60 protein-coding genes and 1 tRNA gene (2 of these 61 only partly in view) are annotated in these 52,510 nt (G+C 68.6%); 25 read left to right on the top strand and 36 right to left on the bottom strand.

Annotation, left to right across the window (positions count from 1 at the left end):
* A protein-coding gene (gene pncA, locus ABQJ54_RS06925; protein ID WP_367853516.1) for a bifunctional nicotinamidase/pyrazinamidase crosses the window boundary here: on the bottom strand, positions 1 to 498 show its 5' portion. Its footprint begins 144 nt before the window's first position; only the first 498 of its 642 coding nucleotides appear in the window; its start codon is at positions 496 to 498; its stop codon lies beyond the left edge, outside the window.
* A gap of 84 nt (positions 499 to 582) precedes the next feature.
* Between pncA and ABQJ54_RS06920 the strand changes: the two genes are divergently transcribed.
* Positions 583 to 957: a hypothetical protein gene (locus tag ABQJ54_RS06920; RefSeq protein WP_367853515.1), complete on the top strand. Its 375-nt coding sequence runs from the start codon at positions 583 to 585 to the stop codon at positions 955 to 957.
* A gap of 94 nt (positions 958 to 1,051) precedes the next feature.
* Here ABQJ54_RS06920 and cls read toward each other — a convergent pair whose 3' ends face one another.
* The 4 genes from cls to ABQJ54_RS06900 form a co-directional block, all read right to left on the bottom strand.
* Entirely contained in the window at positions 1,052 to 2,428 is a 1,377-nt protein-coding gene (gene cls, locus ABQJ54_RS06915; RefSeq protein WP_367853514.1) for a cardiolipin synthase, read from the bottom strand.
* 288 nt (positions 2,429 to 2,716) lie between these two features.
* Complete coding sequence (locus ABQJ54_RS06910) at positions 2,717 to 4,081, bottom strand: FAD/NAD(P)-binding protein (protein WP_367853513.1); 1,365 nt, start codon at positions 4,079 to 4,081, stop codon at positions 2,717 to 2,719.
* Positions 4,082 to 4,102: 21 nt separating this feature from the next.
* Positions 4,103 to 4,681, bottom strand: a complete 579-nt coding sequence (locus ABQJ54_RS06905) for a cupin domain-containing protein (protein ID WP_367853512.1) — start codon at positions 4,679 to 4,681, stop codon at positions 4,103 to 4,105.
* 213 nt (positions 4,682 to 4,894) lie between these two features.
* Positions 4,895 to 5,554: an energy transducer TonB gene (locus ABQJ54_RS06900; protein ID WP_367853511.1), complete on the bottom strand. Its 660-nt coding sequence runs from the start codon at positions 5,552 to 5,554 to the stop codon at positions 4,895 to 4,897.
* Between the two features lie 394 nt (positions 5,555 to 5,948).
* On the opposite strand from ABQJ54_RS06900, the gene trhA reads away from it, so the two are divergent.
* A complete protein-coding gene (gene trhA / locus ABQJ54_RS06895) occupies positions 5,949 to 6,611 on the top strand; it encodes a PAQR family membrane homeostasis protein TrhA (protein ID WP_367853510.1) in 663 nt (220 codons plus the stop codon).
* On the opposite strand, the gene ABQJ54_RS06890 is transcribed toward trhA, so the two are convergent.
* The 5 genes from ABQJ54_RS06890 to pdhA all read right to left on the bottom strand — a co-directional run bounded on the left by ABQJ54_RS06890 (position 6,608) and on the right by pdhA (position 11,506).
* A complete protein-coding gene (locus ABQJ54_RS06890; RefSeq protein WP_367853509.1) occupies positions 6,608 to 7,096 on the bottom strand; it encodes a DUF456 domain-containing protein in 489 nt (162 codons plus the stop codon). The two genes, trhA and ABQJ54_RS06890, sit on opposite strands and share 4 nt — an antisense overlap.
* Before the next feature lie 136 nt (positions 7,097 to 7,232).
* The gene (locus ABQJ54_RS06885; protein WP_367853508.1) at positions 7,233 to 7,694 is read right to left on the bottom strand and encodes a YehS family protein; all 462 of its coding nucleotides are present in this window, start codon (positions 7,692 to 7,694) and stop codon (positions 7,233 to 7,235) included.
* A gap of 197 nt (positions 7,695 to 7,891) precedes the next feature.
* The gene (locus ABQJ54_RS06880) at positions 7,892 to 9,256 is read right to left on the bottom strand and encodes a dihydrolipoamide acetyltransferase family protein (RefSeq protein WP_367853507.1); all 1,365 of its coding nucleotides are present in this window, start codon (positions 9,254 to 9,256) and stop codon (positions 7,892 to 7,894) included.
* A gap of 180 nt (positions 9,257 to 9,436) precedes the next feature.
* The gene (locus tag ABQJ54_RS06875; protein WP_367853506.1) at positions 9,437 to 10,417 is read right to left on the bottom strand and encodes an alpha-ketoacid dehydrogenase subunit beta; all 981 of its coding nucleotides are present in this window, start codon (positions 10,415 to 10,417) and stop codon (positions 9,437 to 9,439) included.
* Positions 10,418 to 10,420: 3 nt separating this feature from the next.
* Positions 10,421 to 11,506 carry a pyruvate dehydrogenase (acetyl-transferring) E1 component subunit alpha gene (pdhA, locus tag ABQJ54_RS06870; RefSeq protein ID WP_367853505.1) on the bottom strand — a complete coding sequence of 362 codons (1,086 nt, stop codon included), beginning with the start codon at positions 11,504 to 11,506 and terminating at the stop codon, positions 10,421 to 10,423.
* 273 nt (positions 11,507 to 11,779) lie between these two features.
* Here pdhA and ABQJ54_RS06865 point away from each other — a divergent pair, with 273 nt between their 5' ends.
* From ABQJ54_RS06865 to ABQJ54_RS06855, 3 genes are all read left to right on the top strand, one after another.
* Positions 11,780 to 12,628: a tryptophan 2,3-dioxygenase gene (locus tag ABQJ54_RS06865; RefSeq protein ID WP_367853504.1), complete on the top strand. Its 849-nt coding sequence runs from the start codon at positions 11,780 to 11,782 to the stop codon at positions 12,626 to 12,628.
* A gap of 165 nt (positions 12,629 to 12,793) precedes the next feature.
* On the top strand, positions 12,794 to 13,438 hold the full coding sequence (locus tag ABQJ54_RS06860; RefSeq protein ID WP_367853503.1) for a flavin reductase family protein: 645 nt from the start codon (positions 12,794 to 12,796) through the stop codon (positions 13,436 to 13,438).
* 72 nt (positions 13,439 to 13,510) lie between these two features.
* Positions 13,511 to 15,019: a peptide MFS transporter gene (locus tag ABQJ54_RS06855; RefSeq protein ID WP_367853502.1), complete on the top strand. Its 1,509-nt coding sequence runs from the start codon at positions 13,511 to 13,513 to the stop codon at positions 15,017 to 15,019.
* Between the two features lie 150 nt (positions 15,020 to 15,169).
* On the opposite strand, the gene ABQJ54_RS06850 is transcribed toward ABQJ54_RS06855, so the two are convergent.
* Positions 15,170 to 15,631, bottom strand: a complete 462-nt coding sequence (locus ABQJ54_RS06850) for a MarR family winged helix-turn-helix transcriptional regulator (protein WP_367853501.1) — start codon at positions 15,629 to 15,631, stop codon at positions 15,170 to 15,172.
* 194 nt (positions 15,632 to 15,825) lie between these two features.
* Between ABQJ54_RS06850 and hppD the strand changes: the two genes are divergently transcribed.
* The 5 genes from hppD (at position 15,826) to ABQJ54_RS06825 (ending at position 20,197) form a co-directional block, all read left to right on the top strand.
* Positions 15,826 to 16,923 (top strand): 4-hydroxyphenylpyruvate dioxygenase, encoded by a 1,098-nt coding sequence (gene hppD, locus ABQJ54_RS06845; protein ID WP_367853500.1) that lies wholly within the window; start codon positions 15,826 to 15,828, stop codon positions 16,921 to 16,923.
* 51 nt (positions 16,924 to 16,974) lie between these two features.
* Entirely contained in the window at positions 16,975 to 17,373 is a 399-nt protein-coding gene (locus ABQJ54_RS06840; RefSeq protein ID WP_367853499.1) for an endonuclease domain-containing protein, read from the top strand.
* A 17-nt stretch (positions 17,374 to 17,390) separates the two neighbouring features.
* A complete protein-coding gene (hmgA, locus tag ABQJ54_RS06835) occupies positions 17,391 to 18,686 on the top strand; it encodes a homogentisate 1,2-dioxygenase (protein ID WP_367853498.1) in 1,296 nt (431 codons plus the stop codon).
* Positions 18,687 to 18,753: 67 nt separating this feature from the next.
* The gene (locus ABQJ54_RS06830; protein WP_367853497.1) at positions 18,754 to 19,740 is read left to right on the top strand and encodes a fumarylacetoacetate hydrolase family protein; all 987 of its coding nucleotides are present in this window, start codon (positions 18,754 to 18,756) and stop codon (positions 19,738 to 19,740) included.
* A gap of 73 nt (positions 19,741 to 19,813) precedes the next feature.
* The gene (locus ABQJ54_RS06825) at positions 19,814 to 20,197 is read left to right on the top strand and encodes a VOC family protein (protein WP_367853496.1); all 384 of its coding nucleotides are present in this window, start codon (positions 19,814 to 19,816) and stop codon (positions 20,195 to 20,197) included.
* Positions 20,198 to 20,215: 18 nt separating this feature from the next.
* Here the strand turns inward: ABQJ54_RS06825 and ABQJ54_RS06820 are convergent, their stop codons facing one another.
* Positions 20,216 to 20,542: a hypothetical protein gene (locus ABQJ54_RS06820; protein ID WP_367853495.1), complete on the bottom strand. Its 327-nt coding sequence runs from the start codon at positions 20,540 to 20,542 to the stop codon at positions 20,216 to 20,218.
* Between the two features lie 23 nt (positions 20,543 to 20,565).
* Complete coding sequence (locus tag ABQJ54_RS06815) at positions 20,566 to 21,912, bottom strand: tryptophan--tRNA ligase (RefSeq protein WP_367853494.1); 1,347 nt, start codon at positions 21,910 to 21,912, stop codon at positions 20,566 to 20,568.
* A gap of 142 nt (positions 21,913 to 22,054) precedes the next feature.
* On the opposite strand from ABQJ54_RS06815, the gene ABQJ54_RS06810 reads away from it, so the two are divergent.
* Positions 22,055 to 22,801, top strand: a complete 747-nt coding sequence (locus ABQJ54_RS06810; protein ID WP_367853493.1) for a dienelactone hydrolase family protein — start codon at positions 22,055 to 22,057, stop codon at positions 22,799 to 22,801.
* Positions 22,802 to 22,987: 186 nt separating this feature from the next.
* On the opposite strand, the gene rocF is transcribed toward ABQJ54_RS06810, so the two are convergent.
* The 6 genes from rocF to ABQJ54_RS06780 all read right to left on the bottom strand — a co-directional run bounded on the left by rocF (position 22,988) and on the right by ABQJ54_RS06780 (position 27,661).
* Entirely contained in the window at positions 22,988 to 23,905 is a 918-nt protein-coding gene (gene rocF, locus ABQJ54_RS06805; RefSeq protein WP_367853492.1) for an arginase, read from the bottom strand.
* 179 nt (positions 23,906 to 24,084) lie between these two features.
* On the bottom strand, positions 24,085 to 24,969 hold the full coding sequence (locus tag ABQJ54_RS06800) for an O-methyltransferase (RefSeq protein WP_367853491.1): 885 nt from the start codon (positions 24,967 to 24,969) through the stop codon (positions 24,085 to 24,087).
* 133 nt (positions 24,970 to 25,102) lie between these two features.
* A tRNA-Thr gene (locus ABQJ54_RS06795) sits at positions 25,103 to 25,178 on the bottom strand.
* Positions 25,179 to 25,202: 24 nt separating this feature from the next.
* Positions 25,203 to 25,883: an SPOR domain-containing protein gene (locus ABQJ54_RS06790; protein ID WP_367853490.1), complete on the bottom strand. Its 681-nt coding sequence runs from the start codon at positions 25,881 to 25,883 to the stop codon at positions 25,203 to 25,205.
* A 54-nt stretch (positions 25,884 to 25,937) separates the two neighbouring features.
* Positions 25,938 to 26,675: a type III pantothenate kinase gene (locus tag ABQJ54_RS06785; protein ID WP_367853489.1), complete on the bottom strand. Its 738-nt coding sequence runs from the start codon at positions 26,673 to 26,675 to the stop codon at positions 25,938 to 25,940.
* Complete coding sequence (locus ABQJ54_RS06780; RefSeq protein WP_367853488.1) at positions 26,672 to 27,661, bottom strand: biotin--[acetyl-CoA-carboxylase] ligase; 990 nt, start codon at positions 27,659 to 27,661, stop codon at positions 26,672 to 26,674. The genes ABQJ54_RS06785 and ABQJ54_RS06780 overlap by 4 nt, the downstream gene beginning before the upstream one ends.
* 214 nt (positions 27,662 to 27,875) lie before the next feature.
* Between ABQJ54_RS06780 and ABQJ54_RS06775 the strand changes: the two genes are divergently transcribed.
* On the top strand, positions 27,876 to 28,217 hold the full coding sequence (locus tag ABQJ54_RS06775) for a hypothetical protein (protein WP_367853487.1): 342 nt from the start codon (positions 27,876 to 27,878) through the stop codon (positions 28,215 to 28,217).
* Between the two features lie 56 nt (positions 28,218 to 28,273).
* Here the strand turns inward: ABQJ54_RS06775 and ABQJ54_RS06770 are convergent, their stop codons facing one another.
* The 5 genes from ABQJ54_RS06770 to ABQJ54_RS06750 all read right to left on the bottom strand — a co-directional run bounded on the left by ABQJ54_RS06770 (position 28,274) and on the right by ABQJ54_RS06750 (position 32,556).
* The gene (locus ABQJ54_RS06770) at positions 28,274 to 29,686 is read right to left on the bottom strand and encodes an ATP-binding protein (RefSeq protein ID WP_367853578.1); all 1,413 of its coding nucleotides are present in this window, start codon (positions 29,684 to 29,686) and stop codon (positions 28,274 to 28,276) included.
* Positions 29,652 to 30,344 carry a response regulator transcription factor gene (locus tag ABQJ54_RS06765; protein ID WP_367845376.1) on the bottom strand — a complete coding sequence of 231 codons (693 nt, stop codon included), beginning with the start codon at positions 30,342 to 30,344 and terminating at the stop codon, positions 29,652 to 29,654. Before ABQJ54_RS06765 ends, ABQJ54_RS06770 begins: the two co-directional genes overlap by 35 nt.
* Complete coding sequence (locus ABQJ54_RS06760; protein ID WP_367853486.1) at positions 30,344 to 30,667, bottom strand: PepSY domain-containing protein; 324 nt, start codon at positions 30,665 to 30,667, stop codon at positions 30,344 to 30,346. Before ABQJ54_RS06760 ends, ABQJ54_RS06765 begins: the two co-directional genes overlap by 1 nt.
* Before the next feature lie 82 nt (positions 30,668 to 30,749).
* Positions 30,750 to 31,742: a tRNA dihydrouridine(20/20a) synthase DusA gene (gene dusA, locus ABQJ54_RS06755; protein WP_367853485.1), complete on the bottom strand. Its 993-nt coding sequence runs from the start codon at positions 31,740 to 31,742 to the stop codon at positions 30,750 to 30,752.
* 40 nt (positions 31,743 to 31,782) lie between these two features.
* Positions 31,783 to 32,556: a TMEM175 family protein gene (locus ABQJ54_RS06750; protein WP_367853484.1), complete on the bottom strand. Its 774-nt coding sequence runs from the start codon at positions 32,554 to 32,556 to the stop codon at positions 31,783 to 31,785.
* A gap of 201 nt (positions 32,557 to 32,757) precedes the next feature.
* On the opposite strand from ABQJ54_RS06750, the gene ABQJ54_RS06745 reads away from it, so the two are divergent.
* The 5 genes from ABQJ54_RS06745 to tpx all read left to right on the top strand — a co-directional run bounded on the left by ABQJ54_RS06745 (position 32,758) and on the right by tpx (position 36,998).
* A complete protein-coding gene (locus ABQJ54_RS06745) occupies positions 32,758 to 33,534 on the top strand; it encodes a ferredoxin--NADP reductase (RefSeq protein WP_367853483.1) in 777 nt (258 codons plus the stop codon).
* Positions 33,535 to 33,651: 117 nt separating this feature from the next.
* Complete coding sequence (locus ABQJ54_RS06740) at positions 33,652 to 34,413, top strand: cyclic nucleotide-binding domain-containing protein (RefSeq protein WP_367853482.1); 762 nt, start codon at positions 33,652 to 33,654, stop codon at positions 34,411 to 34,413.
* Between the two features lie 81 nt (positions 34,414 to 34,494).
* Positions 34,495 to 35,736 carry an NnrS family protein gene (locus tag ABQJ54_RS06735; RefSeq protein WP_367853481.1) on the top strand — a complete coding sequence of 414 codons (1,242 nt, stop codon included), beginning with the start codon at positions 34,495 to 34,497 and terminating at the stop codon, positions 35,734 to 35,736.
* A 279-nt stretch (positions 35,737 to 36,015) separates the two neighbouring features.
* Complete coding sequence (locus tag ABQJ54_RS06730) at positions 36,016 to 36,468, top strand: hypothetical protein (protein WP_367853480.1); 453 nt, start codon at positions 36,016 to 36,018, stop codon at positions 36,466 to 36,468.
* A gap of 29 nt (positions 36,469 to 36,497) precedes the next feature.
* Complete coding sequence (gene tpx / locus ABQJ54_RS06725; protein ID WP_367853479.1) at positions 36,498 to 36,998, top strand: thiol peroxidase; 501 nt, start codon at positions 36,498 to 36,500, stop codon at positions 36,996 to 36,998.
* An 88-nt stretch (positions 36,999 to 37,086) separates the two neighbouring features.
* Here the strand turns inward: tpx and ABQJ54_RS06720 are convergent, their stop codons facing one another.
* From ABQJ54_RS06720 to ccoN, 8 genes are read right to left on the bottom strand one after another with little or no spacing between them, the layout of a single operon-like run.
* Positions 37,087 to 37,494, bottom strand: coding sequence for a group III truncated hemoglobin (locus ABQJ54_RS06720; RefSeq protein ID WP_367853478.1), 408 nt, complete (start codon positions 37,492 to 37,494; stop codon positions 37,087 to 37,089).
* Entirely contained in the window at positions 37,491 to 37,679 is a 189-nt protein-coding gene (ccoS, locus tag ABQJ54_RS06715) for a cbb3-type cytochrome oxidase assembly protein CcoS (RefSeq protein ID WP_367853477.1), read from the bottom strand. Before ccoS ends, ABQJ54_RS06720 begins: the two co-directional genes overlap by 4 nt.
* Positions 37,676 to 39,892: a heavy metal translocating P-type ATPase gene (locus ABQJ54_RS06710; RefSeq protein ID WP_367853476.1), complete on the bottom strand. Its 2,217-nt coding sequence runs from the start codon at positions 39,890 to 39,892 to the stop codon at positions 37,676 to 37,678. Before ABQJ54_RS06710 ends, ccoS begins: the two co-directional genes overlap by 4 nt.
* Complete coding sequence (locus ABQJ54_RS06705; RefSeq protein ID WP_367853475.1) at positions 39,889 to 40,113, bottom strand: hypothetical protein; 225 nt, start codon at positions 40,111 to 40,113, stop codon at positions 39,889 to 39,891. Before ABQJ54_RS06705 ends, ABQJ54_RS06710 begins: the two co-directional genes overlap by 4 nt.
* Complete coding sequence (gene ccoP, locus ABQJ54_RS06700; RefSeq protein WP_367853474.1) at positions 40,094 to 41,005, bottom strand: cytochrome-c oxidase, cbb3-type subunit III; 912 nt, start codon at positions 41,003 to 41,005, stop codon at positions 40,094 to 40,096. Before ccoP ends, ABQJ54_RS06705 begins: the two co-directional genes overlap by 20 nt.
* Entirely contained in the window at positions 41,002 to 41,184 is a 183-nt protein-coding gene (locus ABQJ54_RS06695; protein ID WP_367853473.1) for a cbb3-type cytochrome oxidase subunit 3, read from the bottom strand. The genes ccoP and ABQJ54_RS06695 overlap by 4 nt, the downstream gene beginning before the upstream one ends.
* Positions 41,181 to 41,834 (bottom strand): cytochrome-c oxidase, cbb3-type subunit II, encoded by a 654-nt coding sequence (gene ccoO / locus ABQJ54_RS06690; RefSeq protein ID WP_367853472.1) that lies wholly within the window; start codon positions 41,832 to 41,834, stop codon positions 41,181 to 41,183. The genes ABQJ54_RS06695 and ccoO overlap by 4 nt, the downstream gene beginning before the upstream one ends.
* A 10-nt stretch (positions 41,835 to 41,844) precedes the next feature.
* Positions 41,845 to 43,311, bottom strand: coding sequence for a cytochrome-c oxidase, cbb3-type subunit I (gene ccoN / locus ABQJ54_RS06685; RefSeq protein ID WP_367853471.1), 1,467 nt, complete (start codon positions 43,309 to 43,311; stop codon positions 41,845 to 41,847).
* A 181-nt stretch (positions 43,312 to 43,492) separates the two neighbouring features.
* Between ccoN and fdxA the strand changes: the two genes are divergently transcribed.
* A complete protein-coding gene (gene fdxA / locus ABQJ54_RS06680) occupies positions 43,493 to 43,816 on the top strand; it encodes a ferredoxin FdxA (RefSeq protein ID WP_367853470.1) in 324 nt (107 codons plus the stop codon).
* Positions 43,817 to 43,959: 143 nt separating this feature from the next.
* Here the strand turns inward: fdxA and gap are convergent, their stop codons facing one another.
* Together gap and ABQJ54_RS06670 are read right to left on the bottom strand one after the other, a co-directional pair.
* On the bottom strand, positions 43,960 to 44,958 hold the full coding sequence (gap, locus tag ABQJ54_RS06675; RefSeq protein ID WP_367853469.1) for a type I glyceraldehyde-3-phosphate dehydrogenase: 999 nt from the start codon (positions 44,956 to 44,958) through the stop codon (positions 43,960 to 43,962).
* 91 nt (positions 44,959 to 45,049) lie between these two features.
* Complete coding sequence (locus tag ABQJ54_RS06670; RefSeq protein ID WP_367853468.1) at positions 45,050 to 45,376, bottom strand: ArsR/SmtB family transcription factor; 327 nt, start codon at positions 45,374 to 45,376, stop codon at positions 45,050 to 45,052.
* Positions 45,377 to 45,454: 78 nt separating this feature from the next.
* Here ABQJ54_RS06670 and ABQJ54_RS06665 point away from each other — a divergent pair, with 78 nt between their 5' ends.
* From ABQJ54_RS06665 to ABQJ54_RS06635, 7 genes are all read left to right on the top strand, one after another.
* A complete protein-coding gene (locus ABQJ54_RS06665) occupies positions 45,455 to 46,330 on the top strand; it encodes an MBL fold metallo-hydrolase (RefSeq protein ID WP_367853467.1) in 876 nt (291 codons plus the stop codon).
* Complete coding sequence (locus ABQJ54_RS06660) at positions 46,330 to 46,764, top strand: YeeE/YedE family protein (protein WP_367853466.1); 435 nt, start codon at positions 46,330 to 46,332, stop codon at positions 46,762 to 46,764. Before ABQJ54_RS06665 ends, ABQJ54_RS06660 begins: the two co-directional genes overlap by 1 nt.
* Positions 46,761 to 47,171, top strand: coding sequence for a DUF6691 family protein (locus ABQJ54_RS06655; protein ID WP_367853465.1), 411 nt, complete (start codon positions 46,761 to 46,763; stop codon positions 47,169 to 47,171). The genes ABQJ54_RS06660 and ABQJ54_RS06655 overlap by 4 nt, the downstream gene beginning before the upstream one ends.
* Before the next feature lie 56 nt (positions 47,172 to 47,227).
* Positions 47,228 to 48,046 carry a S1/P1 nuclease gene (locus ABQJ54_RS06650; protein WP_367853464.1) on the top strand — a complete coding sequence of 273 codons (819 nt, stop codon included), beginning with the start codon at positions 47,228 to 47,230 and terminating at the stop codon, positions 48,044 to 48,046.
* A 186-nt stretch (positions 48,047 to 48,232) separates the two neighbouring features.
* Positions 48,233 to 49,705 carry a pyruvate kinase gene (gene pyk / locus ABQJ54_RS06645; RefSeq protein WP_367853463.1) on the top strand — a complete coding sequence of 491 codons (1,473 nt, stop codon included), beginning with the start codon at positions 48,233 to 48,235 and terminating at the stop codon, positions 49,703 to 49,705.
* An 85-nt stretch (positions 49,706 to 49,790) separates the two neighbouring features.
* Positions 49,791 to 50,234, top strand: a complete 444-nt coding sequence (locus ABQJ54_RS06640; protein ID WP_367853462.1) for an energy transducer TonB — start codon at positions 49,791 to 49,793, stop codon at positions 50,232 to 50,234.
* A gap of 110 nt (positions 50,235 to 50,344) precedes the next feature.
* On the top strand, positions 50,345 to 51,349 hold the full coding sequence (locus ABQJ54_RS06635; protein WP_367853461.1) for a class I fructose-bisphosphate aldolase: 1,005 nt from the start codon (positions 50,345 to 50,347) through the stop codon (positions 51,347 to 51,349).
* Positions 51,350 to 51,477: 128 nt separating this feature from the next.
* Here the strand turns inward: ABQJ54_RS06635 and ABQJ54_RS06630 are convergent, their stop codons facing one another.
* Both ABQJ54_RS06630 and ABQJ54_RS06625 read right to left on the bottom strand, forming a co-directional pair.
* Positions 51,478 to 52,074: a porin family protein gene (locus ABQJ54_RS06630; RefSeq protein ID WP_367853460.1), complete on the bottom strand. Its 597-nt coding sequence runs from the start codon at positions 52,072 to 52,074 to the stop codon at positions 51,478 to 51,480.
* A 241-nt stretch (positions 52,075 to 52,315) separates the two neighbouring features.
* On the bottom strand, positions 52,316 to 52,510 hold the final stretch of the coding sequence (locus ABQJ54_RS06625) for a porin family protein (protein ID WP_367853459.1). 411 nt of this gene lie beyond the right edge of the window; the window shows 195 of its 606 coding nt (coding positions 412-606); its start codon lies beyond the right edge, outside the window; it ends in the stop codon at positions 52,316 to 52,318.

Raw genomic sequence — 52,510 nt, 5'->3', positions numbered from 1 at the left:
CAGCACGCAGACGTCGCGCGCCAAGCCGCATACCAGCACTTCCTCCACGCCGCGTTCGTGCAGCCAGCCGGCGAGGCCGGTGGCGGGGCGGCTGCCGTGCGGGCCGTGGTTCTCGCGAAAGCCGCTGTAGGAATCTACCTGCGGGTCGCTACCCTTGCGCAGGATCAGGTCGGCCACCGACCAGTCGATGTCCGGATGCAGCGCCGCACCCGGTGTGCCCTGCACGCAATGGTCCGGCCACAGCGTCTGCGGCTGGCCATGCAGCTCGACCTGTTCGAACGGTTGCGTGCCGGGATGCGAACTGGCGAAGGAGACATGCCCCGCCGGATGCCAGTCCTGGGTGGCCACCACGTGGCGGAAGCGGCGCGCGCGCAGCAGGCGGGCGATGCCGGGCACGATCGCGTCGCCCTCGTGGCAGGCCAGCGCGCCACCCGGCATGAAATCCGGCTGCATGTCGACCACGATCAGGGCCGTGCGTTCACTGATGGCGGAAGACATGGCGAGCCTGTGCGCGATCGATGGGGAAGCACCAGTCTAGCGTGCAGGCATAATGCGGGAAGACATGGGCAGGAACGGGGCGCGATGAATTACGACCAATCGTGGATGGGCTATGGCTGGGTCGGCGGCGTGGAAGCCGGCGCGATCAGCCTTGCGGCCGGCTTCGTGCTGTACCTGCTGTTCCACCGGCTGGGCCGTCGCAACGGCTGGAGCGATGGACAGCAGATCGGCTGGGCGTATTTCCTGGCGCTGGTGCTCACCGCGCGCGAGGACATGTGGAACCTGTTCTATTTCAACTACGCGCGGCTGCAGTCGCTGCAGCTGCTGAAGGCCAAGCTGGCCGAGGTGCACGACCCGGATGGCATCGGCACCCGCGCACTGTGCGAGTTGCTTGGCGTCGCGCTGGGCGTGTTCGTGGCCTGGGTGCTGTGCGGCCGGCATTGGCGCCAGCGGATGTAGGAGCAGCCGTAGGAGCGGCTTCAGCCGCGATGCTCTTCGCCGTGGGTCTGAAAAACCTGAAGAGCATCGCGGCTGAAGCCGCTCCTACGCGTTGCTACAGCAGCGGGTCGAACAGCCGCGCCACGTGCATCGCCACCCGGCGCAGGTAGGGCGCATCGAGGTATTCGCGGCTTTCCACTTCGCGTGACCTGGCGAAGTCGGCCCGCAGCATGGCTTCCACCTGGGCGGCGAAGTCGCGGTCCAGCACCAGCGCGGTGGCCTCGAAGTTGAGCCGGAACGAGCGGCTGTCGAGGTTGATGCTGCCCACTGCGGCGCACTCGTCGTCGACCAGCACCACCTTCTGGTGCACGAAGCCGGGCTGGTAGCGGAACAGGCGCACGCCGGCGCGCAGCGCGTGGTGGGCGTGCAGGGTGGAGGCGAGGAATACGGTGCGGTGGTCCGGCCGCGCCGGGATCAGCACGCGTACGTCCACCCCGCGCAACACGGCGAGACGCAACGCGGCGCGCACCGCACTGTCGGGCACGAAATAGGGCGTGGTGAGCCAGATGCGCCGGCGCGCCGCGTTGATCGCGGCCACGAAGAACAGCGAGCCGGTTTCCTGCGCGTCGGCCGGGCCGCTGGCGATGGTCAGCACGCGGGCGTCGCCGTCGGCGGCGGGCGACGGGTGCAGCGGCGGCGGCGCGCCGGTGATCCATTGCCAGTCGTCGGCGAACAGCTGCTGCAGGTCGGCCACCGCGGGACCGCGGATTTCCATGTGGGTGTCGCGCCACGGCGCCAGCGGCGGTTTCAGGCCCAGGTATTCGTCGCCCACGTTGAGGCCGCCGATGAAAGCGCGCACGCCGTCCACCACCACGATCTTGCGGTGGTTGCGGAAGTTGAGCTGGAAGCGGTTGCGCCAGCGGTGGGTGGCGAAGGGATGGATCGCCACGCCGCCGGCGCGCAGCGTTTCCACGTAGTGGCGGGGCAGGTCGTGGCTGCCCACGCCGTCGTACAGCACGCACACGCGCACGCCGGCCGCCGCGCGTTCCAGCAGCGCCTGCTGCATGCGCCGGCCCAGGCCGTCGTCGTGGAAGATGAAGAACTGCACCAGCAGGGTGTGCCGCGCCTCGGCGATGGCGGCAAAGATCGCCTCGAAGGTGGCATCGCCGTCGATCAGCAGGCGCAGGCGATGGCCGGCGCGGAATGGCCGGCCCTGCATCGCCATCAGCGCGGCGTAGCGCCCTTCGCCATCGCCCGCCGTCACAGGGTGCTCGCGTGGCAGCGCGCGGTGGTGGGTGTGGAGGTAGCCGCGGAAGCGGCTGGCGCCGAGGAACAGGTAGGGCAGCAGGGTGAGCTCGGGCAGCAGCAGCAGGACCAGCACCCAGGCGATCGTGCCCTGCGGCGTGCGCGTGTACATCAGTGCATGTGCGGCGGCGAGGACGCCGAGCACGTGCAGCAGCAGGATGACAGAGCCGATCAGGCTGAGAGTCATGAAGGCCGGTTGTGCGCTTTTGGAGCCTGTTCATGCTCTCCAAGCGCCCCGCGCCGGAGGCTGTTTGCAGGCAGGCCAAGGAAGAACGAAGGAGTGGACGTCCGTCCACGACCGAGTGATGACGCAGGCATGCGGGCAAACAGACCCGGCCCGGAGGGTTGCCATCGAGTGGCCGCCATGCGGCAGCGCGCGGCTTGGCCTGCCAGCCAGGCAGGCGCTGCGCCACGCACTACCACCTGGCGGCCACTCGATGACAACGCGGGGTGCTTGGAGAGCATGAACAGGCTCTTATTCCGCCAGCAACTGGTCGGCCACGGCGCGCGCCTGCTGGCGGATTTCCGGCATCGCGGTGGATTCCCACAGCGTACCGCGCAACAGGCTGCCGATGGCGAACAGGCGCGGCCAGACGCCGCCCTCGTGCAGCAGCCGGCCATGCGGCGTCGCCTGGCAGCCCAGTCCCAGCGGATCGGGCAGCACGTGGCGGTTGACCACCAGCTGGCGCATCAGCGGATGCGGAGTGCGCGCCACGTCGAAATCCATGCCGACCGATTGCACCGCCAGTCCCGCCTGCAGTACCTGTAGCGCGCCACCGCCGTGGGGGCGCAGCTCTAGGCGCAGGCCGTCGCCGTCGACATCGGCGGCTTGCAGGTGGCCGCGCAGGCGACGCAGGCGCCCGTCGCGCTCCAGCGCGGCGAGGCTCGCATGCACCGGCGGCGGCATGCGGTGACGCACGCGCTCCCAGGCCCAGCGTGCATGGCGCTGGAAGCGCGTGCGTTGCTCCATGGGCAGCTCGGCCCACAGCGCCGGGATGTGCGGACGCAGGCTGTCGATCACGCTGCGCCAGTCCTCTTCCTGCGCGATCGCCTCGCGCAGCAGGCGCAGCCAGCGATGCACGTCGGGGGCGTCCAGCATCGCCTCGATCAGTTCCGCGCTGTCGCCACTGGGCAGCGCGGTGGTGCGCAGGTGCGGCTCGGGCAGCAGGCCGTGGCGCGAGATGGCGGTGAAGCGGGTGTCGGGCCAGCGCGCGGCCAGTTCCAGCAGCACGTCGACGGCGGTGAGGCCCAGGCCGATCACCGCCACGTGGGCGGGTGCCACGGCGGGCGGCGCAGCCAGCAGCGGCCAGGGATCGACCACATAGCGGCCGCTGGCCAGTGCTTCCGCGTCGACGCCGGCCAGGGGCTGCGGCGGCAGGGTGCCGATGGCCAGCACCGCGGCATCCACCCGGCGGGTTTCCTCGCCGCGGAACACGGTGACGCCATCGGCCTCGGGCACCACGGCGTCGGCGGCGAACGGCACGACCTGCACGTCGTGGCCGTGCACCTTGCCCAGCGCCATCGCACGCGCCACCTCGGCCTCGAGGTAGTCGCCGTAGCACCGGCGCGGCAGGAAGTCGGTGCCGGCGACCGATGGATCCTCGCGCTGCATGAAGTCGAGGAAGCCCTGCGGCTTGCCGGCGAACATGCCCATCGAGGCCGCGCGCACGTTGAGCAGGTGATGGTCGGAGCGGGTGGCGTAGGCCACGCCGCGCGCCAGCGCGCCGCCGCCGGTGTACCAGTCCAGGTGAAGAGGGTGCGGCGGCCGGCGTTCCAGCAGCTCGCCGAGGAGCGCGGCGGCCGCGGCGCCGCCGCCGATGATGGCGACACGTCGATGCATGCGTTGCTCCGAAGCGGGAGGTCAGGGCGTCAGCTGGCCGGCGAACGTGCCGCGTTGCACCTGCGCGAACCATGCGGACACATCCTCGCATGGTTCGCCGGCGCGATGGTCCGGCAGTTCGCCGCCATAGACGTGCAGCGTGTAAGCGGTGTCGTGCCGCGACAGATTGCGGCAGCGGTGCGCCAGATTCGCGTCGCGCTCGAACCAGCTGGCATCGCCCGGCCCCAGCCAGTTGCGGCCCAGCGCATTCAGTTCGCCGTTGTGCGGATCGCGGCGGTACGACTGCCATTCCAGCGCGCCGTGCAGGGGCAGTTCCAACCCCCAGCGGTCGGCGTGATCGAGCAGCGGCATGCGCTGGCCGGGCGGCCAGGCCCGCACCAGCACGCGCAGCGACGGCTGCCGGCGCTCGGCCAGCAGCCAGCGGCCGGCGTTGCGCTGGCGACGGTGCATCGAGGCCAGTCGGGCGGACAGTGCGGACGCATCCTGATGCACCACACTGCCGAGTTCGCGCGCCATCGAAGCCAGGTCGGGATGTTCGACACGACCGTGTTCGAGCGCGATGTTGCGCAAGGTCTTCAAGCTGTGCACGTACTTGCCCATGCGGAGCTCGACGTTTGGAACGGCGGCCAAGTGGAGCACGCGTGCCGTTAAACGCCCGTAAGACGGCGTGCTGTCGCGGCATGACTTCCGCACCATGCGCGCCATGCACATACTTGCGAAGCTGCGACCTGCGCGATGCCGCGCACGATTGCCGTGGAAGGGCCCGGTCGACATCCGTGTCGCCGGGCCTTCCGCTCCGCTGCGGATCATCCGCTAGAGGTTTTGCAGCACGAAGTTCACCGGCACCCGCGCCCACGCGCGCACCGCGTGGCCGTTCACCATCGCGGGCTGGAAGCGCCAGTGCGCCAGCACCTGTTCGCGCGCGCTGCGATCGAGCACGGCGTGGCCGCTGCCTTGCTCGATTTCAACCTGCAGCGGCTTGCCGGTCTCGTCCACCAGCACGCGCAGCAGCACGGTGCCCTGCATGCGCTGGCGCAGCGCCTGCACCGGGAACTGCAGCGGCGCCGAACGGTAGGCCAGGGTGGCCTCGACCGGTGCGGTGGTGTCGGCGGCATCGTTTGGCGTCGCGCTGGGCGGCGCCACCACCGGCATCGGCTGCGTGCCTTCGGTACTGGGCGTCACCACCGGCGGGGCGATGTCGGGGCGCGGCTGCACGTGCACCGGCATGGGTGGCGGGTGCGGCAGCGGCTTCATTTCGATGGCCGGCGGCTGCGGCACGGGTGGTGGCGGTTCGATGAGCACCACGTGTGCCGCCGTATCCAGCTTCTCCACCAGCGCCAATGCCTGTGGCGCCAGAGGGCGAGTGAGGATCAGCAACGCCGCGAGGTTGAGCGCGATGGCCGCACTGAGCGCGGCGACGCGCGCGGCATCGGGGTGGGGACGAGCAGCAACAGCCAGGCTAGCGGACGACATGAGCGACCTCCTGACGGCTTTCGGGTTGTGGCGTCGGCGACGCTGCACGCGGTGCAGTGGGGACCGCCGCGGACGCGGCTGCAGCGTATGCCTGCGTTTGTGCCCGTGCAAGTGGACGGCTGGGCGTCCATGGGGCATGTGCCCGACAGGTTCTGACATCGCGCCAGTGATGGCCCGAATGGTGGCTGCAAAAAAATAGCCCCGCGGTGAGCGGGGCGGAATGCGGATGACAGGGGGATGGGGAGGCATCCGCCCGGATAGCGTGGCCGTGCCGGCATGGAGGCGGCGTGAAGGCCGGGCTTGCGGGCGCCGATCGGGTGCCCCATGCCGCGGTAGGCAAGCGAGGCCGCTCCGGCTATGGTGCGGGGTGCCCCTCCTGCCTGTCCAAGCCGCCATGACCGCCGCCATCGCCGCCTCGCCGCGCTACCGCCGCGGCGACGAACTCGCCAGCAGCCTGCTGCATGGCCTGGGCATCGTGCTGAGCATCGGCGGCCTCGCCACCCTGGTGGCGTTCGCGGCCCTGCGGGGCGACGCACGCGCGGTGACGGCAAGCGCGGTATATGGCGTCACCCTGGTCCTGTTGTACACCGCGTCCACGCTGTACCACGCGGTGCCCGTGCCCGCGGCCAAGCCGCTGCTGCGCACGCTGGACCATATCGCGATCTACCTGCTGATCGCCGGCACCTACACTCCGTTCACCCTGATCGCCCTGCCGGGCACGTGGGGCTGGAGCCTGTTCGCTGCGGTGTGGACGCTGGCGTTCGTGGGCAGCGTGCTGGAGCTGGGCTGGTTTCGCCGCTACCGCAAGCTGGCGGTGCTGCTGTACGTGGGCATGGGCTGGATCGGCATGCTGGCGTTCAAGCCGCTGGCCGCCCATTTGCAGACGGGTGGCATGGCGCTGCTGATCGGCGGCGGCGTGGCCTATACCCTGGGCGTGCCGTTCTACCTGTGGCGCCGGCTGCCGTACCAGCACACGCTGTGGCATGCCTTCGTGCTCGCCGGCAGCGTGCTGCACTACTTCGCGGTGCTGCTGTACGTGCTGCCTGCGGCAGCCTAGCCGAACAGCATCGCCAGCCCGAACAGCCCGATCATCACCAGCGAGATCACCAGCTTCACCAGCGTGCCGAGCAGCAGGCCGATCCAGGTGCCGATGCCGACGTGGGCCGAACGCAGCACGCTGGTGCCGGAGCAAAGTTCGCCGAGCAGCGCGCCGATGAACGGGCCGAGCAGGATGCCTGGGATGCCGAAGAACATGCCGACGAGGGTGCCCAGCGAGGCGCCCCACAGCGCACGCTTGCTGGCGCCCACGCGCTTGGCGCCCAGCGTGCCGGCGACGAAGTCCACGATCACGGCCACGGCGCCCAGCGTGCCGATCAGCAGCAGCCACCACAGGCCGAGGTGGCGGTAGTCGTCCACCGCGGCGACCAGCCAGATGCCACCGAAGATCATCGGCACGCCAGGCAGCGAGGGCAGGATCGCGCCGACCAGGCCGCCCATGATCAGCAGCGCGCCCAAGGTGTAGAACACGATATCGAACAGCATGCGTGCTCCTTGGCCTTTGCGATCATCCCTGATCGCGGAATCAAACGGGCGGCCATCCATGGCCGCACTCATCAATAATCTTTGCGATCATCCCTGAACGCGAGATCAAACGGGCAGCCATTCATGGCTGCGCTTTTCAATGGCGCAGGCGCTGGGTGAGGCCGCGCAGGAAGTGGCGCAGCAGCTGGTCGCCGCAGGGGCGGTAGTTGGGATGTTCGGGCTTGCGGAACAGCGCGCTGAGTTCCGATTTCGACAACGGGAAGCCCGCGGCGGCGAGGATCGCGTGCAGGTCGTCGTCGCGCAGTTCGAAGGCCACGCGCAGCTTTTTCAGCACCAGGTTGTTGGTGACGCGCTTCGCCACCGGCAGCGGTGGCCGGCTGTCGTCACGGCCGCGCAGGTGCACCACCAGGCCATCGAGGAAATGCGCCATCACCTTGTCGGGACAGTCGCGGTAGCCAGGTTCGTCGTCCTTCTTCAGGAATGCGTCGAAGTCGGCCTGCGCCACCGTCAGCCCGGCCAGCGCGGCGATGGCCACGAGCCTGCCGTCGGGCAGGTCCAGCATGTAGCGCACGTTGCGCAGTACGTCGTTGTTGATCATGCGGGCATTCTATCGGCTGCCCACGGGCTCCGTTCGCGCTGGGCGTGGCTTGCGCCGGCGAACGCAGTCGAAGCGCCGCCGCTGGATGTCCTTCGACTCCGCTGCTTCGCAGCTACGCTCAGGACGAACGGGGATGGGGCGGCAGAAACAAACGGGGCGCCATGTGGCGCCCCGTGTTTGCGATCTGGCGACATGCCTCAATTCGGCAAAGACAAATCATCCAGCAGCGCCTTGAGGAAGCGCGCCGCCTCGCCGCCGGTGGCGGCGCGGTGGTCGAAGGTGAGGCTGATCGGCATGCGGCGGTGCACTTCGATGCCGCCCATCACGGCCACCACGTCGTGGCACAGCTTGCCGGCGCCGATGATGGCTACGGTGGGCGGCACCACCACCGGGGTGGCGTAGCGGCCGGCGAACATGCCGAAGTTGGACAGGCTGATGGTGTAGCCCGACAGCTCCGACGCCGGGATGGAACGATCTTCCACCGAGCTGCGCAGGCGCTTGATCGCGGCGCGGATGCCGGCGCCGTCGAGCACGTCGGCGTTGCGCAGGGCGGGCACGAACAGGCCGTCCTCGGTGTCCACGGCGATGCCGATGTCCACCTGCGGGTGCATCGTGCGGGTGAGGTTCTTGCCATCGAACCAGGCGTTGAGCGCCGGCACCGCCTTGCAGGCGGCGACGATGGAGCGGATCAGGCGGGCGGTGATGTCCTGCTTGCCGATCCAGGCATGCAGATCCGCATCGTCCACCAGGGTGGTGGGCACGACTTGTGCGTGCGCGTCGGCCATCACGCGCGCCATGTTGCGGCGCACGCCCTTGAGCTGTTCCGGCTGGCCACTGGCCTGCACCGACGGCGGCGCGGTGCGCACCGCCTTGCCGGCCAGCGAAACCGGTGTGCGCGAAGGCGCCGCGCCGGGCTCGGGCAGTTCGGGTGCGAGGTGACGGCCGGCGGAGGCGGGCACGGCACGGGCCGGGGCGGCGCCCAGCGGGGCGCTGCCGTTGGCGGCAGCGTCCTTCACGTCCTGCATGGTGACCACGCCGTCGGCGCCGGTGGGGCGCACGCGGGCGAGGTCGACCTTGAGCTTCTTCGCCAGCGCGCGTACCGCGGGCACCGCCTTCACGCCGCCGATGCTGGCGGCCTGCTCGACGTGCACGTGGCTGCCGCTGACCATCGCGCCGACCACGGTGCCTTCGTCCTCGCGGTCGGCGGTGGCGGCCTTGGCTGCAGGCGCGGGGGCCGGCGCCGGGGCGGGCGCCTCGGTCTTCTTGGGGCCATGGTGGTGGCCGGTGGCCTCGGCCTCGGCGCGCTGCTTGGCGTTGGCATCGGGCTCGAAGTCGGCCAGCGCGGCGCCGGTCTCGATGATGTCGCCGGGGGCGCCGTGCAGCTTCTTCACGGTGCCGGTGTAGGGCGAGGGCACATCGACCACCGCCTTCGCGGTTTCCATCGAGCACAGCGGCGCGTCGAGCTTGATGTAGTCGCCTTCCTTGACGTGCCACTCGACGATGGTGGCGTCGGGCAGGCCTTCGCCGAGGTCGGGCAGGTGGAAAGTCTTGATGTCGGCCATGTGTGAGCTTCCAAGGTTTTTTGGGTTTTCTCCCTCTCCCCTTTGGGGAGAGGGTTGGGGTGAGGGGCCGGGACTTGCCTTGAACTTTATCGAAACCCGCTTCGATGGGTCTTACCGCAAGCCTTGGCCCCTCATCCGCCCCTCCGGGGCACCTTCTCCCCGGAGGGGAGAAGGGATTAATTACGACACCGCCAGCGTACGCTGCGCGGCTTCGACGATACGTTCCGTGCTGGGCAGGTACTTCATCTCCAGGCGGAACAGCGGGATGTGGGTGTCGGGACCGGTGATGCGCTCGACCGGGGCGAGCAGGTCGTACAGACATTCCTCGGCGATGCGCGCGGCGATCTCGGCGCCGAAGCCGGCCGTCTTCGGGGCCTCGTGCACGATCACGCAGCGGCCGGTCTTCTGCACCGATTCGGCGATGGTGTCGAAGTCCAGCGGAGTGAGCGTGGCGACGTCGATGACTTCCGCGCTGATGCCCTGCTTGGCGAGTTCGTCGGCGGCTTCCAGCGTTTCCTTCACCTGCGCGCCCCAGGTCACCAGGGTCACGTCGGTGCCGTCGCGCAGCACGAAGCACACGTCCAGCGGCAGCGCCTCGCCGTCGTCGGGCACTTCTTCCTTGTATTGGCGGTAGATGCGCTTGGGTTCGAGGAAGATCACCGGATCGGGATCGCGGATCGCGGCCAGCAGCAGGCCGTAGGCGCGCGCGGGCGAGGAGGGCAGTACCACGCGCAGGCCGGGGATGTTGGTGAACAGGTGTTCGTTCGCTTCGGAGTGGTGCTCCGGCGCACGGATGCCGCCGCCCCACGGCGCACGCCACACGGCCGGCACGGTGAGGCGGCCGCGGGTGCGGTTGCGCATGCGCGCGGCGTGGCAGGCGATCTGCTCCATCATCGGATAGATGAAGCCTTCGAACTGCGCCTCGGCCACCGGCTTCATGCCCTGCACGGCCATGCCCACGGTGACGCCGGCGATGGTGGTCTCGTCCAGCGGCGTGTCGAGCACGCGCAGCTCGCCGAACTTTTCCTGCAGGCCCTGGGTGGCGCGGAACACGCCGCCGTTGACGCCCACGTCCTCGCCCAGCACCACGACGCTGTCGTCGTGCTTCATCTCGTAGGCGAGCGCCTGGGTGACGGCTTCGATGAGAGTGATCTGTGCCATGACTCAGTGACCCTTGTTTTCGAGCGAAAGGACATACTCGCGCTGTTTGGCGAGATCGGCGGGGACTTCGGCGAAGGTGTAGTCGAACATCGCCGTCACCGGCTGCGTCTTGGTCTCGAGGTAGGCGTTCACCTCGTTGTCCATCCACTCGTCGCACTCGGCCTTCCAGGCCTCTTCCTTGGCGTCGTCCCACACGCCCTTGTCCACCAGCCAGGCACGCAGGCGCTTCATCGGCTCCTTCGCCCAGGCGTCCTTCACTTCCTGCTCGCCGCGGTAGCGGCGGGCGTCGTCGGCGGTGGTGTGGTCGCCGAGGCGGTAGGTCACCGCCTCGATCACGCTGCCGCCTTCGCCGTTGCGCGCGCGCTCCAGCGCGTCCTCCATCGCCTTGCGCACGGCGATGATGTCGTTGCCGTCGACCTGGATGCAGTACAGGCCGGCGGCGATGCCCTTCTGCGCCAGCGTGGGCGCGCCGGACTGGATCTTGCGCGGCACCGAGATCGCCCACTGGTTGTTGACGATCACCGCCACCAGCGGCAGGTTCTGCGCACCGGCGATGTTGATCGCGCCGTAGAAGTCGCCCTTGGACGAGCCGCCGTCGCCGATGGTGCACACGGCCACGCGCTTCTCGCCGCGGATCTTGAACGCCAGCGCGGAGCCGGCGGCGTGCAGGCACTGCGTGGCGATCGGCACGCTCCACGCGAAGTCGTGGCGCGCCGGTTCCTTCTGGTAGTCGTTGCCGCGCTCGTCGCCGCCCCAATACATGTACACCTCGCGCGGCTGCACGCCGCGGTACAGCTGGGCGCCGTATTCGCGGTAGCTGGGCGCGTAGACGTCTTCCGGGCGCATCGCGCTGCCGATGCCGACGTGGGCGGCCTCGTGGCCGAGGCAACTGGCGTAGGTGCCGAGCTTGCCGGTGCGCTGCAGCGCCACCGACTTGGCGTCGAACACGCGGGTCGACAGCATCAGCTTGTACAGCTCGACCATGTGGTCGAGGTCCTTGGCGAAGGCGGGCAGATCCTTGCGAACCTGCTTGCCCTCGGCATCGAGGTATTGCAGGTACTCGATTTCGAACTTGGCGGCGATGGACACGACTCGCTCCCGTTTGGACGAATGGGGAAGTGGGGGCGGCGGCCCATCCAGTGGGGCCTGGCGCGCTGGAGATCCCGTGCCGGGCGACCGCCGTGGCGATCAAAACGGCCGGGAAAAGCCGTACATAGATAGCAGGCGGGCATGTTGCGTCGCAAGGTACGCTGCAGCATGCGGGCGGGTACGGCGCACCGCAAAAAATGACGCCGTGGCCGTGCCTGTGGGCCGAACGTCATCAGCGGTTAACATGCTTGCTTTCGACAGTCGCGATCGATCATGACGGACAACCAGCGCGAGCTCGAGGCAGGCATCGAGCGCGACCTCTCGGGGCGCATGACCTACGCCGGCTACCTGCACCTGGATACCTTGCTGTCCGCGCAGCGGCCCGTGTCCGATCCGCCGTACCACGACGAGATGCTGTTCATCGTGCAGCACCACGTGGCCGAGCTGTGGCTGAAGCTGCTGATCCACGAGCTGCGCGCGGCGATGGAGTTCATGCGCGGCGAGCGCATCGGCCCCGCGCTCAAGGTGCTGGCGCGGGTGAAGCAGATCCAGCGCCAGCTGTTCGAACAGTGGGCGGTGCTGGAGACGATGACGCCGCACGAATACCTGGCCTTCCGCGATGCGCTGGGGCCCTCGTCCGGTTTCCAGTCGGCGCAGTACCGCACGGTGGAGTTCCTGCTCGGCAACAAGAACGCCGACATGCTGGCGGTGTTCGCGCACGACGCGGCGATCCAGGCAGGGCTGCGCGCCACGCTGGAGGCGCCGGGCCTGTACGACGAAGCCCTGCACTGGCTGGCGCGGTGCGGCCACGCGGTGCCGCAGGCATTGCTTGAGCGCGACGTGACCCGGCCGTGGCAGTTCAGCGAGGCGCTGCTGCCGGTTTTCCGCCGCATCTACGAGGCGCCGGAAAGCTTCTGGGCCGAGTTCCACCTGTGCGAGACCCTGGTGGACATCGAGGAGAGCTTCCAGCTCTGGCGTTTCCGCCACATGAAGGCGGTGGAGCGCATCATCGGCCACCGCCGCGGCACCGGCGGCTCCTCCGGCGTGGGCTTCCTGAAGAAGGCGCTGGACCTCACCTTCTTCCCCGAATTGCTGGAAGTGCGCACGGTACTGGGTACTTGAGCCGTGCCGATGGCCGTCGCCTGCGGGTTTGACGGCCAACGCATGATGCGCTGCGGCCTATGGCGGCGCAGATCGCTACGCGCGCGGACAATAGCCATGCCGTCGCGCCGATGTTTCGATGTACAACGAGCCATCGGCCGTGTCGCCTGCCCGACACTGGCCGACATGGACAGCCTAGTCATCAATCCCAGCATCCTGTATTTCGGTACGCCGGTGGCGCTGATCACCACCGTGCAACCGGATGGTTCGGCCAACATCTCGCCGATGTCATCGGCTTGGGCCTTGGACGACCGCGTGGTACTGGGCCTGGGCGGATGCGGCCAGTGCGTGGCCAACCTGCGGCGCCTGGGCGAGTGCGTGATCAACTTGCCGGACGCGACGCTTTGGCAGCGGGTCGAGGCCATCGCCGGCACCACAGGCAGCCATCCCGTACCCGAGTACAAGCGCGCAATGGGCTACCGTTTCGAGCCCGACAAGTTCGCCCGCGCCGGGCTGACTGCCACGCCCTCCCAGGTGGTGACGCCGCCGCGGATCGCCGAATGCCCGCTGCAGCTGGAAGCACGCGTGGTGGCGATGCACGTTTGCGGCGACGATCCGATCGACCCCACGCTGATCGTCGAGACTCGCGTCGAGCGCGTGCACGCGCACGCCGGCATCGTGGTGCCCGGTACACAGCACGTCGATGTCGCGGCATGGTCGCCGCTGCTGTACGTGTTTCGCCATTATTTCGGCGAGGCGCGACGCCTGGGACAGACTTTCCGTGCCGGGTCACCGGAGTCGGCAGGCGCGGGGCGTCTTGATGCCGGTTGACGGCGACGGTTCCGGCAAGTACACGTGTGGCGCTTCCAGGTTTCCGCCGAATCATCACCACGAGCAGGCCCCATGACAACGACCGACACAGCCACGACGCAAGCCGTTCCGCAGTATCCGCAGCTGCTCGGCCATCCGCGCCCGCTGTGGATGCTGTTCATGACCGAGTTCTGGGAACGCTTCGCGTTCTACAGCGTGAGCTGGGCGCTGGCGCTGTACATCGTGGCGCAGTTCTACCACGGCGACAGTTCGGGCCAGGCGTGGGCCAGCGCGATCTTCGGCGCGTACACCGCGCTGATCTACGGCACCGGCATCTTCGGCGGCTGGGTGGCGGACAAGCTGATCGGCTACCAGCGCACCATCCTGCTCGGCGCCGCGGTGATGGCGGCGGGGCTGTTCGTGCTGATGTTGCCCGAGCGTGTGATGCTGCTGCTGGGGCTGGCGCTGGTGATCGTGGGCGACGGCCTGTTCAAGCCGAACATCTCCTCGATGGTGGGCCAGTTGTACGGCCGCGACGATCCGCGTCGCGACCGCGGCTTCACCCTGTTCTACATGGGCATCAATGCGGGTGCGCTGGTGGCGCCGCTGCTCACCGGCTGGATGGCCGTGCAGTTCACTGACACGCCGCTGGAGCAGAACTACCGGCTGGTGTTCCTCGCCGCCGGCGTGGGCATGCTGCTGAGCCTGCTGTGGTTCTGGTTCGGTCGGCGCCAGCTCAAGGGCGTGGGCCGGCCCGCACCGGGCGCGGAAAGCCGGCTGCGCGTGCTGTGGGTGTTCGCGGGCGCGGTGGTGGCGGTGCCGGTGGTTTACTGGCTGCTTTCCGGCATCGGTGCGGACGGACTGCAGTGGGTGCTGGGCCTTCTGTTCGTGGCGGTGGCCGCGATGCTGCTGGTGGAGGCGGCGCGGCACGGTCGCGTGCAGACGCACCGGGTGATCGCGATGCTGATCATCTTCGCGTTCAACGTGCTGTTCTGGATGTTCTATTACCAGCTCGGCACCACGTTCAACTTCCTTGCCGAGAACCTGGTGGACCGCAAGATGTTCGGCGGCTGGGTGTTCCCGGTGGGCTGGTTCCAGTCGGTGAGCCCGCTGGCGATCATCGTGCTGGCGCCGGTGGTGGCACTGACGTGGGGCTGGCTCGGCAAGCGCCGTTGCGAGCCGTCGATCCCGCGCAAGTTCGGCCTCGGCCTGATCTTCAACGCGGTGGGTTTCGCGATCCTGGTGTATGCGCTGTCGCGGCTGCTCGGGGCCAACGGGCTGATTCCGTTCTGGCCGCTGGTGATGTGCTACGTGATGCAGACGGTGGGCGAGCTGTGCCTGTCGCCGATCGGCCTGTCGATGGTGACCAAGCTGGCGCCGCCGAAGCTGGTGGGTTTCGCGATGGGCGGCTGGTTCCTGTCGCTGGCGGTGGGCGGCAACCTTTCCGGCCTGTTCGCCAGCCGCATCACCGGTGAGCACGGGCTCACCGCCGCCGCGGCGCTGGGCGGGTTCACCTTCAGCTTCTGGCTGCTGGCCGGTGCGGGTGTGCTGCTGCTGCTGATCGCGCCGCTGGTGAACAAGCTCATGCACGGCGTGAAGTGATCGGAGCCGGACTCGGGCCATGGATGGCCCGACGCGAGGCGGGCGCTGGCGCCCGCCTCGCGGAGCCTTGATCGGGCTGCGCCCGATCAAGGCGAGTCCCGGGCAGGGCAGGAGCCCTGTCCCGGGACATCGACAACGGCTCTGGCTTGACTACTCGTGGCCGTCCTGCGGCATCAGCTTGTCCAATATCCGCCGCAGCCACGCCTGTTCCTCCGGCGCCAGCCGCTCCATCAGCTCCCGCTCCCGCTGCCGCGCCATCGGCGCCACCTCGTCGTGGATCTTCCAGCCGGCGGCGGTGAGACCCAGCACCGAGCGGCGCTTGTCGCTGGCATGGGTGTGGCGGCGCACGCGGCCGGCGGCGACCAGGCGCGCCAGCGCGCGGCTCACCGCCACCTTGTCCATCGCGGTGCGCTCGGCCACCTCACGCGCGGAGAGGCCGTCGAAACGGGCCAGCACCGCCATCACCCGCCATTCGGTGACACCCAGGTCGTGGCGCGCCTGGTAGTCGTCGGCAATGGCCTGGCTGACCGTGTTCGACACGATCGACAGCTGGTAGGGAACGAAGCGCTCCAGTTCCAGCGGGGCATGGTCGGGATGGCGTCCGGCGGGCATGCTGCGGTGTTCCTTGCAAATGGTTACATATGAAACCATGATTAGTGCGGTCATCCGTGACCGCGAAGATCAAGCGAGCAGCCATCCATGGCTGCACTTTTCACCAAGAGCACGCATCACGTTAGCGCGCGCTGTGCCAAAAGCATTCGTTGGCACGGTTTGTTTCCCCCATCGTAGCCCGTCGGAGAGATCCCATGAACGCCCAGCCCAACCTCGGCATGCAGGTCACCACCTTCGAGAACCCGATGGGGATCAACGGCTTCGAGTTCGTCGAATTCGCCGCCCCGGCCGGCCGCGCCGGTGAGCTGCACGCGCTGTTCAAGAACATGGGCTTCACCGCCGTGCTCAGGCACAAGAACCGTCCGATCACCGTGTACCGCCAGGGCGACGTGAACCTGCTGGTCAACGAGGATCCTGACTCCTACGCCGCCGAGTTCGCCCAGGCACACGGCCCCTGCGCCGCCGGTTTCGCCATCCGTTTCAGGAAGCCCGCCGGCGAAGTGCGCACCACCGTGCTCGGCAATGGCGGCGAGGCGATGGGCGAACTGGCCGAGCGCTCCAGGGCGGTCGATGCGCCGGTGGTGAAGGGCATCGGCGACTGCATGCTGTACCTGGTCGACCGCTACGGCGACAAGGGCAGCATCTACGGCGACGACTACGCGCCGATCCCGGGCGCCGAGCAGCATCCGAAGGGGTTCGGCCTCACCTTCATCGACCACCTCACGCACAACCTCTACTTTGGCAACATGCAGAAGTGGTCGGACTACTACGAGCGCCTGTTCAACTTCCGCGAGATCCGCTACTTCGACATCAAGGGCGCCAAGACCGGCCTGGTGTCGAAGGCGATGACCGCGCCGGACGGCATCGTGCGCATCCCGCTCAACGAGTCGAGCGATCCGAAGTCGCAGATCAACGAATACCTCGACGCCTACCACGGCGAGGGCATCCAGCACATCGCGCTGTTCACCGACAACATCTACGACACGGTGGAGGCGATGCGGGCGCGGGGCGTGGAATTCCTCGACACGCCGGACACCTATTTCGACGTGATCGACCTGCGCATCCCGAACCACGGCGAGGACGTGCCACGCCTGGCGAAGAACAAGATCCTGATCGACGCCGACCAGGAAACGAAGCAGCGCCTGCTGCTGCAGATCTTCACGCAGAACAACATCGGTCCGATCTTCTTCGAGATCATCCAGCGCAAGGGCAACGAGGGCTTCGGCGAAGGCAACTTCCAGGCGCTGTTCGAGTCGATCGAGCGCGACCAGATGAAGCGCGGCGTGTTGTGATCCTTGAAGCCCCTCCCCCTTCGGGGGAGGGGTTGGGGAGAGGGTTCGGAAATGCCGGAACGCATCAATCCGCCACTGCCGACACGAACGCGCGAGCAGTCGCGTGGGTTGCGCAAGTCGTGTACGGATGCGGAACAAAAGCTCTGGTTCCACCTGCGTGCCGGCCGATTGAATGGCCTCAAGTTCCGCCGCCAGCACCCCGTGCCGCCCTATGTCGTGGATTTCTTTTGCGAAGCGAAGAAACTGGTCGTGGAACTGGACGGTTCACAGCATGATGAAGCCGTCGACCAGGCACGCACGAGGTTCCTGGAGTCCCGCGGGTTGAAGGTCTTGCGATACTGGGACAACGAAGTTTTGCAACAGATGGATGCGGTGCTCGAAGCAATCCTCGGCGCTGCGGAAAACCGAACCCTCACCCCAACCCCTCTCCCGGAGGGAGAGGGGCTTTGAAAGCGGAAGGCATGCCCATGTCTGTCGGTATCAACTACCAATCCGGCTTCGCCAACGAATTCGCCACCGAGGCCATCCCCGGCGTGCTGCCGGAAGGCCAGAATTCGCCGCAGCAGGCGGCGCACGGCCTGTACGCCGAGCAGCTGTCGGGCACCGCGTTCACCGCGCCGCGGCACAGCAACCGGCGCAGCTGGCTGTATCGCATCCGCCCGGCGGCGATGCACCAGCCGTTCGAGACGATGGCGCCCAGTCGCTTCCACAACCGCTTCGACGAAGTGCCGGCCAGCCCCAACCAGCTGCGCTGGAATCCGCTGCCGCTGCCGTCCGCGCCCACTGATTTCGTCGACGGCATCGTCACCATGGCCGGCAACGGCGGCGCGGCGGAACAGTCGGGCATCGGCATCCATGTGTACGCGGCCAACCGCTCGATGCAGGGCCGCTACTTCTACGACGCCGACGGCGAGCTGCTGATCGTGCCGCAGCAGGGTCGCCTGCGCCTGGCCACCGAGTTCGGCGTGATCGAGCTGGAGCCGCTGGAGATCGCGGTGATCCCGCGCGGCGTGCGCTTCCGCGTGGAGCTGCTGGACGACGTCGCGCGCGGTTACATCGCCGAGAACTTCGGCGCGCTGCTGCGCCTGCCGGACCTCGGCCCCATCGGCAGCAACGGCCTCGCCAATCCGCGCGATTTCCTCGCCCCGGTCGCCGCTTACGAAGATGTGGAAGGCGACTTCGAGTTGGTGGCCAAATTCCAGGGCAATCTGTGGCGCGCGGGGATCGACCACTCGCCGCTCGACGTGGTCGGCTGGCACGGCAACTACGCGCCGTACAAGTACGACCTGCGCCGCTTCAACACGATCGGCTCGATCAGCTACGACCACCCGGACCCGAGCATCTTCCTGGTGCTGCATTCGCCCAGCGACACCGCGGGCGTGAGCAACATGGATTTCGTGATCTTCCCGCCGCGCTGGCTGGTGGCGCAGCACACCTTCCGTCCGCCGTGGTTCCACCGCAACATCGCCAGCGAGTTCATGGGCCTGGTCACCGGCGCCTATGACGCCAAGGCCGAGGGCTTCGTGCCGGGCGGCGCCTCGCTGCACAATTGCATGAGCGGCCACGGCCCGGACGCGGCGACCTACGAGAAGGCCTCGACGCGCGACCTGTCCCAGCCGGACGTGATCACCGGCACCATGGCCTTCATGTTCGAGGCGCGCCGCGTGCTCCATCCGACCCGGCAGGCGCTGGAGTCGAAGGAGCTGCAGGGCAACTACCATGAATGCTGGCAGGGCATCCGCAAACATTTCACCGGCAAGTAGGCGCCGGGCACCGCATCAACCGAGAACGAAGGGACCGGCGCCATCGCCCGGGTCCGTGGAGCGAAACATGAAACTGGGTTCCCTGAAGGAAGGCGGCCGCGACGGCACGCTGATCGTGGTCAGCCGCGACCTCGGCACCGCGGTGAAGGCCAGCGGCATCGCCGCCACCATGCAGGCCGCACTGGACGACTGGTCGAACGTGGCGCCGCGCCTCAATGCGCTGTCCGGCGAGTTGAATGCCGGCAAGGCCGCGGGCGCGTTCGCGCTGGACATGACGGCGCTGGCCTCGCCCCTGCCGCGCGCCTATGAATTCGTCGACGGCAGCGCCTACCTGCCGCACGTGGAGCGCGTGCGCAAGGCGCGCGGCGCCGAGGTGCCGGCGTCGTTCTACACCGATCCGCTGATGTACCAGGCCACCAGCGCCGGCTTCCTCGGCCCGCGCGACGAGGTGGTGGTGCCCAGCGAGGACTACGGCATCGACCTCGAGGCCGAGGTCGTGGTGGTCACCGACGACGTGCCGATGGCGGCTACGCCGGCCGAGGCGGCCGAGCACATCCAGCTGGTCGGCCTGGTCAACGACGTCTCGCTGCGCGGGCTGATCCCCGGCGAGCTGGCCAAGGGTTTCGGCTTCCTGCAGAGCAAGCCGCGCTCGGCGTTGTCGCCGGTGCTGGTGACACCCGACGAACTGGGCGAGGCCTGGCAGGGCGAGAAGCTCCACCTGCCGATGCGCACCTGGCTCAATGGCCAGTGGTTCGGTGCGGCCGAATGCGGCGTGGACATGCAGTTCAGCTTCGCCCAGCTGGTGGCCCACGTGGCGAAGACGCGCCCGCTCACCGCCGGCACCATCGTCGGCTCCGGCACCATCGCCAACCAGGACACCAGCCTGGGCGCCTCCTGCCTCGCCGAGCAGCGCACGGTGGAGACCTTGCGCGACGGCAAGCCCGGCACGCCGTTCCTGAAGTACGGCGACACGCTGCGCATCGAGATCACCGACAAGGCCGGCGCCTCGATCTTCGGCGCGATCGAGCAGCGCATCGCGCCGTTGGCGCGCTGACCGCGGCACGATGGGTGCGCCGGCCTGCGTGCCGGTGCACACTGGATACCTCTGCCCCACTGCGAGGTATCTCATGCATCACAGCCGCCTGTGTGCCCTGGTACTGGACTGCAAGGTCGATGACCTGGGCGATGCCGCGAGGTTCTGGAGCACGGCGCTGGGCAAGCCCATCGCCACGCCCGACCAGGATGGCGACGGCCGCTATGCCGAGCTGCGCACGGCCGACGACGAACCGCTGATCCTGCTGCAGAAAGTCGACCACGAGAGCCGCGTGCACCTGGACATCGAGACCGACGACCTCGAGGCCGAGGCCGTGCGGCTGGAGCGCCTTGGTGCGAAGCGCATCGCCTTCGTGCGCCAGCGCTGGTGGGTGATGGAAGCGCCCAGCGGCCAGCGTTTCTGCATCGTGCGCAAGCAGCGCAACGCGTTCGGCCCGCACCTCAACCGCTGGGATTGAATCCGTGCCGATGGCGGTTCAGCCGCGGCGGCGCCACAACCGCGCGCGCAGCGGCAAGACCAACACCAGCACGCCGGCGAAGGCGCCATAGCCGCACAGCGCGGGCAGCACCTGCTGCCAGATCGCGCCGCTGGCGCGTCGTCCGGCCGCGTCGAGTCCGGGCAGTGGCACTGCGTCGTAGCCGGCCACGCCGGCATAGATCGCGGCGCTGAAGGCCAGCAGCAGCGCCAGAGCGTCGAACAGCCGCCGCGCCGGCGTGCGCGGCAGCGATTTCGGGTAGCTTGCGTAGGCCCAGCCGAGGATCAGCAGCCAGGGCGCGAGCAGCAGCAGGGCGAGGTAGCGCATCGGCGGCTCCGGCGTGTGGCCGCTCAGTCCTGCACGGCCAGCTGTTCCAGCGCATCGCGCAGGCGGTTGAGCAATTCGTCGCCGGCCTGCGGAGTACGGGCGACGGCTTCGCCATCCAGCTCCAGCACCAGCGCATCGCCGTCCTCGCGCAGTACGGCAGCGTGGCCCAACTGGCAGATGCGCTGCTGCAGCGCGCCGGCGGCCTTGGGATCGGCGAACGGCATCGAGAGCAACAGCTCCTCGCCGTCGGCGGCGAACAGGCGGAAGCGGAAGCCGGCATTGCCGTCGCGGAAACTGGCGAAGCGCGGCACCTTGTCGGCCTTCGCGGCGGACGGCTTGCCCGCCTTGGCGGCTGGCGCCACGCCCATCGCACGCAGTCCGATCGCCTCGCGGATCACGGCAAGCTTGGGCGTGGCGACGGTGCGCGCCTTGGCCGCGCCTGCGCGCAGGATTTCCTCGATCCCGGCGGGCTTGGCGATCAACGCCTCATAGCGTTCGCGCATCGGTGCCACGTCGGTCTCGATGCGCTCGAACAGGCGCTGCTTGGCTTCGCCCCAGCCGATGCCGTCGACCAGCGCCTGGCGGAACGCGGCGCTTTCGGCCGCGTCGGCGAAGGCGTGGAAGATGGTGCAGAGCGAGGAGCTGTCCGGGTCTTTCGCCTCGCCCGGTGCGCGCGAGTCGGTGACGATGCGCATGATTGCCTCGCGCAGCGCCTTGGCGCCGCCGGCGAACAGCGGGATGGTGTTGTCGTAGCTCTTGGACATCTTGCGGCCATCGAGGCCGGGCAGGGTGGCCACCTGTTCCTCGATCACCACCTCGGGCAGCACGAAGAAGTCGCGGCCGTGGATATGGTTGAAGCGCTGCGCGATGTCGCGCGCCATTTCGATGTGCTGGATCTGGTCGCGGCCCACCGGCACCTTGTGCGCGTCGAAGGCGAGGATGTCGGCGGCCATCAGCACCGGGTACATGTACAGGCCCGCGGTGACGCCGGCATCCGCGTCCTCGCCCGCCTCGGCGTTCTTGTCCACCGCGGCCTTGTAGGCGTGCGCGCGGTTGAGCAGGCCCTTGGCGGTGACGCAGGTAAGGAACCAGGTGAGCTCGGGGATCTCCGGGATGTCCGATTGGCGGTAGAAGGTGACGCGCGCGGGGTCGAGCCCGGCGGCCAGCCAGGTGGCCGCGATCTCCAGCCGCGAGCGCTCGATGCGCGCGGCGTCGTCGCTCTTGATCAGCGCGTGGTAGTCGGCGAGGAAGAAGAACGCATCCACGTCCGCGCGGCGGCTGGCGTTGATCGCGGGGCGGATCGCGCCCACGTAGTTGCCCAGGTGCGGGGTGCCGGTGGTGGTGATGCCGGTGAGGACTCGGGTTTGCATGGGGCGTCGTGCAGCTAAAAGACCAGTCTACGACATCGCGCGCGGCGCCTCGACCGCAGCGGAATGCGCCGTGCGGGGGACTCCGCACCGGCGCGACTTCCTATAATGCGGGTTTGTCCGTTACTTGTGGGGAGTCGCTGCCATGCCCGGTCTCAAGCTCGTTTTCAAGACGCGCGATGGCTCCTGCCCCGCCTCGCTGTTCACCCCGCCCAACGGGGAGGGCCCGTGGCCGGGCGTGATCTTCTTCATGGACGGCCTGGGGATCCGTCCGACCCTGCACGAGATGGCCCAGCGCCTCGCCGATGGCGGCTACGCCGTGCTGCTTCCCGACCTGTATTACCGGCACGGCAGCTACGCGCCGATGGACCCGGCCAGGACATTTGCCGACCCCGAGGCAAAGGACAGGCTGATGGCCATGGTCGGCAGCCTCGACCGCAGCGCCAAGATCGCCGATGCCGAGGCCAGCCTCGCGTTCCTCTCGACACGCCCCGAGGTCGCGGGCGGCCGGGTCGGCGCCACCGGCTACTGCATGGGCGGCAACATCGCGCTGACCGCGGCCGGCGCCTTGCCCGACCGTTTCGCAGCCATCGCCTCCTTCCACGGCGGCAGCCTGGCTACCGACTCGGCGGACAGCCCGCATCGCCACGTCGGAGGCATCGCCGGCCGCGTCTACGTGGCCGGCGCGGACGGGGACGCGCACTTCACCGAGGCGCAGAAGGCCCAGCTCGAACAGGCGCTGACGGATGCGGGCGTCGACCATCGCGTGGAGATCTACGAAGGCGCGCACCACGGCTACGCCGTGCCGGACCACCCCGCCTACAACGAGGCGGCGGCCGAACGCCACTGGAAGGAATTGTTCGCCCTGCTGCGCGCCACGCTGGGCGACTAGCGCGGCGCCCGGCGCCGTAATCCTTCCCGGTCGCGCACCCGCCATCGGGCACATGGCTCGGGTGTAGGAGCGCACCCTGTGCGCGAATGCTTTTCGCTCTGACCTGGGCACCAAAGCCATCGCGCACAGGGTGTGCTCCTGCGGGCTCGACCGTCCGCCCAGGGCCCGCGGATTTTCCACAACCTCTCAGGCGCGGATCAGCGTCGACTTGCCGAACAGCGACTCCACCAGGTCCACCGCCAGTTTCGCGGTCTGGTTGCGCTTGTCGAACGCGGGATTCAGCTCGACGATGTCGAGCGAGCCGAGCCTGCCGCAGTCGGCGATCATTTCCATGCACAGCTGCGCTTCGCGGTAGTTCGGGCCGCCGCGCACCGTGGTGCCCACGCCAGGAGCGATGCCGGGATCGAGGAAATCCACGTCGAAGCTCACGTGCAGATGGGTGTCGCCGTCCATGCCGGCGAGCGCCTCCTCCATGGTTCCACGCATGCCCACCTCGTCGATGTGGCGCATGTCGTAGACGGCCATCTTCGCCTCGCGCACCAGCCGCTTCTCGCCCTCGTCCACCGAGCGGATGCCGATCTGGCGGAACACGTCGGGCGTGGTCGCCGGCGCGTGCCCGCCGATCGCCACCAGTTCGGCGGGGCCGTTGCCGCACAGGCATGCCACCGGCATGCCGTGGATGTTGCCGGAGGGAGTGATCGTGGCGGTGTTGAAGTCGGCGTGCGCGTCCAGCCACAGCACGCGCAGCTTCCTGTCCTGTTCGCGACAGTGGCGCGCCACCGCGCTGATCGAGCCGATCGCCAGGCAGTGGTCGCCGCCCAGCATGATCGGCAGGCGGCCATGCGCCAGTTCGTCGTGGATCGCCGCGTGCACCACTTGGTTCCACGCCACCACTTCGGCGAGATGGCGATAGCCGTTCACCGGCGGCAGCCAGGGATTGTGCGGGCCGTGCAGGTTGCCGCGGTCGGCCACGTCGAGTCCGCGCGCGTGCAGCTTCTCGGCGATCTGCGCCACGCGCAGCGCTTCCGGCCCCATCGAGGCGCCGCGATGTCCGGCGCCGATGTCGGTGGGCGCGCCCACCAGGGCGATGGTCTGCTTGCTCATGTTGCTGGTGTCCACGTCGATGCTTTGCGGCCATCAAGTGTAACGGGTCGGCCGTAACGCGGCCGTAGTGGTCGAAACGCGGCAGTTTGGGCAGGTATCACCAATGTTGCGCCGATGCGGCAGGAGACCCGGGGCGCCACCCGGACAGGTGGCGTGTGTGCCTTCCCCGCTCCAGCCGGTCAGGCGAGCTTCTCAAGCCAGAGACTCGATCCGTGCGTCATGCGACCGAAGAATTCCACGAGCGCAGGACGGTGAAAGGTCCGGGCCAGTGAGCCACCATAGATCACGCGGAAATTGCGGTTGCCAACCAATAGAGCCTGTAGCAGGTATTGCTCGTTCCATGAGAACCCGTGCTCCAGCACCCAGTCGGGTGGGTAATCGTGCGGGAAGAAGATGTCGTGGATGTGCACGATCACGCCCGGTGCGAGCGAGGGGAGCACGTCAAGGTAAAGATGCGTCACGTCGCTTCCCGTCTTGCAGACGTGCGATGAATCGATGAACAGCACATCGCCGGCTTCCAACTCCATGTACAACTCCGCCTGCACATCCTGAGCGCGCTGTTCGATCAGTGTGATGTGACCGGCATCGCGCATGCGATGCAGGAAAGGCCGCGGGTACGGTTCCACGCTGGTGATCGACGCCGATCTATCGAGGAACCTCGCGTTCACGTCCGTCATCAGCAGGGTGGAGTAGCCCGATCCAACCTCCACGATGTGTCGCGGCCGCAACATCCGCAACATGCAGAACAGCACGCGTGCATCCGCCGGTCCGAACTGGCTGTTTCCTTCGTGGAACCGCTCCAACGTTTCGTCCGGCGCGCCCTCGCTCAGGTAGTCGTATCCTTCGATCAGTGCCGGGAATCGACCGCGCAACAGCTCGTCATGAGACGCCGGAGCCCAGTCGATCCCGTGCACCGTTGGCTCGGTGGGGGCCACTTTCATCAACTCCGCCAGCGGCCCGGGATTGACCACGGCAGGCCAGAGGCGAGCCAGGTCGCGCTGTACTTCTGCAACGTCCACCACGGGCGAATAAAAGTGTCCGTCGGGGAAGGCCGGGCGCGTCATGGAGCGTCCTCGGGCAGCGGGACGCCAAGCATAGCGCCATGGCTGAACCTGGCCAGCGATCAAGCGCAGGCCCAGTGGCGAGGCCGAATAGCAGACGGGTCGCCGAACAGTAGACGAGCGACCGTCGCCAAGGTGGTGCCGGCAGCAGGAATCGAACCCGCGACCTACTGATTACAAATCAGTTGCTCTACCAACTGAGCTATGCCGGCGTGGGGCGGGATTCTAGCAGGCTCTCAGAAGCAACTCGTGCTGTGCGAACCCACGCCGTCGGCGTGGACGTGGCTGCGCCAGTCGAAACCGCTGCGGTCGGCCACCAGGTCGAGCCAGTATTGCGGCGCGCTTTCGGTGCGCTCGGTGATGCGGGCGGGGAAGCCGGCGGCGGTCACGTCGGCGCGGCGCTTGCGCGCATTGTCCTGGTCCTTGAACAGACCAAGCGAGATCGTGTTGGGCTGGTCGCCGCCGCTGACCACGAAGTAGTCCTTGATGCCGCGTGCGGCGAGCTGGCGGGTCAGCGCGAGCGCCTGCGCGCGGCTGGTGGGCGCGGGCAGGTAGACCCACCAGCTGCGCGACTGGGCGACCTGCTCCTGGCGCGAGCGCATGCGCTGGGTCAGTGCCGCCAGCGCGCTGCGGGCCTGCTGCAGGTCGTGCGGCGTAGCGAACGGGCCGAGCGTGAGGCAACGGTAGTCGGCAGGTGCATCCGCCGTGGCGGGCATGGACGCGGGAGCGGGCGGGGCGATGCTGTCCGCGGGTGCCGCCGTGGTTGCGTGTGCGGGCAGTTCGGAGAGCAGATGGAGTTCCGGCACGCCTGGATCGGTGGCCGGTGGAATGTGCGCATACGGCTGGCCGAGCAACAGCCAGGCGGCGGCCACGATGTTGAGCATGACCAGCAGCACGAACAGCAATCGCAGGAACATCGATCCCCCGTCATCCACGTCCGCGGCCGGCAGGATGCCGCGCCGCGCAGGTGCTCATTGTGCCGCGGCCCACACCGCCAGTCCGTGCAGCACGCTGTCGTGTGCGAGTTGTGCCGGCACGGCGAGCAGGGGCAGCAGCGCTTCCGCGTCGCCGCCACCCAGGCGCAGCGCGGGTGCACCGCCGAGCGCGGGTGCCATGCGTGCCGCGAAGCGTTCGATCAGCGCCGCCGCCGCCAGCCAGCAGCCGGAAGCCACCGCGTCGGCGGTATTGTCCGCCGCCTCGACGATCGTGCCCGCATGCGCGGGCCGCACCTGCGCAGTGGCGCCCAGCAGGGACTGCTGCATCAGCCGCGGCCCCGGCGCGATCAGGCCGCCGAGATGGCGGCCGTCGGCGGCCAGCGCATCCAGGGTGAGTGCGGTGCCCACGCCGGCCAGCACGCAGGGTGCAAGGCCGTCGGCACGGGCGGCGACCATCGCGAGGAAACGATCCACGCCCAGCCGTTGCGGCTCGGCGTAGGCGTTGCGCACGCCACAGGCTTCAGCAGGCGTGCGCAACCAATACGGCCCGTGCCCGAACGCGTGGTTGACGCAGGTGGCAACCAGCGCCTCGCGTGACGCGTCGACGACCGAGGCGCCGAATACGGCTTCCGGCGCAGCTGGCCCCGCCCACGCGGCGGCCAGTGTGCCGGCCACGTCTTCATGCCAGCCCACCGCGCCGTTGGCGAGTTGGTCGTCGCCGTTGCGCAGCACCCATTTCAGCCGGGTGTTGCCGAGATCCAGTAGCAGCCTCATGCGCGGCGCACCGTGACGTCGGCGCTGTCGATGCGCTGGATTTCGCCGTTGGGCAGGCGCAGCAGCAGGGCGCCGCGGCTGTCCACGCCGGCGCCGATGCCGTCGCGCTCACCACCGGCGCCGCTGAGCCGCAGTGCGCGGTCGCGCAGCAGGTCGTGGCAGGCGTACTCGTCCGCGAAAGCGGCGAAGCCCTCGCGCTCGAATTGGTGCAGGCCCTCGGCCAGCGCGGTGATCAGCGCCGCAGCCACACGGTTGCGGTCCGGCGGCGTGCCGCCGGCCAGCGTGGCGAGATCGCAGGCAGGCTGGCCGGCCTGCTCGCGCAGCACGTCGGTAAGTCGCAGGTTGAGGCCGATGCCGATCACCGCGGCACACGGCCCCTGGTATTCGCCGCTGAGCTCGACCAGGATGCCGGCCAGCTTGCCGGGTGTCTGGCCCGATGCGGCAGCCAGCACGTCGTTCGGCCATTTCAGGGAGGCGCCCGCGATGCCCAGCGATTCCAGCGTGCGCAGCACGATCACGCCGATCGCCAGCGACAGCCCCGACAGCGCGGCGAAGCCGGTGTCGAAGCGTTTCAGGCAGGAGAGATACAGGTTCAACCCCGGTGGGGACAGCCAGTGGCGACCGCGCCGGCCACGACCGGCGCTCTGCGTCTCGGCCAGCACCATGCTGAGGTCGGGCGTCGCGGTGCCGCGGCGCTGCAGTTCGCTGGAGGTGGAGTCGAGTTCCCAGTGCACCTCCAGCGTACCCAGCCGCTTGGCGACGTTGGCAGGCAGGGCGGCGCGGATGGCGGCCCCGTCGAGCAACTGCAGCGGCCATGGCAGGCGGTAACCGCTGATACCGCCTGCCTCGATCGGCACGCCGCGCGCGCGCAGTGCCTCGATCTGTTTCCACACCGCGGCACGGGTCACGCCAGCCCTGGCGGCCAGTTCGACGCCGGAACGCGGGGCGCCCGTGGCCAGCTCGGCCAGCAGTTCGGCCGGCTGCATCAGCGGGCCGTCCGGAAGCTTGCCGTACTGGCCGTGTGCCGCCGGGGCGCCGCCATGGAGCAGCGGCTGCAGGAGAGGGTGAAGATCACGGGCATCCGGCGGATTCTAGCGGGGTGCGGCGCTTCGAGGCACTGCCTGGGCCGTGGCACTGGCATCCAGCGTGCATTTCTGCGAGGATCGACAGCCTCGCTTGTGGATCAAGGGGTTGCATGCCATGAGTGCCAGACACTGGATGATCGGTTGCCTGATCGGTTTGGCCGGCATGGGCAGCGCCATGGCAACCGACACGGCCGCCCATGACATCACCACAAGCAGCCACAGCGCAGTCGACAGCAGTTCCCGCGAGGCCGGCAGCAGCAGTGGTGGCGACGTGATGGGGCTCAATCGCGACTGCCCTTCGTCGCGGCGCAGCAGCGACGCGGACGGCAGCGACTCCGACAGCCGCAGTGACGGCGCGGCCGGCGGCAGCGAACACGGCGGCCGCATCTCCGCACCCACCAGCGCGCGACCGGCCACCCTGGGCTGGCAGTCGTTGCTGCCGGGTTCCATCCAGTAAGACCTGTCCGGCAGGACGCATGTCGCGCGGCGCCCATTCGAGGCGCCGCAGCCGTTTTATTCCGGCGGCAGTTTCACGCTGAAGCGTGCGCCGCCCAGGTCAGGTGAACGGTCCACCGCCAGTTCGCCGCGGTAGGCGCGCACGATGTCCTGCACGATGGACAGGCCGATGCCGTGGCCCTGCACGCGTTCATCGCCGCGTACGCCGCGCTGCAGCACCTTCTCGATCTTGTCTGCGGCGATGCCAGGGCCGTCATCCTCCACGCTCAGCAGCAGGCCGGGGCGGGCACGGCCGGACTGGGGCTGTTTCTGCACCACCAGCAGCACGTGGTGGCGCGTCCACTTGAACGCGTTTTCCAGCAGGTTGCCCATCAGTTCGAGCAGGTCGTTCAGTTCACCGTGGAAGGAAGCGCCGTCCTCGATGTCGAACTCGCATAGCACGTTCTTCGCGGCGTAGACCTTTTCCAGGCCCTGCACCAGGTCCTCGGCATGGCTGGCGATCGGCACCGCGGCGGCGAAGGTCTGGCGGCCCGAGGTGGCCGCACGCGCCAGCTGGTAGGCGACCAGTTCGTCCATGCGGCGCACCTGGTCGAGCACGCCGCGCCGCGTGGGCTCGTCGCTGGCGGACTCCATCTGCGAACGGATCACCGCCAGCGGCGTCTTCAGGCTGTGCGCGAGGTCGGCGAGGGTGTGGCGGTAGCGCGTGCGCTGCTCGCGCTCGCTGTTGATGAAGGCGTTGATGCGCTCGGTGAGGCCGGTCAGCTCCAGCGGGTACTGGCTGTCCAGGTGGTCGCTGTCGCCGCGCTCGACTCGGCTCATGTCGCTGGCCACCTTGCGCAGCGGGGTGAGGCTCCAGCGCAGCAGCAGCAGCTGCAGCACGATCAGCATCATGCCCAGCACCGACAGCCACAGCGCCAGCGTGCGCCGGTACACCGCGTTCTCGCCTTCGAGCTGCTGCTCGGCCTGCGCCACCATGATGGTGGCGGGCGTCGATTTTCTGCCGTCCAGGGAGTCGAAGGTTACGCCTCTGGCGTAGTAGTAGAGCCGGCCCATGCGGGTGTCGACCGGGCCGGCGAACTGGTCCGAACCCACCGGCAACGGTTTCAGGAAGCGGAAATCGTGGCCGACTGCCGAGGTGGATTCCCAGTGGTAGCCGGCCGGCCCCAGGATCACCGCGTACAGGCCGGAGCCGGGCTGGGAGAACTTCTGCGGCGGCGAGTCGGGCGGCAACAGGCGGCCGTCGCGGTTGACGTCGGTGTGGGTGATGATGTCGGTGATGGCGGCGTCGCGCAGCTGGTCCTGCAGGTTGTTCAGCGCGGTCGTCTTCCTGGCCATGGACATGACCACGCCGACCAGGCCGAGGAAGGCGGCCAGCACGAAGCCGGTGGTGATGGCCGAGCGCGCCGCCAGCGACAGCGGGCGGCGCGCCACGGGGTCACTCGTCGTCGCCGTCGGTGCGGGGGATGGCAAAGCGGTATCCACGTCCACGCACGGTCTCGATGGGCTTGAGGGCGCCTTCCGGATCCAGCTTGCGGCGCAGGCGGCCGATGAAGACTTCCAGCACGTTGGAGTCGCGGTCGAAGTCCTGCTGGTAGATGTGCTCGGTGAGGTCGGCCTTGGAGACCAGCTCGCCGGCGTGCAGCATCAGGTACTCCAGCACCTTGTACTCGTAGCTGGTGAGGTCGACGATCTTGTCTTCCACCGTCACCGTCTGCGCGGTGGTGTCCAGCTTGATCGGGCCGCAGGCCAGCACCGGCTTGGACCAGCCGCTGGCGCGGCGCACCAGCGCGTTGATGCGGGCCAGCAGTTCCTCGACGTGGAACGGCTTGACCAGGTAGTCGTCGGCACCCTGTTTCAGGCCTTCGACCTTGTCCTGCCAGCCGCCGCGCGCGGTGAGGATCAGCACCGGATAGCGCTGGCCGTGCTCGCGCAGCGCCTTGATCAGGTCCATGCCGGACATCTTGGGCAGGCCCAGGTCGATGATGGCGAGGTCGAACGGCACCTCGCGGCCGAGGTAGAGCGCCTCTTCGCCGTCCTGCGCCGCGTCGACGGCGAAGCCGTCGCGCTTCAGTCGCGCCGCCAGCGTCTCGCGCAGCGGGGCCTCGTCTTCCACCAAGAGGATTCGCATCAGTGTCTCTCCTTGCCGCCGGCGCGCCGGCCTGGCGGGTTTCTGGGTGACGGGGAAGGTGGCCGCGTATTGTCGTTGCCGGTGGCACGTATCGTCATCACCCGCACGTGGCCCTGCGGCGTGAGTACCTTGATGCGGTACTCGGTACGGCGATCAAAGTGCCGCGATTCGGCCGACAGCACCTGGCCATTGGTTTCCTGCCGCGCCCGGGTCACGGCGTCGCCGAGGCTGAGGTCAGTCGGCCTGGTCTGCGCCGCCGCCGGGCTCGCGCCCAGCGCCAGCACCAGGGGCGCGAGCAACGGGAGGATTCGGTAGAGCTTCATCGGAATGCTTCGACCACGATCTGTCTCTGGCCGTTCAGTTTGGGCGAGCAGGGCTGAATAGTGACCGGACGGGCGGCCGCTGTCACGCCGCCGCCGTCAAGGGCGCCAGTGCCTGCTCGATCAGCCCCCAGCCCGCACCAGGCAGGTGCGCGCCTTCGCTGAGCACGCGGCGGAAGCCGCGCGCGCCCGGCTCGCCCTGGTACAGGCCCAGCAGGTGCCGGGTGATGTGCTTGAGCGCGGTGCCGCGCTTGAGCTCGGCCTCGACGTAGGGGCGCAGGCGCAACAGCACGTCCTCGCGGCCGGGCAGCGGCGTGCCATACAGCACATGTTCGAGCCGGGCCAGCAGGTACGGGTCGTGGTAGGCGGCGCGGCCCAGCATCACGCCATCCAGCTCGGCCAGTTGCGCCTGCACCTGTTCCAGCGTGGTGATGCCGCCGTTGATGGCGACCACCAGTTGCGGGAATTCGCGCTTCAGGCGGTGCACGCGCGGGTAGTCCAGCGGCGGGATCTCGCGGTTTTCCTTCGGCGACAGGCCCTGCAGCCAGGCCTTGCGCGCATGCACCACCAGCACTTCGACGCCGGCCTCCAGCATCATTTCGGTGAAGTGCTGCAGGTCGGCGTAGTCGTCCTGCTCGTCCACGCCGATGCGGCATTTCACCGTCACCGGCACACCCACCTCGTCGCGCATCGCCTTCACGCAGTCGGCCACCAGCGCGGGTTCGTACATCAGGCAGGCGCCGAAGCGGCCGGATTGCACGCGGTCGGAGGGGCAGCCCACGTTGAGGTTGATCTCGTCGTAGCCGGCCGCCGCGCCCAGCCGCGCCGCCGCGGCCAGCTCGGCCGGTTCGCTGCCGCCCAGCTGCAGCGCCACCGGGTGTTCCTCGTGGCTGTGTTCGAGCAGGCGCAACTGCCTGCCGCGCACCAGCGCCGCGCTGGTCACCATCTCGGTGTACAGCCGCGCGTGCGGGGAGAGCAGGCGGTGGAAGAAGCGGCAGTGCCGGTCCGTCCAGTCCATCATGGGCGCAACGGACAGGCGCCAGTCTCCGGCGTCGGGTTTGGGGGCAGGTGCAGTCATCAGGCCGCCATTGTCCCGTATCGGCAAGGCGTGGTGGAAATCAGCCTTCGGCCGCTTTCGCCGCACGCCGCATGTGCCGCTCGGCGATGCGCAGGGCCACGACCACCACAAGCAAGGCCGCGGCCAGCCAGAGCGCGGGCAGAACCCACGCCGCGAGCGTGGCCCAGATCATGCTGAGGAACAGGTCGTGCAGCAACCACGCCTTGGCGCGGGCGGGCAACAGGTCGGGCGCCAGTCTGGCGATGAAGGCCGCATAGCCCCAGGCCGCAGCCAGGCAGAGCTGGATCAACAGCATGATGAGCAGGTAAGGCAGGAGTCCGTTCGTCGAAAACTCCAGCACCGTCTTGAACGCCGGGGCTGCGTTGCTTGCCGGCAGGAGGTCGGGCAGCTTGCTGCCAGCCACCATCGCGTGGAGCCCCATCCTCAGCGGGACTCCGTGTACTTCCTGCAGGGTGCCGTTGACGATCATGTTGCGGATCAGCACCGGCACCAGCGCCACCAGGCTGAGCAGCAGCATGGTGAACACGGTCAGCGGCGTGTCGATGCGGCGCAATTGCGCCATGGCTCGGCGATGCTGGTACCACACGCCGGCGATGAGGTAAAAGCTGAGGAAATAGACCAGCAGCGGTACGCCCCAGACCTGCAGCATGGTCTGGCCCGGCTTCGCCTCCGGCCGCAGCTCCACCGCCGACAGGGTCAGCGCGATGGCGAACACGCCGTCGGCGAGCATCACCAGGCGATCGAAATGGCGCTGGTGGACGTGGTGTTCGCGTACGGGTTGCACGTGCGCGTGCGGGTCGGCATTCGGTTCCATCGGCCTTTCCTTGTTCAAGGTTGACGAATGATGCCGGAGAAAGCGGCGGGCGGCGCTGGCGCGGATCGCGTAAAATGGTGCAATGCCGTGTTCGTACGCGGCCACTCGCCAGGTTCCCCGGCCCAAGCCATCCCACGCGAGTCCCGTTGCCGCAATGACGCGGCGCGTTTTCCCGACCGGCAATCCGAGACGACGATACCCATGGTGGCTTTCGCGACCGAGCACGTGATCGACGTGCAGCACTGGAACGACACGCTGTTCTCCTTCCGCACCACGCGCGACCCGGGCTTCCGCTTCGACAGCGGGCAGTTCGTGATGATCGGGCTGGAAACCGAAGGTCGTCCGCTGATGCGCGCCTACTCCATCGCCAGCGCAAGCTGGGAGGAACACCTGGAGTTCTTCTCGATCAAGGTGCCGAACGGTCCGCTCACCTCGCGCCTGCAGCACCTGAAGCCCGGTGATCCGCTGATGGTGACGCGCAAGCCCACCGGCACCCTGGTGCTCACCGACCTGAAGCCCGGCAGGCACCTCTACCTGCTCGGCACCGGCACGGGGCTGGCGCCGTTCATGAGCATCATCCGCGACCCCGACACCTACGAGCGCTACGACAGGATCGTGCTGGCCCATGGCGTGCGCCATGTGGACGACCTGGCCTACGCGCACTACCTCGAACACGAACTGCCGCAGCACGAATACCTGGGCGAGCTGGTGCGCGGGAAGCTGATCTACTACCCCACGGTGACGCGCGAGCCGTTCAGGAACCGCGGCCGCATCACCGATGCCATCGCCGACGGCATGATGAGCCAGGTCACCGGCCTGCCTCCGCTCGATCCGTCGACCGACCGCGTGATGCTGTGCGGCAGCCCGGCGATGCTGGACGACCTCTGCGCTTTGCTCGACGGCCGCGGCTTCCAGGCCTCGCCGCGTACCCGCGAGCCGGGCGATTACGTGATCGAGCGGGCATTCGTGGAGAAGTAGGGCGGCCGATCCGGCCTGTCCGGCCGGCGGCGTGTCGTCGCAGAAACCCGCGGCCGCCGGGTCGCTTGGTATCATGCGGACATCCGCCATATGCCGTGCACCACGGTGCGAGACGCCATGCCACCCAGCTATCCGACAGGACGTTTGCATCCGGTCGCCCGGCCGATCACCGACGATGGCGACGCCACGCGGTTCTGCTCCAGCTGTGCCTTTGCCGCGGCCTGCAGCGCGGTGGGCTACGGCAAGCCGGAATTGCTCGAACTGCATTGCCTGGTCGAGCACGTGGGGCCGTTCCGCGCGGGCGAGCACGTGTTCCGCACCGGCGATCCGTTCCGCGCGATCTACGCGGTGCGCACCGGCTCGGTGAAGACGCGGCTGTTCGACCGCGACGGCAACGAGCAGGTGCTGGGCTTCTACCTGCCGGGCGAGGTGGTGGGGCTCAACGCGATCTATCCCGAGCATTTCCCCTGCGATGCGGTGGCGCTGGAGGACACCCAGTTCTGCCGCTTCTCGTTCCCCGCGATGAGCGCGCTGGCGGCGCGCCAGCCGGCGGTGCAGCAGCACCTGTTCCGGCTGATCAGCAAGGAGCTGGGTGCAGTGTCGCTGCTGGCCGGCGACCACAGCGCGGACGAGCGCATGGCCGCCTTCCTGGTCGACCTTTCCAACCGCTACGCGGCACGCGGCTTCTCGGCCACGCGCTTCCATCTCAGCATGTCGCGCGGCGACATCGCGAACTACCTGCGGCTGGCCGCCGAGACGGTGAGCCGGGTGCTGGGGCGCTTCCGCAGCCAGGACCTGATCGCGCTGGAAGGCCGCGACCTGGTGCTGCTGCGCGTGGATGCGCTGCGCGAGCTCGGCGCCAGCCTGCTGCCGGAGTAGCGCCGGGCCAGGCCTGATCCAGGTCAGGGCCGCTGTGCGGCCGGACTGCCAACATGGGGACGATCAACACGTCACCTGCCCATGGACGCACCGACTTCCCCCGCCGTCGCCAACGATCCCGCCGCCCTGCTGGCCGCGGCGCCGCATAGGCCGCTGTTCCTTGCCGGTACGGTGGCCGTGCTGCTGACCATGACCTGGTGGACGCTGGAGCTGGCCTCGCTGCGCTTCGGCTGGGCGCGCTGGCCGCAGCCCACGGTGCCACCGGTGTGGGGGCATGCCGTGCTGATCCAGTACGGGCTGTTCCCGCTCTTCATGTTCGGCTTCCTGATGACCACCTTCCCGCGCTGGATGGACGGGCCGTCGGTGCCACCGCGGCGCTACCTGCCGGTGGCCGGCGGCGTGCTGGGCGGTTACGTGCTGGGCACGCTGGGACTGCTCGGCATGCCGGCGCTGCTCAAGCTCGGCCTGGTGGTGATGCTGGCGGGTTACCTGGTGGGCGTGGGCACGCTGGCCGGCGTGCTGGCGAAGGCGGCCGAGCGCAACAAGCACGGCTGGTCGTGTCTTGCGGCGTTCGGCGTGGGCACGCTGGGGTTGGCGGCTTTCATCACCTGGCTGTTCGATCCGGGCTTGCCGGTGGCGCTGGGCTGGCTGGCGGTGAAGCTGGGCACGTTCGGCTTCCTGCTGCCGGTGTACTTCACCGTCTGTCATCGCATGCTGCCGTTCTTCAGCAAGAACCTGGTGGCCGGCTACGCCATGTGGCGGCCGGCATGGAGCCTGCCGGCGGCGTGGGCGCTGCTGCTGGCGCATGTGCTGCTGGACTGGGCCGGCCTGCCGCAGTGGCTGTGGCTGTGCGACCTGCCGCTGGCCATGGTGTTCGCCCTGCATGCGCTGATGTGGAAGCCGTGGCGCTGCCTGCGGCCGGGCCTGCTCGCCGTGCTGCACATCGCGTTCGCATGGCTGCCGGTGGCCTTCGTGCTGTTTTCGGTGCAGGACCTCGCGCTCGCCTTCGGCGGCGAGCACGTGCTGGGGCTGGCGCCGTTGCACGCGCTGGCGATCGGCTTCTTCGGCTCGATGCTGGTGGCGATGGTGACCCGCGTCACCCACGGCCATTCCGGCCGGCCGCTGCAGATGCATCCGGTGCCGTGGCTGTGCTTCGTGCTGCTGCAGCTGGTGGCGTTCGTGCGTATCCGCGCCGAGCTGGGCGGCGACCGCTACCTGTGGCTGGTGATCGCCGGCGTGGGCTGGCTGCTGGCGTTCCTGCCGTGGGTGCTGCGTTCGGCGTGGATCTACCTCACGCCGCGCGCGGACGGCAAGCCGGGCTGAGAGCCTGCTCAATGTCTCCGCATAGCTCGCGTTGCCTTGCCGTGGCTACTGGATGGAAGTACGCCGCGCAGCGCCCGCTTGGCTGGTGGGTCAAGCCGTGCGCTGCCGCATGGCGGCCACGGCAAGGCAACCCGAAGGGCCGGGTCTGTTTGCGCGCATGCCGGCGTCATCACTCAGTCGTGGACGGACGTCCACTCCTTCGTTCTTCCTTGGCCTGCGCGCAAACAGCTCCCGGCGCAAGCCATGCGAAGACATTGAGCAGGCTCTGAGGAGGGCGCCATGCAGGACCTGATCGCGCCGTACTACCCGTGGATCGTGCTGGTGCACCTGGCCTGCGCCATCGTCTTCGTGGGCGCGGCGGCGTTCGAGGTGTTCGCGCTGGAGGCGCTGCACGAGCGCTTCGACTTCGCCGCCATGCAGCAGATCGAGACCGCGGTGATGGCGCGGGTGCGCCGCTACATGCCGTTCGTGGTGCTGTTGCTGTTCCTCAGCGGCGGCCTGCTGTTCGACCTGCGCTGCAACGGCATCCGCTGCATCGGCGATACGCGCTTCGGCTGGTTCCTGCTGGCCAAGGTGATCCTGGCGTTCGGCGTACTGGGGGTGTTCGTCAACGCGGTGTGGGCCGGTGCGCGCGGGCGCATGAGCGCTTGCCGCTTCCGCCACACGCATCGCATCGTGCTGGCGCTGATGGCGGCCATCGTCTTTCTGGCCAAGACCATGTTCTACTTGTAGGCCCTTTTTCCCCCATCGCGAGGTGCGCCATGTCCACAGTCCATTTCAAGGGTCAGCCGGTACGCGTCGACGGCAGCTTCCCGGCGCCCGGCAGCCAGGCGCCGGCGTTCAGCCTGGTCGGTGGCGACCTGTCCGAGGCCACGCTGGCCAACCATGCCGGCAAGCGCAAGGTGCTGAACATCTTCCCCAGCGTGGACACTGGCGTGTGCGCCGCCTCCGTGCGCCGCTTCAACGAGCTGGCGGCCAAGCTCGACAATACCGTGGTGCTGTGCATCTCGGCCGACCTGCCGTTCGCGCAGGGCCGCTTCTGCGGCGCCGAGGGCATCCAGCACGTGCAGATGCTGTCGTTGATGCGCGGACGCGAGTTCCTCCGCGACTACGGCGTGGCGATCGCCGATGGCCCGCTGGCCGGCCTGGCCGCCCGCGCGGTGGTGGTGCTGGACACGCACGACAAGGTGATCCACGCCGAGCTGGTGGACGAGATCACCCACGAACCGGACTACGACGCGGCGCTGAAGGCATTGGGCTGAGCGGCCCGCCGCGCAACCTGCCGCACACGAAGAAGCCCGTCGGACAACCGGCGGGCTTCTTCGTGTCAGGTGCTGCAGAAGGCGCGACTCAGGAGCGGATGCCCACCACCGGAATGCCGAGCGGCCGCGCGTCCAGCCGGTCGGGCAGGCCCATCCCCATGCGCAGGCTGCGGCCGATGCGTTCGGCGTAGTCGAGCATCTGCACGGCATCGTCCGCATCCAGCACTTCCAGCGTGGTCTCGCGCCACAGCTCCAGCCAGCGCACGAAATGCTCGGTGCGGATCGCCGGCTGGCCGCGGTGTACCGCCATCGGATTGCCGCGGTAGCTGGCGGCGCGCAACGCCACCGAGCACCAGAACGAGGTGAGCAGGAGCTTGTGCTCGTCCCAGTCGTGCACGACCGCGTTGAAGATCGGGCCGATCGCGGGGTCGGCGCGCACCTTGTCGTAGAAGCGGTCGACCAGGGCGGCGATGCGGGTTTCGTCGAGCGTACTCATGGCTTGCCTGTCGTGTCTTCGGCCGGTGCCGGCGTTGCGTCGGACGCGGGTTCGTCCAGCAGCGGCAGGATGCCGGGTGTGTCGAGGTCGTCGAACTGCTGGTGGTTCACCGCCCAGAAGAACAGCGCCACGCCCGCGATCACCACCAGCGCGGTGACGGGGATCAGTACCAGCAGGATGTTCATGCGCGCAGCTCCTGTCGCGGTGCGCGGCCGGCGCGCAAGGCATTCAGCACCACCCCCAGCGAGCTGAGCGACATGCCGATGCCGGCCAGCCACGGCGGTACGAAACCGAACGCGGCGAACGGTACCGCACACAGATTGTAGACCAGCGACCAGCGCCGGCCTTGCGCCACGATGCGCTGCACTTCGCCGGCGATGGCGCGGGCGCGGGCGAGGCCGTCGAGGCGGTCGTCCATCAGCAGCAGATCGGCCTGCGCCTGGGCCAGGCCGGTGCCGCTGGCCAGCGCGGCGGAAACGTCGGCGCCGGCGAGGATCGGCGCGTCGTTGCTGCCATCGCCCACCGCGAGCACGACGTGGCCCTGGGCGCGCAGCTCGCGCAGTCGGGCCAGCTTGTCGTCCGGGCTCTGGCGCGCGCGCCAGTCGGCGATGCCGAGCGTACTGGCCAGGGCGGCCACGCGCCCGGGCGCGTCGCCGCTGGCGATGCAAGGCGCGACGCCAGCGGCGCGCAGCGCATCAAGGGTGGCCTGCGCGTCGTGGCGTGGGCGCTCGGCGAGGCGGAAGGCGGCGATGGCGCCATCCGCATCGGCCAGCAGCAGGGCGTCGCGCTGGCGTTCGGAGGCCAGCGCATGGCCCAGCGCGAAGTCGGCGCGACCCAGGCGCAGCTCGCGTCCGGCCAGCGTGCCGCGCAGGCCGGCGCCGGCCACGGCCTCGACCCGTTCGGCCTGCCGCGCGGGGCCAAGCGGGCTGGCGGCGTCGGCGAGGGCGCGGGCCAGCGGGTGCGAGCTTTCGCGGGCGACGGCGGCGGCCAGCGCGAGCGCCTCCTCGCGCGCATCGCCGCGCAGCGGTTCGATCCCGGCGAAGTCCAGCCGCGGCACGCCCAGCGTGCCGGTCTTGTCGAACAGCGCGGTATCGACGCGCGCGAGCCGGGTCAGTGCGGTGCCGTCGGTGACCAGCACGCCGTGGCGCGCCAGCGCGGTCAGCGCGCGGGTGAACGCGGCCGGCGCGGTGAGCGCGAAGGCGCAAGGGCAGGCCACCACCAGCACCGCGAGCGCGGCGTCGAAGGCGCGCGCGGGATCGACCAGCAGCCAGCCGAGTGCAGTAAGTGCAGTGAGCAGCAGCACACGCGCCACGAAGCGGGCGATGTCGCGATCGCTGTCTGTCGCGAAGCTGCGCGCCTGGCGCGCACGGATAGCCAGCGCGCCGATGCGCGCCACAGCGGTGGCCTCGCCGCTGCGCTCCACGCGCAGCGTCACCGGGCCGTCCAGCAGCACGCTGCCGGCCACCAGCGCGTCACCGTGGCGGCGCAGTACGGGATGCGACTCGCCGGTGAGCAGAGCCTCGTCCAGCCGCGCCGAGGCCGATTCCAGCACACCGTCGGCGGGCACCGTGTCGCCTTCGGCGACGTGGACGCGGTCGCCGGCGCGCAGGGCCAGCGCGGGCACGGTCTCCAGCGTGCCGTCGTCGTGCCGGCGTTGCGCCAGCAGCGGGGCGGCGTCGATCGCGGCGTCGCCCTGCGCATTGCCCTGGTGGCGCGCGCGCAGTTCCACGTAGCGCGCGGCCAGCAGCAGGAACACGAACATGCTCACCGAGTCGAAATAGATCTCGCCGCTGCCGCGCAGCGTGTCGTACGCGCTGGCGAGGAACACCAGCGCCACCGCCAGCGCCACCGGCAGATGGATGCCCAGCCGGTGTTCGCGCAGCTCGTGGATGGCACCGGCGAAGAACGGCTGCGCGGAATAGGCCACCAGCGGGATCGTGGTGACGAGACCCAGCCAGCGGAACAGGCCGCGGGTGGTGAAGTCCACGAAGTCGACCGCGCCGAGGTAGATCACCAGGGCGTAGGCCATCACCTGCATCATGCACATGCCGGCGACGAGCAGGCGCTTCAGCGCGTCGTGCAGCTCGGCGGCGCGCGCGTCGTCGGCGTCGTCGTGGGGCAGCGGCCGGGCCGGGCACTGCATCGCGGCGCAGCGCTCCACCAGGGCATCCAGCGAGAGCCGGCGCGGGTCCCACACCACGCGCAGGCGGCGGGCGGCGGGGAGGATGGCAACCCGCTGCACCCCGGGCAGGGCGCGGATCGCCTGTTCCAGCGCGAGTGCGCGGCGCGGTTCGCCCAGCGCATCCACGCGCAACGCCGCTTCGCTGCGGCCATCGTGGCGTGGCCGCAGCACCTGGGCGAGCAGCAGCGGGTGGCCCCAGGCGGCATGCGCGTTCATGGCGTGTCGGCGCGCTGGCTGCTGTGCGCGCTGGCTGGCACGCCGAACACGGTGTGCGAGGTTTCCAGCGGTATGTCGGCGCTGCGCGCGCCGGCCACGATGATCCACACGCAGCCGGCCATCGAGGCGATGAACACCGCAACACCCAGCCACAGGATCGGCTGCTGGTACCAGCGCGTGCCGGCCCCGATCCGCGTTGGTTCAGTCCGTGGCGCCGGCATCAGGGTGCGACAGTTGGTAGACATAGGCCGCCAGCACGTGGATCTGCTGGTCGCCGAGGCGCTTGTCCCAGTCCGGCATGTGGCCCTGGCGACCGTCGTGGATGGTCTTGTGGATGTCGGCCACGCTGCCGCCGTGCAGCCAGATCTGGTCGGTGAGGTTGGGCGCACCCAGTGCCTGGTTGCCCTTGCCGTCGGGGCCGTGGCAGGCCGCGCAGGTGCCTTTGAAGATCGGTTCGGCGGCTGCTGCCATCTTCGCGTCGTGCGGCCGGCCGGACAGGCTGAGCACGTACTGCACGAGGTTGTTCACGGTGCCCTCGCCCAGGCTGGCCCAGGGCGGCATCACGCCGTTGCGGCCGTCGTGGATCGAGGTGGTGATGTCCTTGCCGCTGCCGCCGTACAGCCAGTCCTGGTCGGTGAGGTCGGGTGCGCCCAGCTGCTGGTTGCCCTTGCCGCTGCGCTGGTGGCAGGCCGCGCAGTTGTCTTCGAACAGCACCTTGCCGAGCTGTCGTGCCTCGGGATCGCCGGCCAACTGCTCGGGCGTGTACAGCATGAAGCGCTGCATCAGCGGCTCCAGCTTCGCCTCGTTGGCGGCCTGCTCGCGGGCCAACTGGCCGTGCGAAGTCCAGCCCAGCGTGCCCTTGTGGTTGCCGAAGCCCGGATACAGCAGGAGGTAGACGAAGGCGGCGCCGAACATCGCGCCGGAGAACACGACCCACCAGGTCGGCAGCCGGCGCACGCCCTCGCGCAGCACGCCGTGCGCCCATACGTGGCCGCTGGTGCCGTCGGGCTGGGTGGGGATCTTCGCGCGCGGTCCCCACAGGTACAGGAAGAAGGTGATGCCGAGGTTCAGCACCACCAGGAACATCACCCACAACGACCAGCCGGTGCTCATCGCGCCTTCTCCTGCGCTGCGCCGCCGACGGGCATGTCTTCGTCCTGCATCGGCAGTTGCGCCATCCGGTCGAACACCGGTTTGTGGTACTTGCGCCAGGCCCAGATCCAGATGCCGATGAAGCTCACCATCATCAGCACGATCAGCACGCCGGCCAGATGGCCCCAGAACGGACTCATGGCGCACCTCCGTCGCTGGCCGGCGCAGTGCCCGGCGTCGTCGGCTCGTTGGCTATGCCCAGGCCCTGCAGATAGGCGATCAGCGCGTCCATCTCGGTCTTGCCCTTGACGGCCTCGGGCGCGGCGGCGATGTCGGCGTCGCTGTATGGATCGCCCAGCCTGCGCAGCACCCGCATGCGCGCCTGGATGTCGGCACCGTCGATGCCGGCCTTCGCCAGCCATGGGAAGCCGGGCATGTTGGATTGCGGCACCACGCTGCGCGGGTCCATCAGGTGCATGCGCTGCCAGTCGTCGGAATACTTGCCGCCCACCCGGGCGAGGTCGGGCCCGGTGCGCTTGGAGCCCCACTGGAACGGCCGGTCGTAGACCGACTCCTCCGCAGTGGAGTAGTGGCCGTAGCGCTGGGTCTCGAAGCGCAGCGCGCGGATCATCTGCGAGTGGCAGAGGTAGCAGCCCTCGCGCACGTAGACGTCCCTGCCGGCCAGGCGCAGCGGATCGTAGGGCTTCACGCCCGGCGGCGCCTTCACCGTATGCGCCTGCATGAACAGCGGGGTGATCTCGGCGAGCCCACCCAGCGAGACCATGATCGCGATGCCGATGCCGAGCAGGCCGGCGTGCTTCTCGATCGCTTCGAAATGCCTGTAGGCCATGACGATCTCCTCAACCCACCACCGGCAAGGGCGCTGGGATCTGGTGAGGCTCCGGCTCCGGGATCGGCACGGGGATGGGCTTGATGAGGCGGGCGCGGGCATCGGCGGCGGTGTGCCACAGGTTCCACGCCATCACCCACATGCCCGAGAGGATCAGCACGCCACCGAACCAGCGGATCAGGTACATCGGCTTGATCGCGATCAGGCTGTCCAGGAAACCGTACTTCAGCGAGCCGTCGGGCAGGGTGGCTCGCCACATCTCGCCCTCGGTGACGCCGGCGGTCCACATCGCGCCGACGTACAGCAGGGTGCCGGCCATGTGCAGCCAGAAATGCAGGTTCATGCCGCGCACCGAATGCATCGCGGGACGGCCCAGCGCGCGCGGCGCCATCGCGTACAGCGAGCCGATGGTGATCATCGCCACCCAGCCCAGCGAGCCGGAGTGCACGTGGGCGATCGTCCAGTCGGTGTAGTGCGACAGCGAGTTCACCGTCTTGATCGCCATCATCGAACCTTCGAAGGTGGCGGCGGCGTAGAACACCAGCGACATCACCATGAACTTCACCGCCGGGTCGCTCTTCACCTTGTGCCAGGAGCCGTTGAAGGTGAGCAGGCCGTTCGCCGCCGAGCCCCAGCTCGGCATCAGCAGCACCAGCGAGAACGCCATGCCCACCGACTGCACCCAGTCGGGGAGGGCGGTGTACATCAGGTGGTGCGAGCCGGCCCACATGTAGACCGAGATCAGCGCCCAGAAATTGACGATCGAGAAGCGGTAGCTCCACAGCGGCTGCTGCGCCTGGCGCGGCACGAAGTAGTACATCATCCCGAGGAAGCCGGCGGTGAGGAAGAACGCCACCGCGTTGTGGCCGTACCACCACTCCACCATCGCGTCGACCACGCCGGAGTAGATCGGATAGGACTTGGTCCAGGACACCGGCAGCGACAGGTGGTTGACGATGTGCAGCAGGCCCACGGCGATGATGAAGGCGCCGTAGTACCAGTTCGCCACGTAGATGTGCTTGATGCGCCGGCGCGCCAGCGAGCCGAAGAACACCACGCCGAAGCTCACCCACACCACCGCGGTGAACAGCGCGACCCACCATTCCGGCTCGGCGTATTCCTTGCTGGTGGTGAGGCCCAGCGGCATCGACACCATTGCCGACACGCAGACGACCTGCCAGCCCCAGAACGTGAAGCCGGCCAGCCGGTCGAACGCCAGCCGTGCATGGCCGGTACGCTGCACCACGTAGTAGCAGGTGCCCATCAGTGCCGAGCCGCCGAAGGCGAAGATCACGCCGAAGGTGTGGTCGGGGCGCAGCCGGCTGAAGGTGATCCAGGGCAGGTCGAAGTTGAGCGCGGGCCACATCAGCTCGGCGGCGATGTACACGCCCACCGACATGCCGATGATGCCCCAGACCGCGGCGGCCAGCAGGAACTGGCGGACGACCTTGTCGTTGTAGTACTCGGTGGTGGGCATGCGCGTCCCCGGTTTCGGTGCGCGCATTTTCGCGGGCGTGCGCACGCGTCGCGATGACCGCGATCAGGCGGCTGCGGCAATCTGTCCGCTGGCCGCGGGCGCACTGATCCAGGTCATGGCTGCCGCAGCGGCGACGGGCGATGCTGTGCGGGCGCGAAACGTCCGATTCGAGCGGTACCCCATGGCCCATGTCGTCACCGAGAACTGCATCAACTGCAAGCACACCGACTGCGTCGAGGTGTGCCCGGTGGACTGTTTCCACGAAGGGCCGAATTTCCTGGTGATCGATCCCGACGAATGCATCGACTGCACGCTGTGCGTGGAGGAGTGCCCGGTGGGCGCGATTTTCCCCGAGCTCGACGTGCCGGCGGGGCAGGAGGGTTTCCTCGCGCTCAACGCCGAGCTGGCGCGCGAGTGGCCGGTGCTGACCAGCAAGATTCCCGCGATGGAGGATGCCGGCCAGTGGGACGGCGTGCCGGACAAGCTGCGGCTGCTGAAGCGCTAGGGGGATGGCAGAGACAAAAAAAGCCCGCTCGCGCGGGCTTTTCCGTTTGATGCAAGCGATCAAGGGTGATCGCAAGGCGTTTCAGGAGTGCGGCCATGGATGGCCGCCCATTTGACTCTCGCGATCAGGGATGATCGCAAGGATTACGCCACCACGCGCACCATTTCCAGGCACTTGTTGGAGTAGCCCCACTCGTTGTCGTACCAGCTCACCAGCTTCACGAAGGTGGAGTCCAGCGCGATGCCGGCGTCGGCGTCGAACACCGAGGTGCAGGTCTCGCCGCGGAAGTCGGTGGCGACCACCTTGTCCTCGGTGTAGCCCAGCACGCCCTTCAGCGCGCCCTGCGACTGCGCCTTCATCTCCGCGCAGATTTCGGCGTAGCTGGCGGGCTTCTCCAGCTCGCAGGTGAGGTCGACGACGGACACGTCCGAGGTGGGCACGCGGAAGCTCATGCCGGTGAGCTTCTTGTTGAGTTCGGGGATCACCACGCCCACCGCCTTCGCCGCGCCGGTGGAGGAGGGGATGATGTTCTCCAGGATACCGCGGCCGCCGCGCCAGTCCTTGTTCGACGGGCCGTCCACGGTCTTCTGGGTGGCGGTGGCGGCGTGCACGGTGGTCATCAGGCCGCGCTTGATGCCCCACTTGTCGTTGAGCACCTTGGCCACCGGCGCCAGGCAGTTGGTGGTGCAGCTGGCGTTGGAGATGATCGCCTCGCCCTTGTAGCTCTTGTCGTTGACGCCGTAGACGAACATCGGCGTGTCGTCCTTGGACGGCGCGGACAGGATCACCTTCTTCGCGCCGGCGTCGAGATGCTTCTGCGCCGTTTCCTTGGTGAGGAACAGGCCGGTGGATTCGATCACCACGTCGGCGTCCACCTCGTTCCACTTCAGGCTGGCCGGATCGCGCTCCTGGGTGAGGCGGATCCTGCTGCCATTGACCACCAGCTGGCCGTCCTCGATCGACACTTCGCCCTTGAAGCGGCCGTGCACCGAGTCGTAGCGCAGCATGTAGGCGAGGTAATCCGGCTCCAGCAGATCGTTGATCGCCACGATCTGGATGTCCTTGCCGAAGTTCTGCACCGCAGCGCGCAGCACGTTGCGACCGATGCGGCCGAAGCCGTTGATGCCGACCTTGATGGTCATGGGACAGCGTCCTCCAATTCGACGGGGAAGGTGGCCGCGGTGCAGCGGCCGGAAGCCGCGATTTTAGCGGGAAACCAGCGATGCTGCCCGCTCAGCGCCGGTTGTGCGCCGGTTTGCCGCAATAGATGTAGTGCAGGGTGGCCATCAGCGCCTGCACCGGACCCGCGGCGAGGCGGTAATACACCGCCTGCGCCTCGCGCCGGGTCTGCACCAGCGCGGCCTCGCGCAGCTTCGCCAGATGCTGCGACAGCGCCGACTGGCCCAGCTCCAGCCGTTCCAGCAGCTCGCCCACCGCCAGCTCGCCCTCGGCCAGGTGGCACAGGATCAGCAGGCGCTGCTCGTTCGCCAGCGCCTTCAGCAGGTCGCTGGCTTCGCTGGCATGGGCGCGCATGCGGGCGGGATCGGCGGCGGTCTTCATGGCGGCATTCTGACAGATCTTGCTAAATTAGCATAACCTAATATTATGCGATGCACTTGTTCCCGTGGGTGCAGCGCCATGCCTGCCGACGTCGCTTCCTTCTTCCATGCCGCCACTTCCACCTGGACGCACGTGGCCAGCGATCCTGCGACCGGCGCGGCGGCGGTGATCGATCCGGTGCTGGATTTCGACCCGGCCAGCGGCCGGCTCGGCACGGCGGCGGCACGCGCCGTGCTCGATCATCTCCGCACGCAGGGGCTGGATCTCAAGTGGATCCTGGAAACCCACGCGCATGCCGATCACCTCACCGCTGCCGCCTGGCTGCGTGCGCAGACCGGCGCCACGGTGGCGGCGGGCGCCGGCATCGTCGAGGTGCAGGCCGTGTTCAAGCAGCGGCTGGACCTGGGCGACGCGTTCGTGGCCGACGGCTCGGCGTTCGACCGCCTGCTGCGCGACGGCGACGTGCTGCCGCTGGGCGGGCTGGCGCTGGAAGTGCTGGCCACGCCCGGCCATACCGCCGACGGCGTGAGCTACCGGGTGGGCGACGCGGTGTTCATCGGCGACACGCTGTTCTCGCCGGCCGCGGGCAGCGCGCGCTGCGACTTTCCCGGCGGCAGCGCGGCGGTGCTGCACGCCTCGGTACGCCGCCTGTATGCGTTGCCGGATGACACGCGGTTGTACCTGTGCCACGACTATCCCGCGGCCGGCGCCATGCCGCGCAGCATGGTCCCCCTGCCCGAGCAGCGCGAGCACAACGCGCATCTTGCCGCTGCGACCGGCGAAGCGGATTTCGTGGCGCTGCGCGAACGCCGCGACGCCACGCTGGCAATGCCGCGGCTGTTCTGGCCAGCGCTGCAGGTCAACATCCGTGCCGGCGGGCTGCCGCCGGCGGATGGCGAGGGGCGGCGCTTCCTGAAATTGCCGCTGGATGTGGTCGCACTGGAGGTGCCCTGATGGGCGCCGCATTCACGCCATGGAGCGCGCTGGGCGGCGGCGTCCTGATCGGTGTGGCTGCACTGCTGCTGCTCGCCGCGCTGGGCCGCATCGCCGGCGTCAGCGGCATCGCCGCCGCGCTGTTGCCGCCGCGCCGCGGTGACATCGCGTGGCGGCTGGCTTTCGTGCTCGGCCTGCCTTCGGGCGCGGCGCTGTGGATGCTGGGGCAGGACAGCACGGCGCTGGCCAGCCATGCATCGCCATGGCAGCTCGCGCTGGCCGGCCTGCTGGTGGGCGTGGGTACGCGCATCGGTTCGGGCTGCACCAGCGGCCACGGCGTGTGCGGACTGGGCCGTTTCTCGCCGCGCTCGCTGGCGGCGGTACTCACCTTCATGCTGACCGCGATGCTATGCGTGTACGCGTGGCGGCATCTGCTGCCGGGGTGGCTGGCATGAAATCCTGGCTGGCGTATCTGGCGGGCCTGCTGTTCGGCGCGGGCCTGGCGTGGTCGGGCATGGCCGATCCGCACAAGGTGCTGGGCTTCCTCGACGTCGCCGGCGCGTGGGATCCCAGCCTGCTGCTGGTGATGGTTGGCGCGGTGCTGGTCTATGCCATCGGCCAGCGCCTGGTGACGAGGCACGCGCGGCCGTGGCTGGACGAGCGTTTCCATCTGCCCGCCAATCGTCGCATCGATGTGCGTCTGCTGGCGGGCGCGGCGCTGTTCGGCATCGGCTGGGGATTGGGCGGCTATTGCCCCGGCCCTGCGCTGGCCGGCGTCGGCCTCGGCAATGCCGATCTCGTGTGGCTGCTGCCGGCGCTGCTGCTGGGCTGGTGGCTGGCAGGGCGTGTCCGGCGTGGATGACACTCCGGCCTGCTGTGGCACACTCATCGACTGTCCCTAGTCGTGATGCCCCCGCCATGAAGTTGCACCGTTGCCTGCTGGCCGTCGCGCTGGCCATGATCGTCGCCGTTCCCGCCGCCCAGGCCTGGGGTCCGCTGGGCCACAGCATCGTCGCCGCGCTGGCGCAGCGTCACCTGAGTCCCGCTGCCGAGGCCGAGGTGGAACGCCTGCTGGCGGCGGACCACACCACGCAGCTGGCCGACATCGCCAGCTGGCCCGACCAGATCCAGGACGACCCCGCGCAGGCCACTCTGTGGCAGCAGACGCGCAAGCTGCACTACATCAATTTCCGCGGTGGCCCGGCCTGCGACTACGTGCCGCCGCGCGATTGCCGCGATGGCGAGTGCGTGGTGGCCGGGCTGGCGCATTACGTGGCGATCCTCGGCGACAAGTCGCAGCCGGACGCGGCACGCCTCGAGGCGCTGAAGTTCGTGGTGCATTTCGTCGGCGACGAGCACCAGCCACTGCACGACGGCTACCGCGACGACCTCGGCGGCAACAGGTACCAGGTGCAGTTCGAGGGCAGGGGCAGCAACCTGCACAAGGTCTGGGACTCGGGCATGCTGAAGACGCGTGGCCTGGCCTGGCAGGCCTATGCGCAGAAGCTCGATGCGGAAGGCCCGGTGACGCTGCCGCCGCCGATCGCGCCGCTGGACGATCCCTACGCGCAGTGGGCGGAGGAATCCTGCCGCATCACCGCCGCGCCCGGCTTCTATCCGGACGGCCACAAGGTCGGCCAGGCCTACGTCGACGCCGAGCTGCCGGTGGCCGAGAACCAGCTGCGCATCGCCGGACGCCGGCTGGCCGAGGTGCTCAACCTCGCGTTGACGGACTGAGGCCCTGCATGCGGCGCCAGGGCCCGTTCAAGGTCGCCGCATGGCGGCCACGGAAGCCAACGCGGGCCATGCGGCGACCTGGAGCAGGCTCTTACATACGAATGCAGGCTGGCATGGCGTGCGGCATCTGTTAGCCTCCACGACAGTTGACCGGATTCAGACGTCCATACCCATCAGGCCCACCGCATGACCAACACGCCGCTCCGCCGCACCAAGATCGTCGCCACCCTCGGCCCCGCCACCGACGCGCCGGGCATGCTCGAGAGCATCATCGCCAACGGCGTCGATGTCGTTCGCCTCAACCTTTCGCATGGCCAGCCGGACGACCATCGCGCCCGCGCCGCCGCGGTGAAGGCCGCCGCCGCCGCCGCCGGCCGCGAGGTGGGCGTGCTGGCCGACCTGCAGGGCCCGAAGATCCGCGTGGAGAAGTTCGCGAACGGCCCGATCCAGCTCGAGGTCGGCCAGCCCTTCGTGCTGGACTGCCGCGCCGACGCGCCGCCCGGCGACATCACCCGCGTGGGCGTGAGCTACTTCGACCTGCCGCGCGACGTGCGGCCCGGCGACGTGCTGCTGCTGGACGACGGCCTGGTGGCGCTTACCGTGAACGAGGTGGCCGGTGCCGAGATCCGCTGCACCGTGCTGGTGGGCGGCAAGCTGTCCGACCGCAAGGGCCTCAACCGCCAGGGCGGCGGCCTGTCCGTTTCCGCGTTGTCGGACAAGGACAAGGCCGACATCAAGCTCGCCGCCGAGATCGGCGCCGACTTCCTCGCCGTGTCCTTCGTGCGCTCGGCCGAGGACATGCACCAGGCGCGTCGCCTGCTGCACGAAGCCGGCGGCAACGCCGCGCTGGTGTCCAAGATCGAGCGCGCCGACGCGATCCCCGTGCTGGGCGAGATCATCGACGCCTCCGACGTGGTGATGGTGGCGCGCGGCGACCTCGGGGTGGAGATCGGCGACGCCGAGCTGCCGGGCCTGCAGAAGAAGATCATCCGCGAGACCGTGCAGCGCAACCGCGCGGTGATCACCGCCACCCAGATGCTGCAATCGATGGTGCGCTCGCCGATACCCACCCGCGCCGAAGTGCTGGACGTGGCGAACGCGGTGATCGACGGCACCGACGCGGTGATGCTGTCGGAGGAAACCGCCGCGGGTGCGCATCCCGACAAGGCGGTGGCCGCGATGGCGCGCATCTGCCTCGGCGCCGAACGCCAGTTCGAGCCCAAGGAGGACCTGGCCAACGCCGGCCACCGGCTCAACCGTGCCGACCAGGCGATCGCGCTGGCCGCGATGGTGCTGGCCGGCCAGCTCGGCGTGCGCGCGATCGTGTCGCTCACCGAATCCGGCGCCACCGCGCAGTGGCTGTCGCGCTACCGCAGCGCGGTGCCGATCTACGGCCTGTCGCCATTCGCCGCCTCGCGCCGGCGCATGCAGGTGCTGCGCGACGTGCGGCCGGTGGAATTCAGCCACGGCGAGAACCAGAGCATGGCCGCCTCCACCCGCGCCGCGGTGAGCCTGCTGTTCGCGCAGGGCAAACTGGACGAGGGCGACAGCGTGGTCATCACCTACGGCGACCGCGTGGGCCACGTCGGCGGTACCAACACGCTGAAGCTGCTGGCTGTCGGTGCGGGCGGGATGGTGGACAGCTTGCGCGATCTTTGAGCAAGGCAGCCCTGCCGGTGGTGACGCGGGCAGGGCGAGCGCGGCTAGACTGGTGTCGCCGCTCCCCCAACAACGGAGGTTCCCCATGAACTCGCGTGCTCGCCGCCTGGTCCGTCTCCTGTTGCTGGTGCCGGCGTTGGCCTGCGCCGCATCCGCGTGGGCGCAATCGCCCCACCGGGTCGACCCGCAGAACCAGTACCACTACTGGATCCGCCTCAATACCAAGGTGAACACGGATCTCCCCAATTCCGGCCTCAACCTGGACAAGCCCGGTTGCGCGGCGGTGACCTACACCATCGGTTCCGATGGCGTGCCGATGAACGTGCAACTGGCCAGGCTGGTGCCCAAGAGCGATCTGGGCAACGCCGCGGTGACCGCGGTGAAGAACTTCCGCTACGGCCCCTCGCTCACCAACCGCATCGGCCAGCCCATCGACACCTATTACATCGTGCCGTTCAACGCGCCCGACGGTGTGGACGGCATGCAGAAGGTCATGGAGCCCTGCAAACTGCCCGGTTACGGGTCGTAACCGGCGCCTTTCCGGCGCTTTCGTTATAATTCGCGGCCTTCCATCCCGCCGCCCGTCCGGGCGGCATCCACCTTGAGCGGGCGGATCACGCCTCGTTGTATGGAGCCGTCATGAGTATTGAAGATCTCGAAAGCGTTGCCCTGGCCATGGTGGCTCCCGGCAAGGGCATCATCGCCATCGACGAGTCGACCAACACCATCAAGAAGCGTTTCGAGGCCGTCGGCATCGAGAACACCGAGGAAAACCGCCGCGCCTACCGCGAGCTGCTGCTCACCACGCCGGGCCTGAACGAGCACATCTCCGGCGCGATCCTGTACGACGAGACCATCCGCCAGTCCACCAGGGACGGCGTGCCGTTCACCCAGGTGATGAAGAAGGCCGGCATCATCCCCGGCATCAAGGTGGACAAGGGTCCGGTGCCGCTGGCCGGCTTCCCCGGCGACGTGGTCACCGAAGGCCTGGACGGTCTGCGCGAGCGCCTCGCCGAATACGTGAAGCTGGGCGCGCAGTTCGCCAAGTGGCGCGCCGTCATCAACATCTCCGAGGACAATCCCAGCTCCACCGCGATCGAGGCGAACTGCCACGCGCTGGCGCGCTACGCCGCGCTGTGCCAGGAAGCCGGCCTGGTGCCGATGGTCGAGCCGGAAGTGATCATGGACGGCGACCACAGCATCGAGGTGAGCTACGAGGTGCACGAGGCCGTGCTGCGCAGCCTGTTCAACGCGCTGTACGAGCAGAACGTGATGCTGGAAGGCACCATCCTGAAGGTCAGCATGGTGATCCCGGGCAAGGATTCGTCCGAGCAGGCCGACGTCGAGGAAGTGGCCGAGGCCACCGTGCGCGTGCTCAAGACCTGCGTGCCGGCCTCGCTGCCGGGCATCGTGTTCCTCTCCGGTGGCCAGACCGACGAGCAGAGCACCGCGCACCTCAACGCGATGAACCGCATCGGCCCGCACCCGTGGCCGCTGTCGTTCTCCTACGGCCGCGCCATGCAGCAGGCCGCGCTCAAGCTGTGGGCCAAGGACATGAAGGCGAATTACGCCGAAGCGCAGAAGACCGTGCACGCCCGTGCCAAGGACAACGGCCTCGCCGCGCTGGGTCGCTGGAACGGTTGAGGGCTGAGTTCCCGCGATCATTCGTGATCGCGAGAATCAATCGGGCGGCCATCCATGGTCGCACTGCTCACAACGAAACGGGCGCCACAAGGCGCCCGTTTCGTTTTTCACGTTGACTGATGGTCCGATCAGAAGCGGAATTCCGCGCTGGCCGAGATCATGTCGGTGCTGAGGTCGACGTTGTGCTTCTTGGCGTCGAAATAGTCGTAGTTCAGGCCGACGCTCACGTTCTGCGTGATGTTGTAGCCGATGCCTGCGCCGGCATACCAGCTGTTGTCGCTCAGGCCCTTGTTGATCGGGTTGACGTCGTTGCTCATGCCATGGCCGGTCCAGCTGTAGAGGCCGGCGCGGCCGCTGAGGTACCAGCTCGGGCTGAGGTCGATGTGCGCGTTCGCACCGGCGGTCCAGCCGTGCAGCTGGGACTTGCCCGGGGCGATCACCGGCGAGCTGTTGAAGATGTTCTTCGCGCGGATGTTGCCCAGGTCGTTGTAGCCCACCTCGGCGCCCAGCGAGAAGTTCGGCGTGAACGACCAGCGGTAGCCGCCGTTCAGCGCATAACCGGTGTCGTGACCGTTGTCATACGGCCCCTGGTCGATGGCGGTGCGACCAACGTTGCCGTTGATGAACCAGCCGCCGTTGTCGGTCGGCGCGCTCTGCGCGAAGGCAGCGGGGATGGTCAGCATGCCGGCAGAGGCGAGGGCAAGAGCGAGCAAGGTCTTTTTCATGGAGAGTCTCCTGTTATGAGGAAGCGGTCGCCGTTCATCGGGGAATGGAGCGGTGCCGCATGCCCGACGCTTGGGGAATTCGTCGGGCACTTCTCTTGGATGGTTGCCGGGCCGGAAAGATTCAATACTTGTTAGTTCATTATTAAGTGGCGATTAATGTTTCCGGCCAAGTGGCTGTATCAAAAAGAAAACGGGCGCCTTGCGGCGCCCGTTCCGGATCACGCATCGGAGTTGGGGCGACTCAGAAGCGGTATTCCGCGCTCAGCGAATACTTGCTGGTGGCCAGCTGCACGCGCTGTTCCCCATTGTCGGAGCCGGCGTAGTAGTCGTAGTTCAGGCCCAGGCTCCAGTTCTGGCTGAGGTTGTAGCCCACGCCGGCACCCGCGTAGTACTTGGTGCGTTCGAACTGGCGGAACTCGGGGTTCGCCCCGTTGGT

This window comes from Rhodanobacter lycopersici, assembly GCF_040812335.1.
In the GTDB taxonomy this organism is placed as follows: Bacteria; Pseudomonadota; Gammaproteobacteria; order Xanthomonadales; family Rhodanobacteraceae; genus Rhodanobacter_A; species Rhodanobacter_A lycopersici.
This window is presented reverse-complemented; position numbering and strand designations above follow the sequence as displayed.

Coding starts and splice junctions, on each gene's coding strand:
- ABQJ54_RS06920 (WP_367853515.1), top strand. CDS start 583: ATGAATTACGACCAATCGTGGATGGGCTATGGCTGGGTCGGCGGCGTG.
- cls (WP_367853514.1), bottom strand. CDS start 2,428: ATGACTCTCAGCCTGATCGGCTCTGTCATCCTGCTGCTGCACGTGCTC.
- ABQJ54_RS06910 (WP_367853513.1), bottom strand. CDS start 4,081: ATGCATCGACGTGTCGCCATCATCGGCGGCGGCGCCGCGGCCGCCGCG.
- ABQJ54_RS06905 (WP_367853512.1), bottom strand. CDS start 4,681: ATGGGCAAGTACGTGCACAGCTTGAAGACCTTGCGCAACATCGCGCTC.
- ABQJ54_RS06900 (WP_367853511.1), bottom strand. CDS start 5,554: ATGTCGTCCGCTAGCCTGGCTGTTGCTGCTCGTCCCCACCCCGATGCC.
- trhA (WP_367853510.1), top strand. CDS start 5,949: ATGACCGCCGCCATCGCCGCCTCGCCGCGCTACCGCCGCGGCGACGAA.
- ABQJ54_RS06890 (WP_367853509.1), bottom strand. CDS start 7,096: ATGCTGTTCGATATCGTGTTCTACACCTTGGGCGCGCTGCTGATCATG.
- ABQJ54_RS06885 (WP_367853508.1), bottom strand. CDS start 7,694: ATGATCAACAACGACGTACTGCGCAACGTGCGCTACATGCTGGACCTG.
- ABQJ54_RS06880 (WP_367853507.1), bottom strand. CDS start 9,256: ATGGCCGACATCAAGACTTTCCACCTGCCCGACCTCGGCGAAGGCCTG.
- ABQJ54_RS06875 (WP_367853506.1), bottom strand. CDS start 10,417: ATGGCACAGATCACTCTCATCGAAGCCGTCACCCAGGCGCTCGCCTAC.
- ABQJ54_RS06865 (WP_367853504.1), top strand. CDS start 11,780: ATGACGGACAACCAGCGCGAGCTCGAGGCAGGCATCGAGCGCGACCTC.
- ABQJ54_RS06860 (WP_367853503.1), top strand. CDS start 12,794: ATGGACAGCCTAGTCATCAATCCCAGCATCCTGTATTTCGGTACGCCG.
- ABQJ54_RS06855 (WP_367853502.1), top strand. CDS start 13,511: ATGACAACGACCGACACAGCCACGACGCAAGCCGTTCCGCAGTATCCG.
- ABQJ54_RS06850 (WP_367853501.1), bottom strand. CDS start 15,631: ATGCCCGCCGGACGCCATCCCGACCATGCCCCGCTGGAACTGGAGCGC.
- hppD (WP_367853500.1), top strand. CDS start 15,826: ATGAACGCCCAGCCCAACCTCGGCATGCAGGTCACCACCTTCGAGAAC.
- ABQJ54_RS06840 (WP_367853499.1), top strand. CDS start 16,975: ATGCCGGAACGCATCAATCCGCCACTGCCGACACGAACGCGCGAGCAG.
- hmgA (WP_367853498.1), top strand. CDS start 17,391: ATGTCTGTCGGTATCAACTACCAATCCGGCTTCGCCAACGAATTCGCC.
- ABQJ54_RS06830 (WP_367853497.1), top strand. CDS start 18,754: ATGAAACTGGGTTCCCTGAAGGAAGGCGGCCGCGACGGCACGCTGATC.
- ABQJ54_RS06825 (WP_367853496.1), top strand. CDS start 19,814: ATGCATCACAGCCGCCTGTGTGCCCTGGTACTGGACTGCAAGGTCGAT.
- ABQJ54_RS06820 (WP_367853495.1), bottom strand. CDS start 20,542: ATGCGCTACCTCGCCCTGCTGCTGCTCGCGCCCTGGCTGCTGATCCTC.
- ABQJ54_RS06815 (WP_367853494.1), bottom strand. CDS start 21,912: ATGCAAACCCGAGTCCTCACCGGCATCACCACCACCGGCACCCCGCAC.
- ABQJ54_RS06810 (WP_367853493.1), top strand. CDS start 22,055: ATGCCCGGTCTCAAGCTCGTTTTCAAGACGCGCGATGGCTCCTGCCCC.
- rocF (WP_367853492.1), bottom strand. CDS start 23,905: ATGAGCAAGCAGACCATCGCCCTGGTGGGCGCGCCCACCGACATCGGC.
- ABQJ54_RS06800 (WP_367853491.1), bottom strand. CDS start 24,969: ATGACGCGCCCGGCCTTCCCCGACGGACACTTTTATTCGCCCGTGGTG.
- ABQJ54_RS06790 (WP_367853490.1), bottom strand. CDS start 25,883: ATGTTCCTGCGATTGCTGTTCGTGCTGCTGGTCATGCTCAACATCGTG.
- ABQJ54_RS06785 (WP_367853489.1), bottom strand. CDS start 26,675: ATGAGGCTGCTACTGGATCTCGGCAACACCCGGCTGAAATGGGTGCTG.
- ABQJ54_RS06780 (WP_367853488.1), bottom strand. CDS start 27,661: ATGCAGCCGGCCGAACTGCTGGCCGAGCTGGCCACGGGCGCCCCGCGT.
- ABQJ54_RS06775 (WP_367853487.1), top strand. CDS start 27,876: ATGAGTGCCAGACACTGGATGATCGGTTGCCTGATCGGTTTGGCCGGC.
- ABQJ54_RS06765 (WP_367845376.1), bottom strand. CDS start 30,344: ATGCGAATCCTCTTGGTGGAAGACGAGGCCCCGCTGCGCGAGACGCTG.
- ABQJ54_RS06760 (WP_367853486.1), bottom strand. CDS start 30,667: ATGAAGCTCTACCGAATCCTCCCGTTGCTCGCGCCCCTGGTGCTGGCG.
- dusA (WP_367853485.1), bottom strand. CDS start 31,742: ATGACTGCACCTGCCCCCAAACCCGACGCCGGAGACTGGCGCCTGTCC.
- ABQJ54_RS06750 (WP_367853484.1), bottom strand. CDS start 32,556: ATGGAACCGAATGCCGACCCGCACGCGCACGTGCAACCCGTACGCGAA.
- ABQJ54_RS06745 (WP_367853483.1), top strand. CDS start 32,758: ATGGTGGCTTTCGCGACCGAGCACGTGATCGACGTGCAGCACTGGAAC.
- ABQJ54_RS06740 (WP_367853482.1), top strand. CDS start 33,652: ATGCCACCCAGCTATCCGACAGGACGTTTGCATCCGGTCGCCCGGCCG.
- ABQJ54_RS06735 (WP_367853481.1), top strand. CDS start 34,495: ATGGACGCACCGACTTCCCCCGCCGTCGCCAACGATCCCGCCGCCCTG.
- ABQJ54_RS06730 (WP_367853480.1), top strand. CDS start 36,016: ATGCAGGACCTGATCGCGCCGTACTACCCGTGGATCGTGCTGGTGCAC.
- tpx (WP_367853479.1), top strand. CDS start 36,498: ATGTCCACAGTCCATTTCAAGGGTCAGCCGGTACGCGTCGACGGCAGC.
- ABQJ54_RS06720 (WP_367853478.1), bottom strand. CDS start 37,494: ATGAGTACGCTCGACGAAACCCGCATCGCCGCCCTGGTCGACCGCTTC.
- ccoS (WP_367853477.1), bottom strand. CDS start 37,679: ATGAACATCCTGCTGGTACTGATCCCCGTCACCGCGCTGGTGGTGATC.
- ABQJ54_RS06710 (WP_367853476.1), bottom strand. CDS start 39,892: ATGAACGCGCATGCCGCCTGGGGCCACCCGCTGCTGCTCGCCCAGGTG.
- ABQJ54_RS06705 (WP_367853475.1), bottom strand. CDS start 40,113: ATGCCGGCGCCACGGACTGAACCAACGCGGATCGGGGCCGGCACGCGC.
- ccoP (WP_367853474.1), bottom strand. CDS start 41,005: ATGAGCACCGGCTGGTCGTTGTGGGTGATGTTCCTGGTGGTGCTGAAC.
- ABQJ54_RS06695 (WP_367853473.1), bottom strand. CDS start 41,184: ATGAGTCCGTTCTGGGGCCATCTGGCCGGCGTGCTGATCGTGCTGATG.
- ccoO (WP_367853472.1), bottom strand. CDS start 41,834: ATGGCCTACAGGCATTTCGAAGCGATCGAGAAGCACGCCGGCCTGCTC.
- ccoN (WP_367853471.1), bottom strand. CDS start 43,311: ATGCCCACCACCGAGTACTACAACGACAAGGTCGTCCGCCAGTTCCTG.
- fdxA (WP_367853470.1), top strand. CDS start 43,493: ATGGCCCATGTCGTCACCGAGAACTGCATCAACTGCAAGCACACCGAC.
- gap (WP_367853469.1), bottom strand. CDS start 44,958: ATGACCATCAAGGTCGGCATCAACGGCTTCGGCCGCATCGGTCGCAAC.
- ABQJ54_RS06670 (WP_367853468.1), bottom strand. CDS start 45,376: ATGAAGACCGCCGCCGATCCCGCCCGCATGCGCGCCCATGCCAGCGAA.
- ABQJ54_RS06665 (WP_367853467.1), top strand. CDS start 45,455: ATGCCTGCCGACGTCGCTTCCTTCTTCCATGCCGCCACTTCCACCTGG.
- ABQJ54_RS06660 (WP_367853466.1), top strand. CDS start 46,330: ATGGGCGCCGCATTCACGCCATGGAGCGCGCTGGGCGGCGGCGTCCTG.
- ABQJ54_RS06655 (WP_367853465.1), top strand. CDS start 46,761: ATGAAATCCTGGCTGGCGTATCTGGCGGGCCTGCTGTTCGGCGCGGGC.
- ABQJ54_RS06650 (WP_367853464.1), top strand. CDS start 47,228: ATGAAGTTGCACCGTTGCCTGCTGGCCGTCGCGCTGGCCATGATCGTC.
- pyk (WP_367853463.1), top strand. CDS start 48,233: ATGACCAACACGCCGCTCCGCCGCACCAAGATCGTCGCCACCCTCGGC.
- ABQJ54_RS06640 (WP_367853462.1), top strand. CDS start 49,791: ATGAACTCGCGTGCTCGCCGCCTGGTCCGTCTCCTGTTGCTGGTGCCG.
- ABQJ54_RS06635 (WP_367853461.1), top strand. CDS start 50,345: ATGAGTATTGAAGATCTCGAAAGCGTTGCCCTGGCCATGGTGGCTCCC.
- ABQJ54_RS06630 (WP_367853460.1), bottom strand. CDS start 52,074: ATGAAAAAGACCTTGCTCGCTCTTGCCCTCGCCTCTGCCGGCATGCTG.